Source organism: Streptomyces sp. NPDC111520 (genome assembly GCF_055635295.1).
In genome coordinates this window covers 1-57,492 of sequence record NZ_JBVKBW010000006.1, presented here as the reverse complement: position 1 = coordinate 57,492, position 57,492 = coordinate 1, and the positions used below count along the sequence as shown (strand labels likewise).

Annotated in this window: 48 protein-coding genes (1 of these 48 only partly in view); 33 read left to right on the top strand and 15 right to left on the bottom strand. The window is 72.7% G+C overall.

The annotated features are described in order from the left end of the window. A protein-coding gene (locus ACZ7MY_RS15230) for a proline--tRNA ligase (RefSeq protein WP_499602098.1) crosses the window boundary here: on the top strand, positions 1–814 show its 3' portion. Its footprint begins 875 nt before the window's first position; the window shows 814 of its 1,689 coding nt (coding positions 876–1,689); its start codon lies beyond the left edge, outside the window; its stop codon occupies positions 812–814. 342 nt (positions 815–1,156) lie between these two features. Here ACZ7MY_RS15230 and ACZ7MY_RS15225 read toward each other — a convergent pair whose 3' ends face one another. From ACZ7MY_RS15225 to ACZ7MY_RS15215, 3 genes are read right to left on the bottom strand one after another with little or no spacing between them, the layout of a single operon-like run. Continuing rightward, positions 1,157–2,092 (bottom strand): aminoglycoside phosphotransferase family protein, encoded by a 936-nt coding sequence (locus ACZ7MY_RS15225; protein WP_499602096.1) that lies wholly within the window; start codon positions 2,090–2,092, stop codon positions 1,157–1,159. Between the two features lie 23 nt (positions 2,093–2,115). Then, entirely contained in the window at positions 2,116–2,562 is a 447-nt protein-coding gene (locus ACZ7MY_RS15220) for a ferritin-like domain-containing protein (RefSeq protein WP_499602095.1), read from the bottom strand. An 8-nt stretch (positions 2,563–2,570) separates the two neighbouring features. Then, positions 2,571–3,128 (bottom strand): hypothetical protein, encoded by a 558-nt coding sequence (locus tag ACZ7MY_RS15215; RefSeq protein ID WP_499602732.1) that lies wholly within the window; start codon positions 3,126–3,128, stop codon positions 2,571–2,573. A 151-nt stretch (positions 3,129–3,279) separates the two neighbouring features. Here ACZ7MY_RS15215 and rimP point away from each other — a divergent pair, with 151 nt between their 5' ends. The 9 genes from rimP to ACZ7MY_RS15170 all read left to right on the top strand — a co-directional run bounded on the left by rimP (position 3,280) and on the right by ACZ7MY_RS15170 (position 16,341). After that, complete coding sequence (gene rimP / locus ACZ7MY_RS15210; protein WP_499602093.1) at positions 3,280–3,804, top strand: ribosome maturation factor RimP; 525 nt, start codon at positions 3,280–3,282, stop codon at positions 3,802–3,804. A 2-nt stretch (positions 3,805–3,806) separates the two neighbouring features. Beyond that, on the top strand, positions 3,807–4,793 hold the full coding sequence (gene nusA, locus ACZ7MY_RS15205; RefSeq protein WP_499602092.1) for a transcription termination factor NusA: 987 nt from the start codon (positions 3,807–3,809) through the stop codon (positions 4,791–4,793). 78 nt (positions 4,794–4,871) lie between these two features. Next, entirely contained in the window at positions 4,872–5,153 is a 282-nt protein-coding gene (locus ACZ7MY_RS15200; protein ID WP_499602090.1) for a YlxR family protein, read from the top strand. A gap of 154 nt (positions 5,154–5,307) precedes the next feature. Further along, positions 5,308–8,421: a translation initiation factor IF-2 gene (gene infB / locus ACZ7MY_RS15195; protein WP_499602089.1), complete on the top strand. Its 3,114-nt coding sequence runs from the start codon at positions 5,308–5,310 to the stop codon at positions 8,419–8,421. A gap of 144 nt (positions 8,422–8,565) precedes the next feature. Next, entirely contained in the window at positions 8,566–8,859 is a 294-nt protein-coding gene (locus ACZ7MY_RS15190; protein WP_431965611.1) for a DUF503 domain-containing protein, read from the top strand. A gap of 42 nt (positions 8,860–8,901) precedes the next feature. Continuing rightward, positions 8,902–9,441, top strand: coding sequence for a 30S ribosome-binding factor RbfA (gene rbfA / locus ACZ7MY_RS15185; RefSeq protein WP_499602087.1), 540 nt, complete (start codon positions 8,902–8,904; stop codon positions 9,439–9,441). Next, positions 9,438–10,319, top strand: coding sequence for a tRNA pseudouridine(55) synthase TruB (truB, locus tag ACZ7MY_RS15180; RefSeq protein WP_499602086.1), 882 nt, complete (start codon positions 9,438–9,440; stop codon positions 10,317–10,319). The genes rbfA and truB overlap by 4 nt, the downstream gene beginning before the upstream one ends. A gap of 1,291 nt (positions 10,320–11,610) precedes the next feature. Further along, complete coding sequence (locus ACZ7MY_RS15175; protein WP_499602084.1) at positions 11,611–15,231, top strand: serine protease; 3,621 nt, start codon at positions 11,611–11,613, stop codon at positions 15,229–15,231. Between the two features lie 153 nt (positions 15,232–15,384). Further along, on the top strand, positions 15,385–16,341 hold the full coding sequence (locus ACZ7MY_RS15170) for a bifunctional riboflavin kinase/FAD synthetase (protein WP_499602082.1): 957 nt from the start codon (positions 15,385–15,387) through the stop codon (positions 16,339–16,341). A 78-nt stretch (positions 16,342–16,419) separates the two neighbouring features. Here the strand turns inward: ACZ7MY_RS15170 and ACZ7MY_RS15165 are convergent, their stop codons facing one another. The 3 genes from ACZ7MY_RS15165 to eccE all read right to left on the bottom strand — a co-directional run bounded on the left by ACZ7MY_RS15165 (position 16,420) and on the right by eccE (position 21,574). After that, complete coding sequence (locus tag ACZ7MY_RS15165; RefSeq protein ID WP_499602081.1) at positions 16,420–19,071, bottom strand: SCO5717 family growth-regulating ATPase; 2,652 nt, start codon at positions 19,069–19,071, stop codon at positions 16,420–16,422. 320 nt (positions 19,072–19,391) lie between these two features. Next, a complete protein-coding gene (locus tag ACZ7MY_RS15160; RefSeq protein WP_499602080.1) occupies positions 19,392–20,237 on the bottom strand; it encodes a hypothetical protein in 846 nt (281 codons plus the stop codon). Further along, entirely contained in the window at positions 20,237–21,574 is a 1,338-nt protein-coding gene (gene eccE / locus ACZ7MY_RS15155) for a type VII secretion protein EccE (RefSeq protein ID WP_499602078.1), read from the bottom strand. The genes ACZ7MY_RS15160 and eccE overlap by 1 nt, the downstream gene beginning before the upstream one ends. 266 nt (positions 21,575–21,840) lie before the next feature. Between eccE and eccB the strand changes: the two genes are divergently transcribed. From eccB to ACZ7MY_RS15120, 7 genes are all read left to right on the top strand, one after another. After that, positions 21,841–23,373 carry a type VII secretion protein EccB gene (eccB, locus tag ACZ7MY_RS15150; RefSeq protein ID WP_499602076.1) on the top strand — a complete coding sequence of 511 codons (1,533 nt, stop codon included), beginning with the start codon at positions 21,841–21,843 and terminating at the stop codon, positions 23,371–23,373. 229 nt (positions 23,374–23,602) lie between these two features. Beyond that, positions 23,603–23,929 carry a WXG100 family type VII secretion target gene (locus ACZ7MY_RS15145; protein WP_499602075.1) on the top strand — a complete coding sequence of 109 codons (327 nt, stop codon included), beginning with the start codon at positions 23,603–23,605 and terminating at the stop codon, positions 23,927–23,929. Between the two features lie 74 nt (positions 23,930–24,003). Further along, positions 24,004–24,294, top strand: coding sequence for a WXG100 family type VII secretion target (locus ACZ7MY_RS15140; RefSeq protein WP_499602074.1), 291 nt, complete (start codon positions 24,004–24,006; stop codon positions 24,292–24,294). Between the two features lie 130 nt (positions 24,295–24,424). Further along, a complete protein-coding gene (gene mycP, locus ACZ7MY_RS15135; protein ID WP_499602072.1) occupies positions 24,425–25,696 on the top strand; it encodes a type VII secretion-associated serine protease mycosin in 1,272 nt (423 codons plus the stop codon). 22 nt (positions 25,697–25,718) lie between these two features. Then, positions 25,719–26,033: a hypothetical protein gene (locus tag ACZ7MY_RS15130; RefSeq protein ID WP_499602070.1), complete on the top strand. Its 315-nt coding sequence runs from the start codon at positions 25,719–25,721 to the stop codon at positions 26,031–26,033. A 52-nt stretch (positions 26,034–26,085) separates the two neighbouring features. Beyond that, positions 26,086–27,549, top strand: a complete 1,464-nt coding sequence (locus tag ACZ7MY_RS15125) for a hypothetical protein (RefSeq protein ID WP_499602068.1) — start codon at positions 26,086–26,088, stop codon at positions 27,547–27,549. 78 nt (positions 27,550–27,627) lie between these two features. Beyond that, positions 27,628–28,977: a S8 family serine peptidase gene (locus ACZ7MY_RS15120; RefSeq protein WP_499602066.1), complete on the top strand. Its 1,350-nt coding sequence runs from the start codon at positions 27,628–27,630 to the stop codon at positions 28,975–28,977. A gap of 99 nt (positions 28,978–29,076) precedes the next feature. Here the strand turns inward: ACZ7MY_RS15120 and ACZ7MY_RS15115 are convergent, their stop codons facing one another. From ACZ7MY_RS15115 to ACZ7MY_RS15105, 3 genes are all read right to left on the bottom strand, one after another. Continuing rightward, positions 29,077–30,138 (bottom strand): hypothetical protein, encoded by a 1,062-nt coding sequence (locus tag ACZ7MY_RS15115; RefSeq protein ID WP_499602064.1) that lies wholly within the window; start codon positions 30,136–30,138, stop codon positions 29,077–29,079. Between the two features lie 55 nt (positions 30,139–30,193). Further along, the gene (locus ACZ7MY_RS15110) at positions 30,194–32,434 is read right to left on the bottom strand and encodes a WXG100 family type VII secretion target (protein ID WP_499602062.1); all 2,241 of its coding nucleotides are present in this window, start codon (positions 32,432–32,434) and stop codon (positions 30,194–30,196) included. 118 nt (positions 32,435–32,552) lie between these two features. Next, positions 32,553–32,990, bottom strand: a complete 438-nt coding sequence (locus tag ACZ7MY_RS15105) for a hypothetical protein (protein ID WP_499602060.1) — start codon at positions 32,988–32,990, stop codon at positions 32,553–32,555. A gap of 277 nt (positions 32,991–33,267) precedes the next feature. On the opposite strand from ACZ7MY_RS15105, the gene ACZ7MY_RS15100 reads away from it, so the two are divergent. The 4 genes from ACZ7MY_RS15100 to ACZ7MY_RS15085 are packed head-to-tail and all read left to right on the top strand — an operon-like array spanning position 33,268 to position 36,138. Next, entirely contained in the window at positions 33,268–33,618 is a 351-nt protein-coding gene (locus ACZ7MY_RS15100) for a DUF6317 family protein (protein ID WP_499602058.1), read from the top strand. Beyond that, positions 33,615–34,901: a putative T7SS-secreted protein gene (locus ACZ7MY_RS15095; RefSeq protein WP_499602056.1), complete on the top strand. Its 1,287-nt coding sequence runs from the start codon at positions 33,615–33,617 to the stop codon at positions 34,899–34,901. Before ACZ7MY_RS15100 ends, ACZ7MY_RS15095 begins: the two co-directional genes overlap by 4 nt. 3 nt (positions 34,902–34,904) lie before the next feature. Further along, positions 34,905–35,621, top strand: coding sequence for a hypothetical protein (locus ACZ7MY_RS15090; protein ID WP_499602054.1), 717 nt, complete (start codon positions 34,905–34,907; stop codon positions 35,619–35,621). 4 nt (positions 35,622–35,625) lie between these two features. Further along, positions 35,626–36,138, top strand: coding sequence for a hypothetical protein (locus ACZ7MY_RS15085; protein ID WP_499602052.1), 513 nt, complete (start codon positions 35,626–35,628; stop codon positions 36,136–36,138). A gap of 469 nt (positions 36,139–36,607) precedes the next feature. Here the strand turns inward: ACZ7MY_RS15085 and ACZ7MY_RS15080 are convergent, their stop codons facing one another. Both ACZ7MY_RS15080 and ACZ7MY_RS15075 read right to left on the bottom strand, forming a co-directional pair. Continuing rightward, positions 36,608–37,303: an alpha/beta fold hydrolase gene (locus ACZ7MY_RS15080; protein ID WP_499602050.1), complete on the bottom strand. Its 696-nt coding sequence runs from the start codon at positions 37,301–37,303 to the stop codon at positions 36,608–36,610. A 17-nt stretch (positions 37,304–37,320) separates the two neighbouring features. After that, positions 37,321–37,725 (bottom strand): SRPBCC family protein, encoded by a 405-nt coding sequence (locus ACZ7MY_RS15075; RefSeq protein WP_499602048.1) that lies wholly within the window; start codon positions 37,723–37,725, stop codon positions 37,321–37,323. A gap of 135 nt (positions 37,726–37,860) precedes the next feature. Between ACZ7MY_RS15075 and ACZ7MY_RS15070 the strand changes: the two genes are divergently transcribed. Both ACZ7MY_RS15070 and ACZ7MY_RS15065 read left to right on the top strand, forming a co-directional pair. Beyond that, entirely contained in the window at positions 37,861–38,370 is a 510-nt protein-coding gene (locus ACZ7MY_RS15070) for a GNAT family N-acetyltransferase (RefSeq protein WP_499602046.1), read from the top strand. 124 nt (positions 38,371–38,494) lie between these two features. Next, on the top strand, positions 38,495–38,875 hold the full coding sequence (locus ACZ7MY_RS15065) for a VOC family protein (RefSeq protein WP_499602044.1): 381 nt from the start codon (positions 38,495–38,497) through the stop codon (positions 38,873–38,875). 42 nt (positions 38,876–38,917) lie between these two features. On the opposite strand, the gene ACZ7MY_RS15060 is transcribed toward ACZ7MY_RS15065, so the two are convergent. Next, entirely contained in the window at positions 38,918–39,427 is a 510-nt protein-coding gene (locus ACZ7MY_RS15060; RefSeq protein WP_499602043.1) for a cupin domain-containing protein, read from the bottom strand. A 161-nt stretch (positions 39,428–39,588) separates the two neighbouring features. On the opposite strand from ACZ7MY_RS15060, the gene ACZ7MY_RS15055 reads away from it, so the two are divergent. Further along, complete coding sequence (locus ACZ7MY_RS15055; protein ID WP_499602041.1) at positions 39,589–40,023, top strand: hypothetical protein; 435 nt, start codon at positions 39,589–39,591, stop codon at positions 40,021–40,023. An 81-nt stretch (positions 40,024–40,104) separates the two neighbouring features. Here the strand turns inward: ACZ7MY_RS15055 and eccCa are convergent, their stop codons facing one another. Beyond that, positions 40,105–44,055 (bottom strand): type VII secretion protein EccCa, encoded by a 3,951-nt coding sequence (gene eccCa, locus ACZ7MY_RS15050; protein WP_499602039.1) that lies wholly within the window; start codon positions 44,053–44,055, stop codon positions 40,105–40,107. A 296-nt stretch (positions 44,056–44,351) separates the two neighbouring features. On the opposite strand from eccCa, the gene eccD reads away from it, so the two are divergent. The 6 genes from eccD (at position 44,352) to ACZ7MY_RS15020 (ending at position 51,515) form a co-directional block, all read left to right on the top strand. Further along, positions 44,352–45,821 (top strand): type VII secretion integral membrane protein EccD, encoded by a 1,470-nt coding sequence (gene eccD / locus ACZ7MY_RS15045; protein WP_499602037.1) that lies wholly within the window; start codon positions 44,352–44,354, stop codon positions 45,819–45,821. 190 nt (positions 45,822–46,011) lie between these two features. Then, the gene (gene rpsO / locus ACZ7MY_RS15040; protein ID WP_499602035.1) at positions 46,012–46,299 is read left to right on the top strand and encodes a 30S ribosomal protein S15; all 288 of its coding nucleotides are present in this window, start codon (positions 46,012–46,014) and stop codon (positions 46,297–46,299) included. 292 nt (positions 46,300–46,591) lie between these two features. Next, positions 46,592–48,829, top strand: a complete 2,238-nt coding sequence (locus ACZ7MY_RS15035; RefSeq protein ID WP_499602034.1) for a polyribonucleotide nucleotidyltransferase — start codon at positions 46,592–46,594, stop codon at positions 48,827–48,829. Continuing rightward, on the top strand, positions 48,826–50,202 hold the full coding sequence (locus ACZ7MY_RS15030) for a M16 family metallopeptidase (protein WP_499602032.1): 1,377 nt from the start codon (positions 48,826–48,828) through the stop codon (positions 50,200–50,202). The genes ACZ7MY_RS15035 and ACZ7MY_RS15030 overlap by 4 nt, the downstream gene beginning before the upstream one ends. A 49-nt stretch (positions 50,203–50,251) precedes the next feature. After that, complete coding sequence (gene dapB, locus ACZ7MY_RS15025) at positions 50,252–51,004, top strand: 4-hydroxy-tetrahydrodipicolinate reductase (RefSeq protein ID WP_499602031.1); 753 nt, start codon at positions 50,252–50,254, stop codon at positions 51,002–51,004. Between the two features lie 58 nt (positions 51,005–51,062). Next, positions 51,063–51,515 (top strand): hypothetical protein, encoded by a 453-nt coding sequence (locus ACZ7MY_RS15020; RefSeq protein ID WP_499602029.1) that lies wholly within the window; start codon positions 51,063–51,065, stop codon positions 51,513–51,515. Positions 51,516–51,531: 16 nt separating this feature from the next. Here ACZ7MY_RS15020 and argB read toward each other — a convergent pair whose 3' ends face one another. Then, positions 51,532–52,410 carry an acetylglutamate kinase gene (gene argB / locus ACZ7MY_RS15015; protein ID WP_499602028.1) on the bottom strand — a complete coding sequence of 293 codons (879 nt, stop codon included), beginning with the start codon at positions 52,408–52,410 and terminating at the stop codon, positions 51,532–51,534. 289 nt (positions 52,411–52,699) lie between these two features. Further along, entirely contained in the window at positions 52,700–53,248 is a 549-nt protein-coding gene (locus tag ACZ7MY_RS15010; RefSeq protein ID WP_499602026.1) for an SCO5741 family PH domain-containing membrane protein, read from the bottom strand. Positions 53,249–53,414: 166 nt separating this feature from the next. Between ACZ7MY_RS15010 and thyX the strand changes: the two genes are divergently transcribed. The 3 genes from thyX (at position 53,415) to ACZ7MY_RS14995 (ending at position 57,030) form a co-directional block, all read left to right on the top strand. Continuing rightward, positions 53,415–54,152: an FAD-dependent thymidylate synthase gene (gene thyX / locus ACZ7MY_RS15005; protein WP_499602024.1), complete on the top strand. Its 738-nt coding sequence runs from the start codon at positions 53,415–53,417 to the stop codon at positions 54,150–54,152. A gap of 168 nt (positions 54,153–54,320) precedes the next feature. Further along, entirely contained in the window at positions 54,321–55,220 is a 900-nt protein-coding gene (gene dapA / locus ACZ7MY_RS15000) for a 4-hydroxy-tetrahydrodipicolinate synthase (RefSeq protein ID WP_499602023.1), read from the top strand. 124 nt (positions 55,221–55,344) lie between these two features. Further along, positions 55,345–57,030, top strand: a complete 1,686-nt coding sequence (locus tag ACZ7MY_RS14995; protein ID WP_499602021.1) for a ribonuclease J — start codon at positions 55,345–55,347, stop codon at positions 57,028–57,030. Positions 57,031–57,492 lie beyond the last annotated feature (462 nt).

The window sequence follows — 57,492 nt, the reverse complement described above, 5'->3', positions numbered from 1 at the left end:
CGTCGGCGTCCCCGGCGACCGCGAGGTCGACCTCGGCAAGCTCGCGGAGCACCTCGCCCCCGCCGAGGTCGAACTCGTCACCGCCGAGGACTTCACCGGCCGCCCCGACCTCGTCCGCGGCTACGTCGGCCCGCAGGGCCTCACCGGCGTCCGCTACCTCGCCGACCCGCGCGTCGCGCCGGGCACGGCCTGGGTCACCGGCGCCAACAAGCCCGACACGCACGCCCGCAACGTCGTCTGCGGCCGCGACTTCGAGGTCGACGAGTACCTCGACGTCGTCACCGTCGAGCCCGGCGACCCCTGCCCGCGCTGCGGCGCCGGCCTCAAGCTGGACCGGGCCATCGAGATCGGCCACATCTTCCAGCTGGGCCGCAAGTACGCCGACGCCTTCGGGCTCGACGTCCTCGGCCAGAACGGCAAGCCCGTCCGGGTCACCATGGGCTCGTACGGCATCGGCGTCTCCCGCGCCGTCGCCGCGCTCGCCGAGCAGACCGCCGACGGGCAGGGCCTGTGCTGGCCGCGCGAGGTCGCCCCGGCGGACGTCCACGTCGTGGCGGCGGGCAAGGCACTGCAGACGGAGCTGGCCCTGGAGGTCGCGGAGAAGCTGCACGCCGCCGGGGTCCGGGTCATCGTCGACGACCGCGCGGGCGTCTCCCCGGGCGTCAAGTTCACGGACGCGGAACTGCTCGGGGTGCCCACGATTCTGGTGGTGGGGCGGGGGGCCGCGGACGGGGTCGTCGAGGTGAAGGACCGGCGGTCCGGGGAGCGGGAGGAGTTGTCCGTGGGGGATGCGGTGGCGCGCCTTTCCGCGTAGCGGGTGCGGGTGGGTGTGGTTGCGGCCGGTTGTTGTGTGCGGGTCCGTTGCGCCTGCGGTCGGCTGCGCCGGGCTGCCCGGGGGGTGTGTGCGGGTCCGTTGCGCCTGCGGCGGGCGTCCGCCCACCCTCCCGCCCTCCCCCAGCCTTCGGCCGGGGGGACCCCCATCCGGCGCGGTCGGTGCGGGTCTCGCACGTTGTTGTGGGGTCGGGGCCGCGCCGGCGCGGCCCCGACCCCACAACGAGGTCCGAGACCCGCACCAATTGCGCTGGGCAATCGGGCGGGAGGGTGGGGGAGAAACCCAACCCCAGCCACGTAAGACCCGAACGCGGGGACCCGGGGTCTACAGCCAGGCCGCGAACTCCAGCAAGAGCTCGCCGGCCTGACGGTCCCCCATGGAGAACTCCCACACCCCTGCCTCGACCGCGCGGAACAGTGCCCACCCGCGGACGCGGTCCCGGTCGGCGTCGAGGGAGTCGGAGAGCTTGGCGACCCTGCGGCGGGCCGCGGACTGCGAGCCCGGCGTGGCGACCAGCGTCTCGAGGCGGTCGCGGACGAGCCACGCCAGGTCGTACGCGGGCTCGCCCGCCAGCGGCCTGGGGTCGACGGCCAGCCACGGCACGCGGTCCGCGGCGAGCACGTTCCCGTGGTGGTAGTCGCCGTGCAGCAGCACCGCCTCGCCCGGGGCGTCCGCGCACAACTCGTCGCGGACCGCGAGTGCCTCGTCGACCAGGGGCCGGGCCTCGTCCGGCACGTACGGCTGTTCGCGCCGTTCCCGCAGCAGTGCCGCCAGGCGCGCCGTGTGCTCGGCGACGGGCACGAACGGGTGGCCCTCACCCGGGGGGACCCAGAGCCGCTGCAGGGTGGCGCACGCCTCGAGCATCGCCTTCTGCTCGGGCAGCGAGCGCAGCGACACGTCGTTGTGCAGGCGCTCCAGCAGGAGCGCCCCCGCGTCGGGGTCGGCCCGCAGCAGGCGGACCGCGCCGCGGCCGTCCCAGCGGGCGAGCGCGGCGTGTTCGTGCCGGGTCTCGTCCGTGACGAGGCCGACCTTGAGGGTCGCGGGGGTGTCGTCGGCCTGCTGTACGAGGACGGCCATGCTGGTCCGGCCGCCGGGGGAGAGGACGCGCTCGGGCCGCAGTTCCCAGCGCGCGAGGAGGTCCGCGACGCGCTCGGGGAGGCCGGCGAGCCAGGCGCGGCCCGCCTCGCCCTCCCGGGCGCTGACCGTGCGGACCAGCCGCTCGGGCGGTTCCAGGTGCTGGGGCTGAGGTGCCGAGGCCATGCGTGGGTACGTCCCTCCTGGTGCTAAACCTTCTCCGCGGCCGTCCGCTCGCGTTCGGCCAGCCCCGGGAAGGCTACGCTCCCCCCGCGCCAGCGCACGGCGCGGACCGCCGCCTCGCGCAGCGCGTCGGCCGCCCCGCGGCGCAGATCGGCGGCGGCGGCGCGCACGAGGTCCGCGTAGACCCCGGCGACCCGGTCCTCCAGTTCCGCGGCGAGACGCACGGCCGCCGCGCGGTCCGGCACGTCGAACGGGAGGGCGTACGCGGGCTCGGCGGCGACGGGTTCGCCGCCGAGGTCGCCGACGGTGCGGCGCAGCGCGTCGCGGCGGGCGCGGTGCGCGTCGTACGACTGCTGGGACTGCCGGGCGAGTTCCTCGCCGACGCGGGCGCCGACGATGCCGTAGCCGTACACCGCGGCGTGCTCGGCGGAGAGTGCGGCCTGGACGGCCTTGAGCAGCGCTTGCTGTGCCATGGGTCGGGTCAGTGCTCCTTGAGCAGCAGGACGTGCCCGGCGCCGCAGGCGGCCACCGAGGCGAGCAGGCGGGCGAGTTCGGCCGGCGCGTCCAGGAGTGCGGCGGTCCGGGCGTCGGCGAGCGTGCGCTCGGCCGCCGCCAGCGCGGACAGCGCGTCCCCGGCCCGCGCGGGGACGGACGGGGAGGCCGAAGGCGACGGCGACGCGGATGGCGAGGGCGCCGCGGATCCCGAGGGCGACGGCGAAGCGGAACGCACGGACGGGCCGAACGCCTCGGCGTGGCGCGCCACTTCGGCCCGCAGCGGCTGCAGCCGCTTCGCCAGGTCCGGGTGCGCCGTGATGGTGGCGTCGTAGCGCGCGAGCAGTGCCGCGCTGTCCCGGGCGGCCCGCCGGCGCAGCGTCACGCTCGCGTCGGCGGACGGCGAGCCCTTCGCGGAGGTCCCCTCGGGCCGTGTCCCGTCGGAGCATCCGCCGAGCAATCCTGCCGCGGCCGGCAGGACGAGGGCGGCGCGGACCGCGCGCCGGCGGGGAATGTTGCTGAGCGGCACAGTGCCCCTTCCCGTGATCACCTCACGTGAGGGTACCCGCGCGGCGGCCGACGGCCGTGACGGCGCCCTCCGCGGCGCCGAATCGTCGTTCCGGGACCTGAACCGATAGGCTTTGGCCCGACACACGACCTTCCATCACAACAGCACACGCGGCCGAGGAGTCACCCGGATGAGCACCACCCAGAGCGAGAGGCTGCGCGCGCTGCTCGAGCCGCTCGTCGTGAAGACGGGGCTCGAACTGGAAGAGGTCAAGGTGACCGCGGCCGGCAACCGTCGGCAGCTCCAGGTGATCGTGGACTCCGACGAGGGTGCCCCGCTGGACACGATCGCCGAGCTGAGCCGGGAGATCTCGCAGGTACTCGACGACGCCGACGCCATGGGCGGGGCGGCGTACCTGCTGGAGGTCTCCTCGCCGGGCCTGGACCGTCCGCTCACCGAACCGCGCCACTTCCGGCGCAACGAGGGCCGGCTGGTCAAGCTGACGACGGCCGGCGGCGAGCAGTTGGTCGCGCGGATCCTCGCGGTCGACGAGGAAGGGCTCGACCTGGAGGTCCCGGGTGTCAAGGGACGCAAGCCCAAGCCCGCCCGTGTCGCCTTCGGTGAGATCGCCAAGGCGCGGGTGGAGATCGAATTCAGTCGCAAGGACCCGGCCGGTGCCGATACTGACGGCGACGAGAGCACTGAGGAGGCGTAGCCGTGGACATCGACATGAGTGCCCTGCGGGGTCTGGTCCGGGAGAAGGAGATCTCCTTCGACCTGCTGGTCGAGGCGATCGAGTCGGCGCTCCTCATCGCGTACCACCGCGAGCCGGGCAGCCGCCGCAACGCGCGCGTCCAGCTCGACCGCACCAACGGGCACGTCACGGTGTGGGCCAAGGAGGACCCGTCGGAGACCCCCGAGGGCGCCGAGCCCCAGGAGTTCGACGACACGCCCAGCGGTTTCGGGCGGATCGCCGCGACCACGGCCAAGCAGGTCATCCTGCAGCGGCTGCGGGACGCGGAGGAGGAGATCACCTTCGGCGAGTACGCCGGACGTGAGGGCGACATCGTCACCGGTGTCGTCCAGCAGGGCAAGGACCCCAAGAACGTCCTGGTCGACATCGGCAAGCTCGAGGCGATCCTGCCCGTGCAGGAGCAGGTGCCCGGCGAGGACTACAAGCACGGCACCCGGCTGCGCTCGTACGTCGTCCGGGTGGCCAAGGGCGTGCGCGGTCCGTCCGTGACGCTCTCGCGGACCCACCCCAACCTGGTGAAGAAGCTCTTCGCGCTGGAGGTCCCGGAGATCGCCGACGGTTCCGTCGAGATCTCCGCGATCGCCCGCGAGGCCGGCCACCGCACGAAGATCGCGGTCCGCTCCGGACGCTCCGGGCTGAACGCCAAGGGCGCCTGCATCGGCCCCATGGGCGCCCGGGTGCGCGCGGTGATGGCCGAGCTGAACGGCGAGAAGATCGACATCGTCGACTGGTCGGACGACCCGGCGGAGATGGTCGCCAACGCCCTGTCACCCGCTCGGGTGAGCAAGGTGGAGATCGTCGACATGGGCGCCCGCTCCGCGCGGGTGACCGTGCCGGACTACCAGTTGTCGCTGGCGATCGGCAAGGAAGGGCAGAACGCACGCCTTGCCGCACGGCTCACGGGCTGGCGGATCGACATCCGGCCGGACACCGAGCAGGCCGAGCAGTAGCACCCGCGGGTGACGGAAGAACAACCGTGCGTCGAATAACCCGGAGGGGTGAGGTCGGCGCGGGGAGGTAGACTAAGGATGTCTGGCCGGACGCATGGCCCAGCACGCCCGGAGCGCACGTGCATCGGGTGCAGGGAGCGGGCGGTCAAGCATGATCTGCTGCGTGTGGCGGTGGTCGGGGAGTCCTGTGTTCCCGATCTTCGCGGTACGCTGCCCGGTCGGGGTGCCTATGTGCACCCCGACACCGTCTGTCTCGACCTGGCGGTCCGCCGCCGGGCGTTCCCGCGGGCCTTCCGGGCCCGGGGAGCGCTGGACACCGCGGACCTCCGCGGGTACGTCGAGCAGGCACACCGTGAGTAGGCAGGAAGACCGCTCGGGCGACCGTGCGGTCAGTACCCCGCGAGTTGGAAGTAGGTCGAGATTGCGATGAGCACTCGATGAGCACGCGATGAGTACGCCCATGAAGTAGCGACGGTCCGGCGGACGACCACCCCGGACCTCATGAAGGAGCGAAGTGGCTAAGGTCCGGGTATACGAACTCGCCAAGGAGTTCGGAGTTGAGAGCAAGGTCGTCATGGCCAAGCTCCAAGAACTTGGCGAATTCGTCCGTTCGGCGTCCTCGACGATCGAGGCGCCGGTTGTTCGCAAGCTGACTGACGCACTGCAGGGCCCCGGCGGCGGTTCCGCCTCCAAGCCCTCAGGTGCCAAGCCCGCGGCGCCGCGCAAGGCCGCGCCCGCAAAGCCGGCCACCCCCACTCCGGGTGCGCCGGCCCGTCCCGCTGCCCCGACCCCGAAGCCGGCCGCGGGACCTGCCCCCACCACCCCCAAGCCCGCGGGTGGCGCCGCGCCGGCCCCGGGCCCGCGCCCGACCCCCGGCCCCAAGCCGGCCCCGGCCAAGCCCGCCCCGGTCACCCCGGTGCCGCAGGCGGAGTTCTCCGCCCCGCCGGCCCCGGCCCCGGAGCGTCCCGCCGCCCAGGAGCGTCCGGCCCAGGCCGAGCGCCCCTCCGGCGGTCGTCCCGGTGGCCCCGGCCCGCGTCCCGGCGCCCGTCCCTCCGGTCCCGGTCAGCGTGACGGCGGCCGTGGCCAGGGCGGCCCCGGTGCCCCGCGTCCCGGCGGCCAGGCCGCGCGTCCGGGCGCCCCGCGTCCGGCCGGTCCCCGTCCGGGCAACAACCCCTTCACCTCCGGCTCCACCGGCATGCCGCGCCCGCAGGCGCCGCGTCCCGGCGGCGGCCACGGTGGTGCCCCCGGCCAGTCCGGCCCGCGCCCCGGTGGCGCCCCGGGTGCCGCCGGTCCCCGTCCGGGTGGCGCTCCGCGTCCCGGTGGCGGTGCCGCCTCCGGCGGTCCGCGTCCGACCCCGGGCGGCATGCCCCGTCCGCAGGGCGGCGGTCCCCGTCCGAACCCCGGCATGATGCCGCAGCGTCCCGCTGCCGGCGGTGCCCCGGGTCGTCCGGGCGGTCCCGGTCGTCCCGGCGGCGGCCCCGGCGCGCGTCCCGGCGGCGGTGCCGGTCGTCCCGGCGGCGGCGGCTTCGCCGGTCGTCCCGGTGGCGGTGGCGGCGGCGGTCGTCCCGGTGGCGGCGGCGGCTTCGGCGGTCCGCGTCCGGGCGGTGCCCCCGGCGGTGGCGGTGGCGGCGGCTTCGCCGGCCGTCCCGGCGGCGGCGGCTTCGGCGGTCGTCCCGGTGGCCCGGGTGGCCGCGGTGGCACGCAGGGCGCCTTCGGCCGTGGCCCCGGTGGCCGTCCGGCCCGTGGGCGCAAGTCGAAGCGGGCGAAGCGCCAGGAGTACGAGGCCATGCAGGCCCCGTCCGTGGGCGGCGTGCTGCTGCCCCGCGGCAACGGCGACACCGTGCGCCTCTCCCGTGGTGCCTCGCTGACCGACTTCGCCGAGAAGATCGGCGCCAACCCGGCGTCGCTCGTCCAGGTGATGCTGAACCTCGGCGAGATGGTCACCGCGACCCAGTCCGTCTCCGACGACACGCTGCAGCTGCTCGCCGACGAGATGAACTACACCCTCCAGATCGTCAGCCCGGAGGAGGAGGACCGCGAGCTCCTCGAGTCCTTCGACATCGAGTTCGGCGAGGACGAGGGCGGCGAGGAAGCGCTCGTCGCGCGTCCGCCGGTCGTGACCGTCATGGGTCACGTCGACCACGGCAAGACCCGCCTCCTCGACGCGATCCGCAAGACCAACGTGGTCGCGGGCGAGGCCGGCGGCATCACCCAGCACATCGGTGCGTACCAGGTGGCCACCGAGGTCAACGGCGAGCACCGGGCGATCACCTTCATCGACACCCCCGGTCACGAGGCGTTCACCGCCATGCGTGCCCGCGGTGCCAAGTCCACCGACATCGCGATCCTCGTGGTGGCGGCGAACGACGGCGTCATGCCCCAGACGATCGAGGCGCTGAACCACGCCAAGGCGGCCGACGTGCCGATCGTGGTCGCGGTCAACAAGATCGACGTCGAGGGCGCCGACCCGACGAAGGTGCGCGGTCAGCTCACCGAGTTCGGCCTGGTGGCCGAGGAGTACGGCGGCGAGACGATGTTCGTCGACATCTCCGCCAAGCAGGGCCTGAACATCGACAGCCTCCTGGAGGCCGTGGTCCTGACCGCGGACGCCGCGCTCGACCTGCGCGCCAACCCGGAGCAGGACGCCCAGGGCATCGCGATCGAGGCCCACCTCGACCGCGGCCGCGGCGCCGTGGCGACCGTCCTGGTCCAGCGCGGCACCCTGCGGGTCGGCGACACCATGGTGGTCGGCGACGCGTACGGCCGTGTCCGCGCCATGCTCGACGACACCGGCAACACCGTCGACGAGGCGGGCCCCTCGACCCCGGTCCTGGTGCTCGGTCTGACGAACGTGCCGGGTGCCGGCGACAACTTCCTGGTGGTCGACGAGGACCGTACGGCCCGTCAGATCGCCGAGAAGCGTGCCGCCCGCGAGCGCAACGCGGCCTTCGCCAAGTCCCGCCGCCGGGTCAGCCTGGAGGACCTGGACAAGGTGCTCAAGGCCGGCGAGGTCCAGCAGCTCAACCTCATCATCAAGGGCGACGCGTCCGGTTCGGTCGAGGCCCTGGAGTCCTCGCTGCTCCAGCTCGACGTCGGCGAGGACGTGGACCTGCGCATCCTCCACCGGGGTGTCGGTGCGGTCACCGAGACCGACGTCACCCTGGCGGCGGGCTCCGACGCGATCATCATCGGCTTCAACGTGCGGGCCGAGGGCCGCGCCACGTCGCTGGCCGAGCGTGAGGGCGTCGACGTCCGCTACTACTCGGTGATCTACCAGGTCATCGACGAGATCGAGGCGGCGCTCAAGGGCATGCTCAAGCCCGAGTACGAGGAGGTGGAGCTCGGCACCGCCGAGATCCGCGAGGTCTTCCGCTCCTCCAAGCTCGGCAACATCGCCGGTGTGCTCATCCGCTCCGGCGAGGTCCGACGCAACGCCAAGGCGCGTCTGCTGCGTGACGGCAAGGTCGTCGCCGAGAACCTCACCATCGAGGGTCTGCGGCGCTTCAAGGACGACGTCACCGAGATTCGTGAAGGTTTCGAGGGTGGTATCAACCTCGGCAACTACAACGACATCAAGATCGACGACGTCGTCGCGACCTACGAGCTGCGCGAGAAGCCTCGCGTCTGATCGAGGTACACATGACCGGGGCCGGTTGGCGGAGGGTAAATTCCGTCGATCGGCCCCGGCCGTTGCCTTTACTGTGGTGATTGCTGTTCACGGTGTTCGCACCGTTCACTACGAGGCCCCACAGGTCGGCTTGACCTGATGCCCATGTATGTAGGGACGCTGTCCTTCGACCTGCTTCTCGGCGACGTCCGCTCGCTGAAGGAGAAGCGGTCCGTCATCCGGCCCATCGTGGCCGAGCTCCACCGCAAGTTCGCGGTGAGCGTCGCCGAGGTCGACCACCACGACCTCTACCGCAGGGCCGAGATCGGCGTGGCGGTCGTGTCCGGGGACCTCGGGCACATCAAGGACGTCCTCGGACGCTGCGAGCGCTGGATGGCCTCGCGCCCCGAGGTGGACCTGCTGTCGGCGCGGCAGCAGGTGCACGGGGACGACGACTGACACTCACGTACCGAAGCGTGAAGAGAAGAGAGAAGAGCACGCATGACCGACACCGCGCGGGCGCGCAAGCTGGCGGACCGCATCCGGGTCGTGGTCGCGGAGACGCTCCAGAGGCGGATCAAGGACCCGCGGCTGGGCTACGTGACGATCACGGACACCCGGGTCACCGGTGACCTCCGGGAGGCGACCGTCTTCTACACGGTCTTCGGTGACGACGAGGAGCGGGCCGCCTCGGCGGCGGCTCTGGAGAGTGCCAAGGGCGTCCTCCGCTCGGAGGTCGGACGGCAGACCGGCGTGCGTTTCACGCCCACCCTGACGTTCGTCGCCGACGCGGTCCCGGAGAACGCGCGCACGATCGAGGACCTGCTCGCCAAGGCACGGCTGGCCGACGAGGAGGTCCGTAAGACCGCCACGGACGCCACGTACGCCGGTGAGGCCGATCCCTACCGGAAGCCGGGGGAGGACGAGGACGACGGCGAGGACGAGGGCGAGGGCGAGTACGCCGGCGAGGGCGAGGGTGGCGCGGGTGGGTCCGAGGGCGGGTCCGCAGGCGGGTCCGCGACGGAGGACGGCGCACGATGAAGGACGGGCTTGTCATCGTCGACAAGCCGGGCGGGATGACCTCGCACGACGTCGTGTCCCGGCTGCGCAGGCTGGCCGGGACACGGCGCGTGGGGCACGCCGGCACGCTCGACCCCATGGCCACCGGCGTCCTCGTCATCGGCGTCGAGAAGGCCACCCGGCTGCTCGGGCACCTCGCGCTCACCCGCAAGGAGTACGAGGCGACCATCCGGCTCGGCCGGAGCACGGTCACGGACGACGCGGAGGGCGAGGTCACGGCCTCGGTCCCCGCGGACGGGGTCACCCGTGAGGCCATCGACGCGGGCATCGTGCCGCTGACCGGGGACATCATGCAGGTGCCCTCCAAGGTGAGTGCGATCAAGGTCGACGGCGTCCGGTCCTACGCCCGTGTGCGCGGCGGCGAGGACTTCGAGCTGGCGGCGCGGCCGGTGACGGTGTCGGCGTTCGTGGTGCGGGACGTCCGGCACGTCCCGCTGGAGGGCGGAGCCGTGGTCGACGTCGACGTCACGGTCGAGTGCTCCTCCGGCACGTACATCCGGGCCCTCGCCCGGGACCTGGGCGCCGCGCTCGGCGTCGGCGGCCACCTCACCGCGCTGCGGCGCACCCGTGTCGGGCCCTACGGGGCCGACCTCGCCCGCACGCTGGAGCAGCTCACGGAGGCGTTCGCGGTGCTGCCCATCGGGGAGGCCGCGGCGGCGGCGTTCCCCCGGTGGGACGTGGACGACCGGCAGGCGCGGTTGCTCGGGAACGGGGTGCGGCTGGAGGCGCCGCCGTCCCTGGGGGCGGTGCCGACGGCGGTGTTCGGGCCGGAGGGGGAGTTTTTGGCGCTGGTGGAGGCGCGGGAGGGGCAGGCTCGGATCCTGGCCAACCTGCGCTGACGCTGCGCTTCCGGACCGGGTTGGTGGTTGTGTGCCCGGTGGGTTGTTGTGTGCGGCGCCGCTGTGGTTGTTGTTGGGGTTTCTCCCCCGCCCTCCCTCCCCCAGCCTTCGGCCGGGGGGACCCCCATCCGGCGCGATTGGTGCGGGTCTCGCACGTTGTGTTGGGGTCGGCGCCGCGCCGGCGCACTCCCCCAGCCTTCGGCCGGGGGGACCCCCAGAACGCTCGCGGTTTACGTCCACATCGTCGGGCGCCGCACTTGACCGCTCGCCTCCCCCAGCCTTCGGCCAGGGGGAGCACCCCGACACACCCCCTCCGGCCGGTTTGGGCGCACGACGGCCGGTGGGGGGTGTGGAGGTAGCCCGGGGTTGCCCCGGACCGCCCTCTGACCCCACGGCCCCACGGTGCAAGCCCGCATCATTCGGCACCGCGTATGGCGCTCGTCTTCCTCAGTCTTCGGCCAGGGGGAGCACCCCGCCACACCCCCTCCCGTCGTATGGGCGTACAACGGCCGGTGGGGGGGTCAGATAGGCGTGCGGGGGTACCCGGAACCGTTCTCTGCCCCCTGCGGCCCCGTGGTTCCAGCCCGCATCGTTCGGCACCGGGTCCGCCGTTCGTTTCCCCCGGCCTTCGGCCAGGGGAGCACCCCGCCACGCCCCCTCCCTGTTGTGCGGGCGCAGGGTGTCCCGTTGGGGGTGTGTCGGACAGGTGCCGTGCCCCCGGACTGCCTTCTGACCTCCCACCGGCCGTTGGCCGCGACGGATACGGAGGGGGTGGGGGAGGTGGGGGCACCCCCGGCCGAAGGCTGGGGGAGGGTGGGCGTTCTGGACGCTGACGTGTATGTGATGTGCGGCAGCGACGGCACCGACGAGTGCTCCCCGCCATGCACATGAATATGCGGTACAGAATGCCCACCCCGGAGGCCCCGCGCCCGGCCCACCCATGCACAGGGCGCAGGCCCGCACCAACCGTGCCGGATGGGGGTCCCCCCGGCCGAAGGCTGGGGGAGGGAGGGAGGGTGGGAGACAGCCCGCCGCAGGCGCAACGGACCCGCACACAACAACCGGGCCGCAAGCGCGTGAGCGTGGGCGCGGGCCCTCCCCCCTGGCGGCCCGCGCCGCACGATCCCCCCTCCCCCCGTCCCTATCCACCCCGCAAGATCGATTCACTCCAACGGGCAGGCGCTCGGAGTGAAGAGAGGGAGCGCTCGGGGGCGCTTTCGACATGGGATCTGTTCTGTCGATCAACGGACGTCTACGGTCGAAACGGGCACTGTGGCGGGGAGGTGCGCAGATGGCGGTGCTGCCCGCCGATGTCGACAGGGCGCTGGTGCGCGTTCGTGACCTGGCCGGACGGCCGCGAGGGACGGGGTTCCTCGTCGAGGCGCGGGACGGCCGCGGGATGCTCGTGACGAGCCACGAGGCCGTGGACGGCCTCGTCCGGCTCGTGCTGCACGCGCACGGGGAACAGACGACCCTCGTCGAGGTGCACGCGATCACGCCGTTGCCGGAGCTGGGGCTCGCGCTCGTGGCGACGGAGGGGCTGGACGTGCCGCCGCTGCCCGTGGCGGGGTTCGCGGGGCCCGGGCGGGCCGTGCGGTTGCGCGGCGCGGGCTGGGTGGAGGCCACGATCGCGGGGACGGCTCCGGTGACGTACACCGCGACGGACCGCTTCCATCTGCTCGACGCGGCGTACGAGTTGGCCGGCGCGCGCGGGGACGACGAGCCGCTGCGCGCGGTCGCCTCCGGGGAGCCGGTGATCGACGCCGAGACCGGGGCGGTGCACGGCGTCCTCGTGACGGCGATGCACGCGGGGCGGCGCGCGGGCGGATTCGCGGTGCCGTTGCGCGCCCCCGCCGAGGGCGGGGTGCTCGGGGAGGCGCTGGCGCGCAACGCGGCGACCGTGCCCGCGTACGGGCCGCATCTGAACATCGCCGGGGCGCTGCAGCTGACCGCGACCTCGGTAGGTTCCGCGGCCCGGCCGCGGGCCTGGCGGGAGGCCGTCGTACGGCCGGACACGGAGGCGGAGCTGGCCCGGTTCACGGGGGAGGGGTGCGCCCCGGTGCTGGGGCTGGTCGGCGCCCCCGGGAGCGGGCGTACGACCGAGCTGGAGGTGCTCGCCGCGCGGCGTGCCGCCGGTCCGGACCCGGCGCCCACGGTGTGGCTGCGCGGGGCCGAACTGCGGGCGGGGGACGCCGGGTTGCGGGAGGCAGTGGCGCGCGCGCTGGCCGCCGCGGGGCGCATCGTGCACGCCGGGACGGCGCCGGAGCACGCGCCGGCCGACGCGTCCCCCGATGCGGTCGCCCGCCTGGCGCGCACCGTGGGGCGGCCGTTGCTCGTCGTGCTGGACGCCCCCGAGGAGATGCCGCCGGTGCTCGCCCACGCGCTGCCCGAGTGGGCGGCTGAGACGGCGAGCTGGCTGCGGTCGGCGGGTGCCCGGCTGATCGTGGCCTGCCGCCCCGAGTACTGGGAACAGGCCGGGGCGCTCTTCCCGCCCGGCGTACTCCATGACGCCGGAACCCCGCCAGGCGCCCGCGCACTGCCCGCGTGCCTGCGCCTGGGCGCGCTGCCGGAGGAGCCGGCGCGGCTCGTCCGCGAGCGCCACGGACTGCCCGCCGGCGCCCTCGCCGAGCAGGACGCGGCGCATCCGCTGGCGCTGCGGCTGCTGTCGGAGGTACGGGCCGCCGGCGGCGGCCTCATGGGACGGCCGGGCCGGACGGAGGTGTTCTCGGCCCATCTGGACCTGCTGTGCCTGCGGATCGCGGACCGCATCGCGGCCGCCACGCCCCCCGCGCGGGCCCCGGAGGTGCGGCGGCTGGCCGCCCGTGTCGCCGGGCAGGCGCACGAGGTGGCCCGGCGCTGTCTGGGCCCCGGGCAGGGCGAACTGGACCGCGCCTCCTTCGAGGAGCTGTTCCCGTGGCGCTCCGGGTGGGCCGCGGCGGTGCTCACGGAGGGGCTCGTCGTACCGGCCGGCGCGGGGTACCGCTTCGCGCACGAGGAGTTCGGCGACTGGCTGCAGGGCTGTCAACTCGACCTGGACGAGGCGCTGTACGCCCTCGTGCACCGCTGGTCGGCCGGCGACCGGGACGGCAGCGCCGAGGCCCCCGTGCGCCTGCCCGCCCGGGCCGCCGCGCAGCCGCGGCACAGCGCGGTGCCACCGGTCCCGCCCGCTCCGTCGCTGGCCCCGCCCTCCGTGCCGCGCTGCCTGCCCGTGCCCCGGCACCGCATCGGACCCGTCGTGCAGGCGCTGCTGCTGACCGCGCGCCGCTCAGGGCCGGAGACCCTCGCCCGCAGGCTGCGGCAACTCGTCCTCGTGCTCGACCGTGACGCCGCCGTGCCCGCGGCCCACGGCGCCGCGGGCGTCCTGCCGCGCGGCCACGGCGGGCGGTCGGCGGTCCGGCGCGCGGACGCGGTGTGGTGGGCGGCGCATCTGCTGGGGGAGACCCTGCTCGCGGTGCCCGACGCCACACCGTACCGGGAGGTGCTGCGGCTGCTGGCGGAACGCGTCACCGCCCGCTCCATCGAGGCCGGTGGCTTCCACGAGGGCGCGGGGCTGGGGGAGTTCGGCCCGTGGTTCTGGCGGCGGCTGCGGCTTCCCCCGGAGGAGCGTCTGGCCCTGCTGCGGCTGCTGCTGCCTGCCGACGGGCCGCCGCGCGCCGCGGACGGCACACGCGAGCGGTTCCTGACGGCGGCCGGCGAGGTGCTGACCGGTGCGCCGCGACCGTCGCTGCCCGCCCTGTGCGACTGGTTCACCGACGAACGGCTGCTGCAGTCCGCGCCCTCCGGCCCCCGGCCGACGGTCGCCACCGCGGCGCAGGCCCTGCTCCACACCCACCGGCGGCAGGCGGTGGACGACCTCACCGAGGCCCTGGCCGCCACGGACCACGCGCGTTCCCGGGAGCTGCTGGCGGCCCTCGCCGAGGACGAGCCGTCCGCCGTGTGCCGCGCCGTCGACCGCTGGGCGCACGACGACCGGCCCGAGCGCCACACCGACGCCGCCACCTACGGCCTGCTGGCCGCCCCGCACGCCGCACTCGCCGCCGACCGCGAGCTGCTGCGCTACGCGGCCCTGGCGATCCTGGCCAGACCCGCCGACCGCGCCCTGTACGGTGCCGCGCTGGGCCTCCTCGTGCGGGACCCGGCGACCCGCTCCCTCCACCTGGCCGCCGCCCTGGACGGATTCGCCGCCGGCGATCCCCTGCTGCCGGCCGCGGCGCTCGCCGCTGCCCTGCCCACCCATCCCGAGCAGGTGCTCGCCGCCTTCCACCGCCGGCTGCGCGAACCCGGTCCCGGCGCCGCCGAGGTGCTGCGCGAGCTGGCCGAGGTCTCCACCCCGGCGCTGGCGCGGCGGGCCGCCGCCCTGGTGTGGGACCACCTCGCCCACCGCCCCGAGGACGCGCCGTACGCGGCGGCCTACCTCGACCGCCGGCTGGAGCACGGCCCGGCCGCCCGCGCCGTGCTCCTGCCGCTCGTCACCGGCCTGCTGCGGGAGCACCCGCCGCAGGTGCGCAGGGTGCTGGCGCCCGTGCTGGCCGCGCCGGGCGGCCAGGTCTCCCGTCCGCTGCGCCGGGAGCTGCTGGACGTCCTGCTGGAGCAGGAGCGCGACCCCGCGGTGCTGGACGCCCTGCTCACCGCGGCCGCCGACGGGTGCGCCCGGCGGCCGGCCCCGGTGACCCGCGACCTGGTGCACCGGGTCGGCCTCCTGCTCTGCCGTACGCCCGAGGGCGCGGCCCTCTTCGACCGGCGGCTGGTGCAGCTGGTCAGCGGGTCCCCCGGGTTCGGCCGGCAGGTGCGCGGATGGCTGGCCGCCGACGGGCCCGACGGCGCGGGCACCGGGGCATGGGACGCGGTCATCGGCCCCAGCGCCCGGCGCATGTGCGACCAGCTCGCGCCCGCGCGGGCGGTGGGCCTGTGACGGGCTCCCGGGCCGGGCGGTCGGGCGGGGGACGACCCGCGCCGGATCCGGAACGGCCCCGTCACCGGGGGTGCCGCGCCGGTGGGGGGCCCGGCATGGCAGGCTTGGACCTGCACATCGGAGAACCATCGGCGGTCGAGGAGAGCGGTCACTGTGCAGCGCTGGCGAGGCCTGGAGGACGTCCCCGAGGACTGGGGACGCAGCGTCGTCACCATCGGCTCGTACGACGGTGTGCACCGCGGCCACCAGCTGATCATCGGCCGGGCCGTCGAGCGCGCCCGCGAGCTGGGCGTCGCCTCCGTCGTCGTCACCTTCGACCCGCACCCCAGCGAGGTCGTCCGCCCGGGCAGCCACCCGCCGCTGCTGGCGGCCCACCACCGCCGCGCCGAGCTGATGGCGGAGCTGGGTGTGGACGCCCTGCTGATCCTGCCGTTCACCACCGAGTTCTCGCAGCTCTCTCCGGGCGACTTCATCCGCACCGTGCTGGTCGACGCGCTCCACGCCCGGGCCGTCGTCGAGGGCCCGAACTTCCGATTCGGGCACAAGGCGGCCGGTGACGTGGAGTTCCTCTCCGCGATGGGGCTGAAGTACGACTACGAGGTGGACGTCGTCGACCTCTACCTGACGGGCGAGGCGGGCGGCGGCCAGCCGTTCTCCTCCACCATGACCCGCCGCCTGGTCGCCGAGGGCGACGTGGCGGGCGCCCGCGAGATCCTCGGCCGGCCGCACCGCGTCGAGGGCGTGGTCGTCCGCGGCGCCCAGCGCGGCCGCGACCTCGGCTACCCGACGGCGAACGTCGAGACGCTGCCGCACACCGCGATCCCCGCCGACGGGGTCTACGCCGGCTGGCTGCACGTGGCGGGCGAGGCCATGCCCGCCGCGATCTCCGTCGGCACCAACCCCACCTTCGACGGCACCGCCCGCACCGTCGAGGCCTACGCCATCGACCGCGTCGGCCTGGACCTGTACGGGCTACACGTCGCCGTCGACTTCCTCGCCTACCTGCGGGGCATGGAGAAGTTCGACACGATCGACGCGCTCCTGGAGCGGATGGCCGACGACGTCAAGCGCGCCCGGGAGCTGGTCGACGCCTACGGCGCCACCGACTGAGTCCGCGGCCGGAGCGCCGCCGACCAGCCGGACGGAAAGGGCCCGTCCCGCCACGATGGCGGGACGGGCCCTTTTCCGTCACTGCTGCTGGGTCCAGCCCGGCGGGACCTGCCCCGGAGCCGGGGGCTGCTGTCCGGGCTGCGCCTCCTGGCCGGGCTGCGCCTCCTGCGGCGGGGGCGGCTGCTGCGTCCAGCCCTGGGGCATGCCGCCTTGGCCGGGCGGTGGCGGGGGCGGCGGCGCCGGCTGCCCGTACGGCGGCTGCTGCGGGTAGCCGTACCCCTGTTGCGGGGGCATCGGCTGCTGCGGCGGGTACGGCTGCTGTCCCTGCTGGGGCGGGTAGCCGCCCTGCTGCTGCGGCATCGGCTGCTGGGGCGGGTAGACGCCCTGAGCCTGCTGCGCGCGGACGAAGTCCTCGGCGACCAGCGACGCCAGGTGGAAGTACGCCTCCCTGGTCTTCGGCCGCATCATGTCGAGGTCGACCTCGGCGCCCGCGGCGAGGTGCTCGTCGAAGGGCACCACGACGACGCCGCGGCAGCGGGTCTCGAAGTGCGCGACGATGTCGTCCACCTTGATCATCTTGCCGGTCTCGCGCACCCCCGAGATCACGGTGAGGCTGCGCTGCACGAGGTCGGCGTAGCCGTGCGCGGCGAGCCAGTCCAGGGTCGTGCTGGCACTGCTGGCACCGTCGACCGACGGGGTGGAGATGATGATCAGCTGGTCGGCCAAGTCGAGCACGCCGCGCATGGCGCTGTAGAGCAGGCCGGTGCCGGAGTCGGTCAGGATGATCGGGTACTGCTGGCCGAGCAGGGCCACCGCGCGGCGGTAGTCCTCGTCGTTGAAGGTGGTGGAGACGGCCGGGTCCACGTCGTTGGCGATGATCTCCAGACCGGAGGGCGCCTGCGAGGTGAAGCGCCGGATGTCCATGTAGCTGTTGAGCTGCGGCAGCGCCTGGACCAGGTCGCGGATCGTCGCCCCGGTCTCCCGGCGCACCCGGCGGCCGAGGGTGCCGGCGTCCGGGTTGGCGTCGATGGCGAGGATCTTGTCCTGGCGCTCGGACGCGAGCGTGGAACCCAGCGCGGTGGTGGTCGTCGTCTTGCCGACGCCGCCCTTGAGGCTGATCACCGCGATCCGGTAGCAGGACAGCACCGGGGTGCGGATCAGGTCCAGCTTGCGCTGGCGCTCCTGCTCCTCCTTCTTGGCGCCGATCTTGAAGCGCGAGGGCTGGTTGTTGTTCTTGCGCGCCTTCGGCTGCTGCCGCAGCAGCCGGTCCGAGGACAGCTCCACGGCCGCGTTGTAGCCGAGCGGCGCGCCGTGCATCACGCGCTGCTGCTGCTCCTGGCCGGGACCGGGGCCGCCCCAGCCGGCCGCCGTGCGCGGGTCCACGGGCGGGGTGGGCTGCGGTTGCGGTTGCTGCTGCTGCGGCGGGGCCGGGGGCTGCGGGTGGGGCTGGGAGTGCGGCTGCGGTTGTGGCTGCGGTTGCGGCTGTACGGGCGGCTGGGGCTGGGCGTACGGGCCGGGCACCTGCTGCGGATAGCCGTAACCGTGCGGCGGCGGAGGGGGGTTGGCGCCGTCGGCGTACGGCGGCATCGGCTGCTGCCCCTGCTGCGGGAGCGGGCCCGGAGCGGGCGCGGGAGCCGGCGGCTGCTGCGGGCCGGGCTGCCCGTACGGCGGCACGGGCGGCTGCGGCTGGGGCGGGACCGGCTGCTGCTGCGGGCCCGGCCCCTGCTGCGGGTAGCCGTACCCCTGCTGCGCGTACGGCGGTTGTGGCTGCGGCTGCGGAGGCTGCTGCGCGTTGGGGTCGCCCCACGGGGCGCCCTGGTTCGGCTGCGGGTAGCCGTAGCCGTGCGGCGGCGGGACCGGCTGGGGGTAGCCGTAGCCGTACGGTGGCTGCGGCGCGGGCACGTTGGGGTCGCCCCAGGGCGCGCCCTGGTGGGGCGGCTGCGGGTAGCCGTACCCCTGCTGCGGCGCCTCCTGCGGGGCGGCCGGCTGGTACTCCGGGGGCAGCGGCGGCACCTGGGACTGCGGCGCCGGGGCGGGCGGCGCGGTGACGGGCGGCTGGGCCTGCGCCTGCTGCTCGGGGGCGGCCGGGGCCTGTGCCTCGGGCGTCTCAGCCGGTTGGGGCGCCGGTTCCGGCTCCGCGGGTGCGGGCGTCGCCTCGGCGGCGACGGGTGCGGGTTCCTGTGCGGGACGCGGTTCGGCCGGCTGCGGTTCCTCGGGCCGGGCGGGCCCGGGGTCGGCGAAGACCGCCGCCGCCGCGGCCTCACGGGCTGCGTCGGGGACCACGGGCGCGGGCTGCGGTTGCGCGGGCGCCGGAGTGGGCGGCTCCTCCTCCGCGGCCGGGGCCACCGCGGGGGCGGGCGCGGCCGGTTGCTCGGGCTGCGGTTGCTGCGGCTGCTGCGACGGGGGCTGCTGCTGCGGTGCCGCCGCCTCGGGGGCGGCCGCCGTCGTGGGCGCCACCGGCCCGCCGACCGGCGGACCCACGGGCGGCCCGAGCGGCGGGTTCACCGGAGCGGCGACCGGCGGCCCGACGGGCGGCGGCGGGCTGACCGCGGGGCCCGGACCCGGACCGGGGGCGGGCGCCGGCGGCGTGGCGGGACCTCCGCCGGCCTGCTGCGTGTACCAGGACGGCGGCGCGTAGTCGATCTGGAACTCGCCCGTGAGGTCCGCGTCGGACTGATCCCCGTCCGGGACGGCCCCGCCCGTGCGGATGTCGTCCTGATCGCTGCTCACTGTGCCTCCTGGTCAACTGATGTACGCGTCCCACCCGTCGGAGCGGACGCGTTTCCCCCGTCTCGGAGTTCCCGCGGCGCAGCCGCCACGGCTCACCGGAAGAGCCTAATCACCCGGCCCGCGGGTAGGGCAAGCGCCGCGGGCGTCACGGCGGGCACGCCGGCGTGATGCCCTGTTTGCCCCGCACGGGGGCCGCACCGCCGACGAGTTGACGCGACCGCTGCGGATCCCGGGACCCCTGTGCCCCATGCCCCGTGCCGCGGCCCGGAAACCGCCGCGGCACCAGAGCGGCCGGAACACCCCTGAGGGGGCCGCGCGGATCAGTCCACGCGCCGGGCCGGGCCGAGGAGGCCGGACTCCGCGTCGGTGGGCTGCGTCATCACGAACTGCCGGTGCTTGCGCGTGCACCACATGGTCACGTTGTCGCCGAGCGTCGGCAGCGCCGTCACGTCGGCCTCCGACAGACCCATGACCCGGCCGATGACCTCGGCCTCCTGCGGCGAGACCCGCTGCAGCCCCACCACGTCGGCGCCGGCGAGCAACCGCGGCGCCGTGGGCCCGAGGTACGGCAGCAGGGTCATGACCGACTGCCAGGACTGCGCCGCCACCCGGCTGCGCGGCGGACGGGCGCCGCAGTCCCGGACGATGACGACGGGGCTGTGCACCGACGGGCCCTGCGGGGCGATCCGCCCCACCTCGTGCACGGTCACGCACTGCTGGCCGCCGCCGGCCGCCTGCGCCATCGGCGCCCACGACTGGGGGCGGGCGGTCTCCACCGCCACCCGCGCACCGGTCGCGGCGGCGCGCAGCGACAGCACCTGCGCCAGCCACATGCTGCCGACCAGCACCACGTCGAGGCGGGCGGGGCGGCTCAGCGCCAGCACGGCGGGCTGGTTGGACGCGTCGATCCCGATGACGACACCGTCGTCACCGATCGGCAGGGACAGTCCGGCGAGCTGAGCGGGCGCCAGGGTGTGCCGGTCGCGGCGCGGCCCGAGCAGTCCGAACGCGGCGCGCAGCGTGCGCCGTCCGGCGCCGGCGAGGGAGGAGCCGCGCGGGTCGGAGCCCTGCGGCAGGTGGGAGGGGCGCGGTTCGGTGCCGCCGGGGAAGCCGGAGCCGGCACCCGGGCGCCGGCCGTCGAAGGCGGGAACGGTCGGAGCCGGCATCAGCGGGTACCTCCCAGGGGCAGCGTGGCAAGGATGCCGGGCACCTGCTCGCGGTCCAGCCGCAGCAGGCCCAGCCGGGACGCGGTCGCACGGTGCTCCAACTGGCGCCTGGCCTCGACCAGTTCGTTCTCACTGCGGCCGGTCAGCCGCACGTACCCCGACAGCAGCGCCGAACGGCTGCCTCCCGGCGCGAGGACCAGCGAGAAAGTGCTGGCCAGCGCGGGCGAGGAGGTCAGCAGGCCGACGAGGTCGGGCAGCGCGGTGGCGCCGGAGCCCAGGTGCGGCCAGCGGCTGACCCAGTACGTGGTGTGCCAGCGGTCGTCGCAGCGCCACGCCCGTGCGCTCTCCGAGGTGCGGCGCGCCTGGCGGCTGCCGTCGAGGGCGGCGCCGCCGGTGGTGGCGAGCGGGTTCACGCAACTCGACGTCGCCACGGCGGCGATGATCTCGGGCTCGGTCAGCACCTTGGCCTCGAGCCCGGTGCCCACCAGCCGGCTCACCAGGTGGTCGGCGGCCCGCAGCAGGGCGCGCCGCGCGCCGGCCATGCCGCCGCCGCGTGCCTGCACCGCCTCCGGGCACAGTTCGGGGTCGAGCTTGATCGCGATCCAGGTCAGGCGCAGCCCCGGCGTCCGGCTCTGTGCCTGGAGCGGCGCGTAGGAGCGCGCGGCCACCGCCTGCGGGGGCAGGTGCGGGGCGGGGGCGGGCTGGGTGTGCTGGACGACCTGTACCGACGCGAGCCGGATGTCGTCCACCGTCAGCAGGTCGTTCAGCAGGTCCAGGGGGAGCGAGCGGACGCCGCGGGCCGGGCGCAGCGGCTCGTCGACCGCCTGCACCTGGACGACGGCCGTCAGGAAGGTGCCGTCGCCGACCATGCCGATCTCGCGCTGCTCGCGCTCGTCGGTGTAGCCGTAGGTGCGCAGCGCCGGGTCGCACTCCACGACCGGCACGAAGCCGGGGTCGGTGCCCTGCGGGACGGCGACGGCGTTGCGCCGCTGACGGACCTTCAGCGCGCGTCCGGTGGCCATCCACTCCGGCATCGGGCGGCCGCGCCGCCGCAGCAGCCCGAACAGTACGAGCGGCACGGCCACGGCCGCGGCCACCACGGGCCCCGCCACCTTGTGGATCAGCCAGCCGCCCAGCAGCAGTGCGAGCGCCAGCTCGATCAGCACGAGCTGCTGCACCCGCACGGGGCCTATGCTCCCGGGTCTGCGGGTCATCGCCGGCGCCGCGGCCCCGGTCCGCGCCGCGGGGGCGCCGCCGCGGCCGTCCCCGGGTGGTCCTGCGTGCTGTTGCGATGGCTCGTCGCCCGGACTGCGCCGGGACCTGGTCGCCGTGGTCATCCCCCGTACAACCCTTCTGCTTCTGCCGGTACCTGTGCCGCGTGGGCGGCGTCCCGCGCCGTCCAGCGCTCGCTCGCGTCCGCTCGCCGGCCGGCGCGGGACGCTCCGGGTGCCGCTGGCGGGCCGATCGCGCCACCCCGTACCGTACGGTGCGATCGTCACACGGCATAGTAGGGGTCCCCCTCGCCACAGCCGTCACCACAGCGGGCCGACGTGACCGGGGAACGCCACAACAAAGCAGCGACATACGGGGAGTTGACGCAGCAATGGCGACACGTAGGGATGAGCTGAACGCCTACTCGTTCGCGCGCAGGCGCACGGTGGCCGCGTTCCTCCAGCCCTCCCCGCACGGTTCGGAGGAGGCCGCGCCCCGTCCGCTGAAGACCGTCGCCCCGAGCCTCGTGGTGGGCCTGCTGGTCGTCGTCGGCTTCGGATTCTGGGGCATATTGAAGCCCGCCGCCCCCAAGGGGTGGGACACGCCCGCCCAGAAGGTCATCGTCGGCGACGCGTCCACCACCCGTTACGTCGTGCTGAAGACCAACGGGGAGCCTCAGTTGCACCCCGTGCTCAACCTCGCCTCCGCCCGGCTCCTGCTCGACCCGGAGAAGTTCGAGGTCCTCAAGGTCAAGGAGTCGGTGCTCGACAACAGCGGGATGACGCTGGGCACCACCATCGGCATCCCCTATGCCCCGGACCGGCTGCCCAGCCAGGACGACGCGGGCAGGACCAAGACGTGGGCGCTGTGCGAGACCCCGGGCGGCGGCACGGACCGCTCCGCGCAGCGGGCGGTGCTCGTCATCAACCAGCAGAAGCCCAAGGAGGCGGCCCTCGTCGGGGGCGGCAACCGGCTCCGTGACGACGAGGCCATGTACATCGAGGTGCCCGGTGGCGCGCAGTACCTGGTGACGGACCGGGGCTTCACCTACCTGCTCGGCGGTCCCGACTGGAAGCAGCACCCGGAACTGGTCAACACCCTGCGCCAGGTCATCTTCGGCGCGTCCGCCCAGCCGCAGAAGGTCGACTCCGACTTCCTGTCGACCCTCAACAACGTGCCGGGCGCGGCCATCTCCTTCCCGCCGGTCGACGGGATGGGCGAGCCGTCCACCGCCCCGGGGCTGAGCCCCGAGCACGCCAAGGTCGGCCTGGTGCTGAGGGCCAACGACGACCAGTACGTGGTGCAGCGGGACCGGGTCGTGCGCGTCACCGACTTCATGGCGAAGCTGCTGCTGAACAGCACCCAGGCGAGGTCGCTCTACACCGGGTCGCCGGAAGCGGTCTCCGTCAACGTGGGCGAGGTGACCTCGGCCCGGGCGAGCGAGACGTTCATGGACGGGCTGGGCTGGCCGGAGAAGTCGGTCACGCAGGCCAACACCCAGGACGAGAAGGACGGCCGCAGGGTCGCCTGCAGCGTGTACGGCGGCGTCGACGACAAGTTGACCAAGAAGCCGGCGATGACCATGTGGGCCGGGAAGAAGTTCCCCCGGGACGTGGCGCAGAGCGGTACGAACACCTACGTCTCGCCGGGTAGCGGACTCTTCTACAAGGCGTACGACGGCACCGACAAGCGCATCGGGTCCATCTTCCTGGTCACCGACACGGGCCTGCGCTACTCGGTGCCGACGACCGGCGACAGCGACAGCGGCGGCGCGGCGAAGCAGGACGACGAGGTCGGCGTCGTGCAGACCAAACTCGGTTACGCGAAGAACTCCCCGGTGCCGGTGCCGCGGATCTGGTCGGATCTCCTCGCGAGCGGGCCGACGCTCGACGTTGACGCGGCAAAGCAGGCACAGGGCTCCTGAACTGGCATTTCCGCCGGGTTCCACGGGAATTGATTGAGTATTTGACAAACCATTGGCCAAACCATCAACTCCCGTGGGACGGTGAGGGTTTGGTGATGAAGGTCAGGATCCCGATACGGAACCGGGTACCTGTTCGCCTTGTCGCTGCTATTGGCTAGAGTTGAAGACCGGCGACATCTTCCGATGTTCGTCGAATCCGATCTTCTACGTCTCATGGGGGACGCGACACATGGCTGGACAGCAGTTCACCATGACCGAGGAGGAGATGGTTGCTTTCAGCAACCGCATCTCCACGGTCAACTCCTCGATCCAGGGCGAGATCCGCCGCCTCCAGACCGTGATCGACACGATCACCTCCGGGTGGAAGGGCTCCGCCGCCACGGCGTACAACAACCTGCAGTCGCAGGTGAACGAGGACGCCAACAAGATCAACCAGATCCTGGGCGACATCAAGGAAGCCGTGGACGCGAGCACCAAGAACTACTCCGCCTCCGAGGAGGAGCAGCGCGCGTCCATCCAGAGCATCTCGGCGCAGGGCGGCAACCCGTTCGGATGACCGTCCCCGCACGGTGACCTGACGCCGTGCCGGCCGGATCACGGTTCCGAATCCAACATCTGAGGAGACATCACATGTCCGGGCAGATCCTGGTCAACTTCCAGACCATCTCCCAGGCCGCGACCGACGTGCGTACGACGGCCAACAACATCAAGCGCCAGCTGGACGACCTCGAGTCCGGCGTGAAGAAGATCGCGACCACGTGGGAGGGCTCCGCGCAGGAGGCCTACCGCGCCAAGCAGACCGAGTGGGACCAGCGTGCCGCGTCCATGCACCAGACGCTGGAGGCCATCGCCCGTGCCCTCGACACGGCCGCGCAGAACTACCAGGACACCGAGAACAAGAACCGGCAGATCTGGGGCTGACTGCGCGCCTGGCCGCGTAGTTCGTGATGAGGGCGGGCGTGTACGGACGACGTACGTGCTCGCCCTCGTCGGCGGTTTGACCACGAACCGCACACAACGGGAGGACGGAACACCAGTGGGATCGCACGCCGTGAGGCGCACCGCCGCCACCGCCGCAGCAGCGGCGTTCGCCGCCTTCGGCCTGCCGGCCTCCGGCGTCGCACCGGTGCCGGCCGTCGGTGACGTCCGCACGGTCCTCGCCGACGACGTCGACAACGAGCGCTTCCAGATCGACGACACCCAGTGCTCGTTCCCCTCCGACGTGATCGAGGGCACGCCCTGGTCGCTGCAGCGCATCGTCCTGGACCAGCTGTGGAAGGACACCCAGGGCCTCGGGGTGAACGTCGCCGTGATCGACACCGGCGTCGACAAGAACAACCGGCAGCTCGCCCCCGCGATCAAGTTCGGCGGCGGGGAGGACCTGATCGAGCCGGGCAAGAAGAAGGACGGCACCAGGAACGACGGCACCAAGGACCCGGTCGGCCACGGCACCAAGGTCGCCGGCATCATCGCCGCCCGGCCCTTCAAGGACACCGGCTTCGTCGGCATCGCCCCGCGGGCGTCGATCCTCGCGATCCGCCAGAACGACAACCAGGGCGGCGGCACGGTCCGGACCATGGTCGACGCGATCCGGCACGCCGTGGACAAGGGCGCCCAGGTCATCAACATCTCGCAGGACACCGCCACGGCGATGCCGCCCGACTCCGCGCTGGAGCAGGCCGTCAGGTACGCCCAGCGCCACGACGTGCTGATCGTCGCCTCGGCCGGGAACGACGGCGCGAGCGGCCAGGTCAAGCTGACCTACCCCGCCTCCTACGACGGCGTCCTCGCGGTGGGCGCCTCCGACCGAGACAACGCCCGCGCCAACTTCTCGCAGCCCGGCCCCTTCGTCGGCGTCGCCGCTCCCGGGGTCGACATGGTCTCCACCGTCCCCGCCGGCGGCCACTGCGTCGACCAGGGCACCAGCTTCTCCGCGCCGTACGTCTCCGGTGTGGCCGCCCTGATCCGGGCCAAGCACCCCGACTGGACGTACCGTCAGGTCATCACCCAGATCGAGCAGACCGCGGACCGCGGCAAGCCGGGCCGCGACGACTTCGTCGGCTGGGGCGTCATCGACCCGGTGGCCGCCGTCAACGACGACGCCACCACCCCGGAGGACGCCCCGAGGCCGGACCCCGTCGTCGACGCCGGAGCCCACGAGAAGATCGAGGCGGCCACCGTCATCCTCGGTGAGAGCCCCCAGGAACGCACCGAGCGCTACGCCGTGTACACGGTCGGCGGCGCCGTCGGCGGTGTCGCACTGCTGGTCGGTGGCGGCGTGGTGCTGGGCGACTGGCGTCGCAAGCGAGGGATCAACACATGAGTAGGAACGGGGAAGCGACACGATGAGTGACCAGTACAAGGTCGATCTGAGTGAGCTCGAGGACACGATCACCAAGCTCAACGGCGTGCTCAGCAGCATGGGCAGCGCGAAGTCGACCGCCGTGAACCAGACATTTCTGCCGCCGGGTGCACTGGGGATCGACTTCGTCGAGGCCAAGGAGCTCACCGAGGCCCACGACGGCATGAAGCTCTACCTCGAGGACATCATCAAAGCCGTGCACGAGGTCATGGACCAGTTCGGGAAGAACACGAAGAAGGCGCACGGCCATTACTCGAACGCGGAGTACGACACCCAGACCGGCATGTCCGGCGGCTGAGCGGTGCGGGTCCCGATGAACGAATTGCTGATCCATGAGGGGGTTGTGAAGCATGGGTGACGGACTGTCCTACGAGTACCGCGAAGCGGAGAAGATGTGCTTCGCCGGCGAGGTGAAGACGCCCTTCGCCACAGGCAAGAACATGGACGAGATGAAGGCCATGCTCGCCAACGCCAACCCGGACACGGTGGAGGGCGTGGCCCAGGCCTGGGGACGCGTCCACGACATGCTCGTGAAGGGCGACGGCAGCGTCAAGGCGGTCTTCGACAAGGCCGTCGACCACATCCTCCAGCACTGGGAGGGGTCCGCCGCGGAGGGCTTCGCGGCGAAGGCGAAGAAGATCAGCACGCAGATCGACAACACGGCGACCTACGCCCACTACACCTCCACCGCCATGCAGAGCGCCGCGAACGTGCTGCGGCCCGTCAAGGCGGATGTCGACAGTATGGAGAAGCCGAGCAGGCTGTCGAGCATGGGTGACGCGCTCACCGACGGGTTCGACCGCAGCGAGGACTGGCAGAAGGACATCCGGGAGAACCGGGGTGCTCAGAACGCCTTGGACAACAACGAGGGCAGTCTCTCGGCGGGCAAGGAAGCCCAGCTGCAGATGGCGGCCAGGATGGAGACCCTGGCCCTCACGTATTCGGCGCAGTCCAAGAGCATGGGCGAATGGCGTGGGCGGATCGACGATCCGGAGGATTACCCCCCGGCGCCCATCGGTCAGCCCCCGGTCCCCGTCGTCGTTCCCACCACGCCGTCCCGCACGGTCGACCGCCCGAAGACGACCACGTCCCGGACCAGCGTGACGGGGAACACCGGAGGGACGGTCAAGCCCTCCTCGAACGTGAAGTCCCCGCGTGACACGGGCATCACCGGCGGCGTCCCCAAGCCGGCCACCAGCACGAAGCCTCAGGTCGGTACGGCGATCGACGGGATAGCCACTCCTCCCGGCACGTCGACGGGCATCGGCGGAGGCACGGCCGGAGCCGGTGGTGGCGTGGGAGCCGGAGGCGCGGTCGGTGGCGGCGCCGGCGGTGCGGGCGGTTTGGCCGGCGGCCTCCCCGGCGGCGTGGCCGGTGCCGGGCTCGGCGCACGTGGTGGCGCCGGTGCCCGCGGTGGGTCCGCCGGAACCGGTGGGCGCGCCGGAGCTGCGGGTCGCGGCGGCATGCCGGGCGCCGGTGGCGCCGGTGCGGGTGCCGGCGGCAGGGGTGGCGCGGCCGCCGGCCGCGGCGGCAGCCTCGCCCGTCGTGGCGGTGGTGTCGTCGGTGCCGCGAAGGGCACCGGTTCGGGCACCCGCGGCACGCCGGGCGGTTCGGGTCTGCACAAGAGCCGCGGCGCGGCGGGCGCCGGCGGCGGCAGCGGCACGGGCAGGGGCGCGAACCGCATGATGGGCCGCGGCCAGACCGACCGTGGGGAAGAGGAAGAGCGGCGCGAGGGCGAGCGTCCCGACTACCTGGTCGAGGACGAGGAGACCTGGACGCCCGAGCAGAACAACGCTCCGCGGGTCATCGAATAACCGTTCGTCCAGTAGCTGGATGTAGAAAGTGGGGGGCGTGGCCATGCCGCGGCCCCCACTGCCCGAGGAAGGACACCGATGAGCTTCACACGAACGCTGCGCGTGGTCAGCGGAGCCGTACTCGCCGGCGCCCTGGTTCTGACCGCCGCGCCCGTGGCCGCCGCGGATCAGGTGAGAGACGACCAGTGGCCGCTCAAGGCGTTCGATGCCGAAGCCATCTGGAAGATCTCCACCGGCAAGGGCGTCACCGTCGCCGTCATCGACGAGGGTGTCGACTCCGAGCACGTGGACCTCAAGGGCAACGTGGTGCAGGGCAAGGACTTCATCGACGGTGACGCGTCGTCGCTGCCGGAGGGCGAAGACGCGCACGGCACCGCGATGGCATCCATCATCGCCGGTCACGGACACGGTCCCGGGAATGGCAGCGGGGTGATGGGTCTGGCCCCCGACGCCCGCATCCTTTCGATCCGCGACACCGGCGACGCCGAGGAGGGTTTCGGGCCGTCCATCCGCTACGCCGTCGACCACGGGGCCTCCGTCATCAACATCTCCCAGCAGATCTCCACGCAGTCGACCGCGGAAGAGGAGGCGGTCGCCTACGCGCTGCAGAAGGACGTCCTGGTCGTGGTGGGTACCGGGAACGACGGCGGCGGGCGGGAGGCATGGAAGTATCCCGCGAGAGATCCCGGTGTGCTGACGGTCGGCGCGGTGCAGAACTCCGGGGAGGTCTGGGAAGACTCCAACCACGGTGAGGGACTCCTGCTGACCGCACCGGGGACGCACATCGTGTCCGCCGGCGGCGGGGACGAGTCCTTCCCGTATCGATCCGCCAACGGCACCTCGGACGCCACCGCCTTCACCTCGGCCGCCGCCGCGCTCCTGCGGGCCAAGTTCCCCGACCTGACCGTCGGGCAGCTCGTCAACCGCCTGACGAAGACGGCGGGGCTCCCCGCGTCAGCGAAGGGCACCGCGCTTCCCGACGACCACTACGGCTACGGCTTCATCCAGCCGCTCGCCGCACTCCAGCGGGACGTCCCCGCGGGCGCGAAGTACGGCCCGCTCGCCGTTCCCGAGTCGCTCAAGGAAGGCGCCCCGGGGGCGACGGATTCCAAGGGGAACCCCACCGCGAGCGATGACGCGGCGTCCTCGTCCTCATCGTCCTCCGGCAACGGACCGGTCCTCGCGGTCGTGGGACTCGTCGCGCTCGTCGTCCTCGCCCTCCTCGTCCTGCTGATCGTCAGGATCGCGCGCCGGGGCAAGCGCAACGGCGGGGGACCGGGCGGGCCGGGTGCGCCCGGCGGGCCTGCCGGGTGGGGTGGCGGCGGGCAGCCGCAGTACGGGCAGCCGCCGCACCAGCCGCAGTACCAGCAGGGCGGCGGCCCGTACCAGCAGCAGGCGCAGGCGCCGGGGCGGTGGCCGAACCAGTAGCCGGGGCCCGAGCGGGGGCGGACCTCAGGCCGGCCGTCGTCAGGGCCGTGCGGCCCGGACGGCGGCCCCGCACCTGGTCCCGGCCGCCGTCGAGAAGCCTCAGGAAGGCTTCGCCGGGCTGCCGCACCCGTGGCGGGCGGCCGACTGCTCGGCGAAGTGCCGCAGATCGGCCTGCTCCGGCCCGGTGAGCGGGTGCGCCCCGAAGTCCCGGCTGCTCCCGTCGACCGCGTACGCCGCGAAGTAGCCGATGCCCAGCGCCCCGGGGCAGGTGGCCGAGGTCCACACCGAGGTGCGGTCGGCGCCCGCGGGCTTGTCGTGCCCGCCGTAGGGGCCGTTCGCGACGGCGCGGGAGTTGTCGTTGAAGGGGCCGTACGCGGCTGACAGTTGCAGACGCCCGCCGAGCACGCACTCCTCCACCGGCGCGGCCGCGGCGGGTGTCTCGCGTACCTCCGTCGCGGAGGTCAGCCCCTCGCAGGTGCCCTTGGCCCCGGCGGCCGGCACGGTCGTGGCGGCGGCCTGCGGGGCCGTCAGCGCGTCCGTGCTCCCCGGCCGCGTCGCGCACCCGGTGTTCTCCGCGGCGCGCTGCGCGGTCGCGGTCACGGTACGGGCGAGGGCCAGGCGCACGTCCTCGGTGACCTCGGTGCCGGTGGGGGACGTGGCCGCCACGAGGATCCCGCCGCCCTCGTCGGGCGCCCAGTTCTTGCAGCTGAGCACCACGGAGGCGGTGGCATCGTCGTCCTCGGTGACCATGAAGCCCTGCCAGCCCCCGCCGAGGGGGACGGGCAGGGTCCGCTCCTCGCTCTGGAAGGTGTAGGCGCCGTACGCGTTGAGGGCGCCCGCCGTCGTCTCCACGGACACCTTGACCCTGCCGACCTCGCAGCGCACGGCGAGCCCGTCGGGTTCCTTCACGTCGTCGGAGACGTCGAACCGCCGGCTGTCGGCGTCGAAGCCCGAGCCGAGCAGGCTCAGCCGTGATTTCCCTGCGAGGTCCAGCACCGGGTCGACCGGCAGCATCCCGCCGCACGCCCGGGCCGCCTTCGCCGCCGGGTACTGCAGTTGGAACCCGTAGTACCCCGCGCCGAGCGCGGCGAGCACCACTGCCGAGACGACCAGCCGTCGCCCGCCGTTCTTCCGGAGCCACGTCCGGTTGTCCCACTTCATGAGCCGCATTCCCTGTGTCGCGTGTCCGAGGCCGGTCCCGTGCTTGCGCCCGGGGTCAGCCCTGCCCGGTTCCCCTCGTGTCCTGGCCGTAGCCGTCCAGGTTGCTGTCTGCGGAGTGGAATCCCACCTCGACCTCGTTGGCGAGGATGTTCTGGTAGTCGGCGACGTGACCCTGTCCCTGGGCCTCCGCCGAGTTCCGGTAGGCGTCCTGGAGCACGGCGCTGGTGGAGTACTTCGCGTCCTCCCAGTCGCCGCCGCTGGAGTACACCGCGTTGCCCATGGTGTCGCGCTCGGCACCGCTGACGATCCGGTTGATCAGGTCCCCGGTGACGGTGGTCGCGACGCCGCCGACACCCGCGCCGACGGCCGGAGTGGCGATGAAGGACGTGCCGACACCGATGCCGGTGCCCACGATCCCCGACGCGTAGCCGCCCGCGCGTCCCATGGCGTCGTTGTAGGCCTTGTCGGCCTCCGCGGCGTCGCCGATGTCGGACTCGCGCCTGCCGATCGCGATGCTGCCCTGGACCTCGCCCGACGACCTGGCGATCTCCCGCAGCGCGGTGTCCGTGGACCCCTCGAAGGCGTCGGGGTGTTGCAGGTGGTGGTCGATGAGGTTCGAGGTGTACGCGCTCTCGGCGAGGTTGACCGCGGCGTAGCCGTCCGGGTCCTTGCCGACGGTCATCAGGAAGCGGGAGGTGTCCTGTTCGCTGAGGTTCGCCGCGGCGCCCTCGATCGGATAGAACTGGTCCCTGTTCCCCGAACGGTCGTTCGTCAGGGACTGGTGGATGTCCGGCATGTACTCCCCGGCCATCCGTCCGAGGCTGTCCTGCATCCCGTCGTGCGCGAGCTCCGAGTCCTGGGACACGGAGTGGACCACCTCGTGCATCAGGCGGGCCTGCTTCTCGTTGTGCGCCGGGGTGTCCGCCGAGGGGCCGGTGTCGTACGCGTGCCCGGTGGTCGCGGACTCCAGCGCGTGTCCGAGGTTGTTGTAGCCGCTGCGGTTCTGGGGGTCCCCGGTGAAGGCCGCGCCGTCGGGCCAGTGGCGGTCCTTCATCAGGTAGTCGAGGTGGTCGACCTTCTCGCCGTTGACCTCCGACTCGGAGGAGAGGAACGCGGTGGAGGCAGCCGGGTTGTGGCCCAGGGCTTCCATGAAGCCGGTCATGGGGTCCAGTGCGCCGATGTTGGCGGGCCCCAGGGAGCGGGTCATGTTGCCGGTCCAGTAGGCATCCGGGTTCTGGCCGCCGTTCGTGCCGTTCTTCTCGGCGGTGAGGAGGTCGTTCCCGTAGGCCTGGAGGAAGTCCGTGTCCCACGTACCGTGGCTCATCAGACTGCTGGTGAGCTGGTACCCGCTGAGGCCGTAGGGGGTCTCGGTGGGGTTGGCGTCGAACTCGCGGTGACCGGCTTCGAGCAGGTCGTCCTGGAACTTCGTGACGGCGGGGTCGCGGTGGCCGGCGCGGTCGTCGGACGTGGTGGCGGTACCGATGGTGGTGCCCAGGTTCTGCTGGATGTCCTTGAGCCGGGCCAGTTCGCTCTTGGACAAGTGCGTCCCCGCGGGCGGGGTGACGATCTCGTTGTACTTGTCCAGCATGTTCTCGGCGCCGGTCTTCACCGCGAACTGCCGTGCGAACTCCGGGTCGTTCCTGTTCGCCGCGAGGAGCCGGTCGAGCTTGGTGAGCTCGGCGTCGGTCAACCGCCCCTTCTTCGTCATCAGCGCGGACGCCTGGTCGGCCTCCACCGCGTCGAGGCTGGTGTAGACGCTGGTGTTGAACGACCGGCTGTCTGCGTTGGCGTCCCGTCCGAGGGCGGCGCTCGCGGCCTCGTCGGCGGCGGTGGCCTGTTCGAGGACCTGCCTCAGGCGGGAGGAGAGCGAGTCCAGCTTGTCCTTGCGCTCGGTCGCGAAGCCAGGGGACGCGGAGGCGGTCGGACTGTCCCAGCGGGAGTCGACGTCCTTGATCGCGCCGTCATCGGAGACGCGGAAGCTGTCGCGGCGGGCCTCGTCGAGCAGGGTGTGCAGCTGCTTCTGGTACCTGGCGAACTCGGTGTGGGCGTCCTGGAGCAGCTTGGCGACGCGGCCGGCCTCGGTGGCGGCGTTCTCGTACTCCGTGCGGGCCCTGTCCATGGTGGCGAAGGCCGCGGTCGCGGCGTCGCCCTCCCAATGGCCCTTGAGGTGGTTGATCACGCGCTGCTCGAACTCGCGCTGCAACGCCTCGTACTTGGCGGGAAGCGCGCCCCACGAGGCGGCGGCGTCGGCCAGCGGGCCGAGGTCGGCCTTGTCGAGGTAGGGGATGGACACCATGTCTGCGTCAGCTCCTGTCCGTCCCTGTGGACGGGTGTGGGTTTTCGCCCCGGACGTACGACGTCCGCCGTGCGCCGTCCCGGGCGACCCGGGTCCGGTGCGGGATCCGGCGCCGGGCTCAGCCGAAGGGGGTGCGGATGGAGGCCTGGCGGGCCTGTTCCTCCTGCTCGGCGCGGGTGTAGTGTCCGGTGCTGGCGTGGAGCCTGTCGCTGATGTCCTGGAGCATGAGCTTGAGGTTGACGACCTGGTCGCCCCAGCGGACGTCCAGGCCGACCAGGGAGCCCGCGGTGGTCCAGGAGCCGGCCTCGGGCGGGCCGGGGGCGGTGTGCCTGTTGAGGCCCGTGACGGCGCCGAGGGTGTCCTCGTCGGCCGTGTTGTCGACGTTCTCGGTGTCACCGCGCAGTTCGACCAGGGCGTTGGCCGCCCCGTCCAGCCGCTGTGTGTCGACCTTCGTCGTTCCGGCGGACGTCCCACCGCCGCCTGGGTCCGCGGGCACGGAGTTCAGCCGCGTCCGCGCGGCCGCGCCGCCCTGTGAACCTTCGAAGGGAGTGCTCATCCCCGTTGTCCCATCCCCGTTGACTGCGATTCCGGCACGTCCGCGGTGCGTACGGCCCCCGGCTCCGGTACCGCCGATCGCCTAAGCGAGGACATGCCAACAGCATCCGAACCTACCGGATCACGCAAGGGGCGGGCCCGTCACGCACGTAGAGATCCTGGGCGGAGCCCCCGGCGGGGGTGAAGCGGCACGTGGGGAGCGGTAGCCTCGGTGGGTCGGCTGAAACCACCGCCCCTGGCGCTGAGGCACGGCGGGCGGTCCACGCGGGGGACACACATTGGGTGACCACTTCAAGGTCGAGGTCCAGGACCTCGACCGGCTGCTGAAGCAGTTGCACGACAGCCAGGACGACATGCGCAAGGCGCTGAACGCGCTGAAGGACGTGGGTCCGAAGAGCACCGGCAGCGAGGCGCTGGACAACGCCTGCGACGAGTTCCACGACAGCTGGGACAACGCGATCGGGAAGATCGCCGACGGCACCGCGCAGATCGAGGAGAAGCTCAAGGCCACCAAGGACAACTACGAGGCCACGGAGCAGGCGATCCGCGACGCCATGACGCAGGGCGCCGCGCCGAAGCCCACCCCGTCCCCGACCCCCGAGGCACGGCCCACGGCGGGTGCGCGATGACGGCGACGGACTACCCCTCCATAGGCTTCGACCCCGCGCCGGGGAAGGTGGAGAGCGTCGAGGACCTCAACTCCAAGCTGTCGCGGGCCGCGACGGGCCTGGACAACGCCTACACCACGCTCACCGGGATCACCAAGGGCGGCAAGACCTGGGAGGGCGAGGCGGCGAGCGCCTTCGCCGAGAAGGTCGGCGACCTGCCGCGCTACGTCGGCGACAGCCGGGACGCCCTGCGCGAGGCCTCGCTCCAGCTGTCCTCGTGGCGGACGAAACTGGCGGAGTACCAGCAGAAGGCCCGCGACTACGAGGCCCAGGCCAAGGCCGCCAAGGAGCGCGAGAAGTCCGGGCAGGGCGCCTACGACCGTGCGACCTCCTCCTACAACCAGGCGGCGGCCGACCCGGCGCTGCGCCTGGCCGGCCAGTACTACGCCACACCGGGCGAACTCGCCGACGCCCAGGCGAGGATCGACGCGGCCTCGAACCGGCTGAACCAGGCGGGCAAGGACCTCGACCTCGCGGGGAAGCAGCTGGAGAAGGCGCAGCAGGAGCTCGAGGACATCATCAAGCGGGCCGAGGAACTGCTGGAGCACCACCAGTCCGACGCCCGGGGCGTCGCGGACCGCTTGCGCAAGGCCAACGACAAGGCGCCGGACGCCGGTTTCTTCGAGGGGCTGGCGGATTTCTTCACCAAGATCGGCCACGACATCCAGAACTGGTGCGTGAAGCACGCCGATCTGCTGAAGAAGGTCGGGGACATCCTCAGCGCCGTCTCCGGCGCGCTGGCCGTCGCCTCACTGCTGACGATGTGGTGCCCGCCGCTGTCCGGCGCGCTCGCCCTGGCCGGCGGCGTCACGGCGCTCGGCGCGCTGGGCGCGCACGGCGCCGCCAAGCTCGGCGGCGCGGACGTGAGCTGGACGAGCCTGGGCATGGACGCGCTCGCGGCGGTTCCGGGCGGCAAGTTCCTCGCCATCGGGGCGACCGGGAAGATCGGCAAGGCCTTCAACGCGGTGAAGGCGGACGCCGCCATCACCGGCGGCCTGAAGTTCACCCTCACCGGCAAGCTGCCCGTCCAGGGCGCGGCGAAGCTGGCGAACATCATGAAGGAGAGCAGCGCGCTCTCCTTCGCCAGGACGCCGCTGAGCAAGGTCGCGAGCACCCTCGACAACCTGCCCATGCGCCCGCAGGAGTGGTGGTACCGGGGTTCGTGGACGGGCATCACCGGCAGTGGTACCGGCCTGAAGATCCCGGGCCTGTTCAGTGACGAACCCCCCGCGGCAGGAGCCTGATCGATGACGGAGACGACGACGGACACCGGCGCGGAGGAGAGCGCACCGGCGTTCGTGCAGTGGCGGATCCCGCAGGAGTTCCGCTCCCTCGGGCTGGAGTTGGAGCCCGCGGAACGCGATCGGTACCTCGACGCGATGGCCGCCGACATCTGGGCCGCGGGGACCGGCTACCAGCGCGAGACCGTGGCGTACTGGTACAAGCGGATCGCTGAGGCGGCGGCCGAGGACGGCACGCTCGAAGCGGCCTTCTGCATGCTGCGCACGGCGGACGACCGGGTGACGACGGCGACGCTGTCGGTCATCGCGGAGCCGATCGAGCGCACCCCGGACGTCCGGACGGTGGTGGCCGGCCTCGTGGAGGCCCTGTCCGACGACCCGGTCAACGAGGTCCTGGAGGTCAACACCTCGGGCGGACCCGGGGTACTCGTCCTGTCCGGGCTGCAGATGACCGCGCGGGGCGGGGAGGACGGCACGGGTGGTTCCGTCACCCTCGACCTCGCCCAGGCGAGTGCCTACCTTCCGTGCCTCCCGGTCTCCCAGCTGGTCGTATTGACGCTCACCACACCGATGGTCCAGGACTTCCCCGACTACGTCGGCGTCCTGGCCGCCGTGGCGGACAGCGTCGAGGTGAGCATGGGAACCCGCCCGCCGGCCGTGTCCGGGCAGGAGTCCGCCGGCGGCCATCCGAGCACGCTCAGCGTGCGCGACGTGTTTGGGTGATGCCATGTCGACACCTCTTCTGCCACACGACCGTCCCACCGTCCGGCGCAGGAGCAGGACGGGACTGCTGCTGCAGTTCGTCCTGCAGTGGTTCTGGCTTCCGGTCTGGGCCGCCCTCGCGGCGGCACTCGGGGTGCTGGCGGCCCTGGCGTCGGCCGGGCTCAACCCTCCCCTGAAGTGGCTCAACCCCTGGCTCGGCGTGCTCACCTGGCCGCGCCTGCGGATCGAGTGGGCCTGGGACGCCGCCGCCTGGGAGGCCTACGCCACCGAGAAGATCCACGGCCGTATCGACCGGGCCGAAGGGCACCCGGCGGCGTACAAGTCCGGGACCGCGGCGGACGGCGGCCACGAGCTCGCCGTCACCGTCCCCGCCCGGCTGTTCCGCGGGGTCGGCCAGGAGCGCGCCAAGGCGATCGCCGAAGCGCGCGGTTGGTCGGCCGAGGCGAGGAGTACCGGGCGGGAACAGTGGAGCCCCGGTGCCCTTCGGCTGACCAGGACCGTCGGCCCCGCCTCGTGAGCGTGCTCGCCGCGTGCCCACCGGGGCCGGCGGTGATGCGCGGGCGCGGTTCACCCTCTACCGCGACCTCGCCGGGCGGGAGCCGTCGGGTCCTGTCGTACGCCCGCCGGCCGGGCAGCCGATGGGCGGGCGGTCGACCGTGCTCGGCCCCGACGGCGGGGAACCGGGCGAACCGCGCACGCCGCTGAAGCGGGCACGGTGGTGGCCGCGCCAGGAGATCAGGCCGGCCGGTGGGGCGACGCCGGCCGGCCGCGGCGGGGCGGTGACCTCCTGGGTGGTGTTCGTGCTGCGGTCGCCCCTCTGGCTCGTGCTCAACCCGTTCCGGGCCGTCGGCGGCAGCGGTGACTCCGCCTGGCCCCTGCCCGTCCGTACGGCTCGCCTGCGCCCAGGCGGTCGTCCACCAGGCGCACGGGTCGTCGTGAGGGGTGGCCGGGGACGCGCCGCGTCCCCGGCCACCCCTCACGCGGGTTCACCCCGGCAGGTAGCCCACCAGCAGGTCCGCCAGCCCGCCCGGGTCGGCGAGCGCCACCAGGTGCCCGCCCGGAACCACGTCGGCCTCGACGCCGAGCCGTTCCCGGGCCACGCGCCGCTGGAAGGCCGCGGGGAACAGCCGGTCGTCGCGGCCCACGACGACGCGGGTCGGAACGTCCGGCCAGGCGGACAGCGGGAAGGGCACGCCGAACGGGGTGTCCGACTGCGGGGTGCCCTGGGCGAGGCCCTCCTCCGCCAACGGCCCCGGCAGGTCGTGGAAGAAGGTCACCAGGGGGTCGAACTCCCCGTCCACCGGACGCCCCTCGGCGAGGTCCAGGGCGCGCCGGGCCTCCGGCTGGCCCGTGGCGGCCCACCACTCCCCGGCGGTCTCGCCGGGAGCCGGGACCATCGCGTTGACCAGGACGAGCAGCACCAGCCGGTCGCCGAGCCGTTCGCAGGCGAGGGGCGCGCTGAAGCCCGCCATCGACTGCGCGACGAGCACCAGCGGCGCCCGGTCGCCCGCGGCGGCGACCACCGCGTCCGCGTACTCCCGCAGCCCCGCGCCGTCGTCCCCCGTCGGGAGGTCCACCGCGACCGCGGCGTGGCCGCGGCGGCGCAGTTCGGGCACGAGCAGGTGCCAGTACCAGGTGCCGCCGCCCGCGCCGGGGACGAGGACGAAGGTCGTCGCCGTCACGTCCGCGGTCCCTGCCGTCAGGACTTCGCCAGGACGGAGGTGAAGCTGTCCAGGATGTGGTTGGCGCCGGCCTCGGCCGTGGCGCAGTACTCCTCGGGGACGCCGGGCTGGCGGTAGACGACCTCGGTCCGCTCACCGCGGTCGGTGAAGGTCGCGTCCATGACGACCTCGGGCTCTCCGGGGACCTCCATCGTCCACACCAGCCGCTTGTGGAGTTCCACCTCGCGGTACACCCCGCTCAGCGGCATCTCGCCCTGCGGCGTGGTGACGGTGGCGCGCCAGGCGCCGCCGGGACGGACGTCGCTGGCGACGGTGGGCAGCGGGGCCCCGAACCACTGGGCGAAGTACTCCGGCTCGGTCCACACCTTCCACACCTTGGCGAGCGGGGCGTCGAATACCCGGGTAATGGTGATGTCGTCCATGGTGCTGCCTCTCTGGTCGGGCCGGGCCACGGCGGAACGGCTCCGGTGATAGGACCGGGCGGGCCGGCGGAACTCATCGGTGGCGGTGTCGGACCCGGGTGGTGTGATGGTCAGGAGCGACGAGGGGAGCGGTGGATGGACACGCAGGTACGGATCGAGCCGTGGTCGGAGGGCGACCTCGAACTGCTCCGCCGGGCGAACGCGCCCGCGATGATGCGCCACCTCGGCGGCCCCGAGACCGAGGAGCAGCTGCTCGTCCGGCACGAGCGGTACCTGGCGAGCGGGGGCGAGGCAGGCGGCGGGATGTTCAGCATCGTCCTGCTGCCCGAGGAGGTACCGGCCGGGAGCATCGGCTACTGGGAGAAGTCCTGGCGGGGCGGGACGGTGTACGAGACGGGCTGGGGCGTCCTGCCCGAGTTCCAGGGGCGCGGTGTCGCCGCGGCCGCCGGGGCGGCCGTCGTCGCGCGGGCGGCCGCGGAGAAGGGCCCGCGCTTCCTGCACGCCTTCCCCAAGGTCGACAATGACGCCTCGAACGCGATCTGCCGCAAGCTCGGCTTCACGCTGGTGGAGGAGTGCGACTTCGAGTACCCGCCGGGGAACCCCATCCGCTGCAACGACTGGCGCCTGGAGCTGTACGCCCCCTGACGCCGTGCGGCGGACGGCGCCGGACGAGTCCGCCCTCGAAGACGGCGTCCGGGGCGGCGGTCCGGGTGACCGTCACGCGGTGGCAGGCCCGTCCGCGCCCTCCCGCGGCTGGCACACTCGACGCATGCTGACCCTCGGGACGATCGTGCTCGGAGTGACGGACGTGCGGCGCGCGGCGGCCTTCTGGGGCGCCGCCCTCGACTACGTGCCCCGCGACGGCCAGGTGCGGGCGGAGGACGACTGGGCGGTGCTGGTGCCCGCGGCGGGTGCGTCCGGACCGGGCATCGCGCTCGGCGCCAGTGCCACCCCGGTGCAGGAGCACCCCCGGGTCCACCTCGACCTGTACGCGGACGACGCCGCCGAACAGGCGGCCGAGGTGGAACGCCTGGTCGCCCTGGGCGCCGTGCGGGTCGACTGGGACCGCTACCCGCCGGACCCGGACTTCGTCGTCCTCGCCGACACCGAGGGCAACCGCTTCTGCGTCATCGACACGAGCCACGGCTGACGGCCGGCCCGGGTTCCCCGGCGCGGCCCCGGCCCGGTTCCGTCACAGCGGCTCCGGCCCCACCTGCGGCGGCTCCACGAAGAAGCTGTCGTGGCGGAGCAGGAACTCCCGGAACGCCGTACCCCCGCGCCGCGCCATCTCGCCGGCCCTCTCGACGTACTCCTCCCGGGGCGCTCCGGGGGCGAAGAGCAGCAGCATCGAGGCCGGTTCGTCGGAGTCGTTCTGGAAGGCGTGCAGCCCCCCGGCCGGCACGTGGAGGAAGTCCCCGGGGCGGGCGGTGATCCAGCGCTCCCCGTCGAAGAGCTGCACGGCCCCGGAGAGGACGAAGAAGGACTCCGAGATCGACCGGTGGAAGTGCGTGCTGGGACCGGGGGAGCCGGGGCCCATGTCGATCCGGTACAGGCCGAAGGCGCCCTCCGTCGACGCGTGCGTGGCGAGGTAGTGGGTGCGGGTCCCCGAGGGCGCGACCACGTCCGCGGCGGTTCCGGCGGCACGGAAGAGCGCGCTGACCTCGCCCTGTTCTCCGAGGTAGCGGGGCTCGGGGTAGGACATGGGCGCTCGTCGCCTCCTTCGGCATCGGTCAGACAGACCGTGCCACACCGGATCGGGCGACCCCGGCCAGCGCGCCCGGGACCGTGGTCGTGGCGTCCCCCTGATGGCACGATGGCATGGACACACGCGTCACGACACTCTCGACCGGGGGAACGGAGCCGATGAGCAAGGAGATCAGCGACGCGGACCTGATGGACGTCGCCGACGATCCCGCACAGGCCCGCCGACTGCACAAGGCGCTCAGGACACTCGCCGACAACCCCGACGTCGACGCCACCCTCAAGGAGACGGCGCGCCAGGTGCTCTCCGGCCGTGTCGGCGGGCGCGAGGCGCTGCTGTCCGGCGCCTACCTCGGCGCGATCGGCGACCGCATGGCCGAGCTGAAGCGCGCCGACGAGCGGATGACGCCCGAGGAGCGCGCGGCGCAGGAGGAGCGCGCCCGGCGCTGGTTCGAGCAGCGGGCCGGCGAGGAGGCGGCGGAGGCGGCGGACGAAACCCGCGAGGACGAGGCGGCCCGCGGCGACCGCCCGGCCGCCGTGCGGCGCGATCCCCGGGACGTACCACCCGCCTACCGGCCGCCGTCCCCGCGGGACTGAACGCCGGCACACGGGCGGGGGCGGGCCCTCCGGCCCGCCCCCGCCCGCCTGCGTCTCCCGGCGCCGCGCGCCGGACCGGTGTCAGCTCTCCGGCAGGAAGCCGGTCTGGATGAGCTGGTTGCCGCGGCGCCGCGTGATGAACTGCGCGCGGCCCGGGGGCAGCCTGGTCGCCTTGACGTTGCCGAAGACCGGGCCCTCGCCGGGGTCGCCGGACAGCAGCACACCGGTCGCGCCGAGCTCCTTGGTCCGGGTGAGGAACGGCTCGAAGGAGGACCGCGACGCCCCCGAGGTGCTGCGCGACAGGACGATGCGCAGGCCCAGGTCGCGGGCGAACGGCAGGTACTCCATCAGCACCTGCATCGGGTTGCCCATCGAGGTCGCGACCAGGTCGTAGTCGTCGACAAAGACCCACGCGTCGGGCTCGGTGTACCAGCTGCGGTTGCGCAGCTGCTCGGGCGTCACGTCCTGGCCGGGCATCCGCCGGCCCATCGAGCCGGCCAGCGACTCCATGACCTCCTGCAACTGCGGTCCGGAGGCGCAGTACTTGTACATGTGGCTCTCCGGCACCTGACCGAGCAGCGCCCGGCGGAAGTCGGAGACCACGAACAGCGCCTTGCCGGGCTCGTAGCGCTCGCTGACCTGCTTGGCGATCAGCCGCAGCAGTGAGGACTTGCCGGACTCGCTCTCGCCGTAGATCACCATCAGCGGGTCGGTCTCGAAGTCCACGAACACCGGGGAGAGGGTGAGCTCGTCGACGCCGATCGCGATGCCGCGGTCGGAGAAGTCGCCGCCGTCGGGCAGCTCGGTCGCCGGGAGCATCGTCGGCAGCATCCGCACCTTCGGCGCGACCGGGCCCGGCCAGCCCGCGTTGACCTGGGCGACGAACTGCGCCATGCCCTCGGAGAGGTCCTCCACCCCCGAGGAGGCGTCGATGCGCGGCAGCGCCGCCAGGTAGTCCAGCTTCTCCGGGGACAGGCCGCGGCCGGGCTTGCCGACCGGCACGTTCTCGGCGCGCCTGCGGTCGAACTCGGACTCCATCGGGTCGCCGAGCCGCAGTTCCAGCCGGCTGAGGATCTGGTCGCGCAGCGCGGGCCGGATCTCGGTGTAGCGGGTGGCGGTGATGACCAGGTGGATGCCGAAGCCGAGGCCGCGGGCGGCGATGTCGTTGATGACCGGGTCGAGCATCTCGTAGTCGGTCTTGAACGTGCCCCAGCCGTCGATGACCAGGAACACGTCGCCCCACGGCTGGTCCGGGAAGTGCCCCGCCGCCCGCCGGGAGCGGAAGGTGTTCATGGAGTCGATGACGTTGCTGCGGAAGAACTCCTCGCGGGCGTTCAGAATGCCGTGCACCTCGGCGACCGTGCGGCGGACCTTCTCCGCGTCCAGCCGGGAGGCGACCCCGCCGACGTGCGCCAGCCCGTCCAGCGCCAGCATGCCGCCGCCGCCGAAGTCCAGCGCGTAGAACTGGACCTCCTTCGGGGTGTGGGTGAGCGCGAAGGACGCGATGAGCGAGCGCACCAGCGTCGACTTGCCGGACTGCGGGCCGCCGACGACCAGGGCGTGACCCCCGGAGCTCGACAGGTCCGCGTACATGACGTCGCGGCGCTGCTCGAAGGGCTTGTCGACCAGACCGACCGGCACCTGCAGCTTGCCGGTGGCGGTGTAGCCGTCCGCGTGCAGACCCCGTTCGGCGCTGACCGTCAGCGGCGGCAGCACCTGGTCGACGCTGAACGGCTCGTCCAGCGGCGGCAGCCACACCTGGTGGGCGGGCGGCCCCTGGCCCTCCAGCCGGCCGACGATGACGTCGAGCACGGTGTCGGCCAGCGCGTCGTCGACCTGCCCGCCGCGCTGCTGCGGCTCCGGCTCGGTGACGATGCGCACGGGCACCGGAGAGGCAGTGAACAGCACGGGGGAGCGGTCGACGCGCGCCCCGCCGGCCGTGCGGGTGCCCGGCGTCCGGTAGGTGCCCGACACGTACGCCGCCTTGAACTGCACCATGGTGTCGGTGCCGTACTTCAGGATGCCCGCGCCCGGGACGTTGGGCAGGTGGTAGGCGTCGGGCACGCCGATCGCGGTCCGCGACTCGGCGGCCGAGAACGTCCGCAGACCGATCCGGTACGACAGGAAGGTGTCCAGGCCGCGCAGCTTGCCCTCCTCCAGGCGCTGCGAGGCCAGCAGCATGTGCACGCCCAGCGAGCGGCCGATGCGGCCGATCTGGATGAACATCTCGATGAAGTCTGGCTTGGCGGCGAGCAGTTCGGAGAACTCGTCGATGATCAGGACCAGCGAGGGCAGTGGGTCGAGCGCCGCGCCCGCCGCACGGGCCTTCTCGTAGTCGGTGATGTTGGCGTAGTTGCCGGCCTGCCGCAGCAGCTCCTGGCGGCGGGTCAGCTCACCGGTGATGGAGTCGCGCATGCGGTCCACCAGGGTCAGCTCGTCGGCCAGGTTGGTGATGACCGCCGACACGTGCGGCATCGTGCCCATGCCGGTGAAGGTCGCGCCGCCCTTGAAGTCGGCGAGCACGAAGTTGAGGGTCTCCGAGGAGTGCGTGACGGCCAGGCCCAGCACCAGCGTGCGCAGCAGCTCGGACTTGCCGGAACCGGTGGCGCCGACGCACAGGCCGTGCGGGCCCATGCCCTCCTGCGAGGCCTCCTTGACGTCCAGCATGACCGGCTCGCCGGTCTCGCCCAGGCCGATCGGCACCCGCAGCCGCTCGTGCAGGGTCCGCGGGCGCCAGGTGCGCGCGACGTCCACCGACGCCGCGTCGCCGATCCCCATCAGGTCGGTGAAGTCCAGGTTGGCCAGCAGCGGTTCGTCGGCGTCCGCGGCGCCCAGCCGCAGCGGCGCGAGCTGCCGGGCCAGCGACTCCGCCTGCACCGGGGACAGCACGTCCGGGACGCCGGTGAAGGTGCCGGACCCGGCCTCCAGGTACAGCTGGTCGCGCCACACCTGGACGGACAGCGAGCCGCGCGCCTCGTCCAGCTCGCCGGGCACGACCTCGAGGATCGTGACGCCCTGCAGTCCCTCGGCGGAGGCGATCACCGAGTCCGCCGGCACGCCGCCACCGTCCAGGACGATCACCACGTGCGGCTGGTCCAGCACCGGCTGGCCCTCGCGGTTGAAGCGCGGCCGCCCGTCCAGCTCGTCCGACAGCAGCTCCTCGACCTCACCGAGGTCGCCGCATATCAGACGGCGCGAGCCGGCGCCGTCCTGCTCCGTGTGCTGCGCGTGCGGCAGCCACTTGACCCACTCCCACTCCGGCTGGGCGCCCGGCGCCGCCACGACGGCGACCACCAGGTCCTCCGGCGAGTGCAGGGAGCACAGCTGGCCCACGACGGAACGGGTCTGCCCGTAGACGGTGTCCGGGTCCCCGGAGATCGTCACGTGGTAGAAGGAGCGCAGCCCCACCGCCAGCGGCAGGTTGTCCAGCGAGCCGTGCGCCGCGATGAACTGCTGCATCGAGTGCGCGGTCAGCGGCTCCAGTTCGTCCACCGGCGCGGTCTCCGGCGCCACCAGCGGCGTCGACAGCTGCTGCGGGCCGAGTCCCACCCGCACCTGCGCGAAGTCCGGGTCGGAGGACCGGCGTTCCCACACCCGTGAGCCCTCGGCGACCAGCGCCCACAGCTGTTCGGGAGCCGGATGCAGGAAATACTGTGCGTCGCGCTGCTTGCGGGCGGTCTTGCGCACCCCGCGGCGCACCTGCGCCAGGTACTTCAGGTAGTCCCGGCGGGCCTCCGCCATCTGCCCGGACGGCCCCTTGCGGGCCCGCACGATCTGGGCGACGACCATCGCCACGGTGGAGCCCATCATGAGCACGCCCATGACCTTCATGAACCCGCCGGAGGTCCCCGACCCGGTGGGCAGGAAGAAGAACGCCGCCGACGAACCCATGCCGAGCATCGGCAGCAGGTTCATCAGCAGGCCCTGGTCCTCGCCGCGCGGCAGTTCGGGCGGGGCTTCGAGCCGTACCTCCTCACTCGGCACCTCCGGCGGGTAAACCCGCGGCGGGCGCTTGATGACGACCACGCTCACCGATGCACCAGTCCTTCACGCGAATCGCAGTTTCGGGCCGCCCCCGTGGCGACGGTCCCCCGTATGACACGTCCCGGTCGCGCTCCGCCCTTTCGCGGGGCGGGCGTTGGACCACAGGCAGGTGGCGATCCTACTGGGCATGACAGTTCCAGGGCACTGGGACGGGTGGGGGACAAGGGACTCGGGGTACCCGGTAGGGTGACGGATCGCGAAGCGCGGAACGGGGGTTCCGGCCCTGGACGGCCGCGCGGACCCGACCCCAACCCACCCATCACCGGACGAGGGGGACACTCCAGGTGAGCACGGTCTCAGCGACGGGATTCTGCAGAGTCACGGTGGCGGCGCCGAACAGCCGGATCGATGTGGCACTCCCGGAGGACGTGCCGCTCTCCGACATCCATCCCGAGATACTGCGCCTGTCGGGCCAGACGCCCGACGAAGCCGCCCCCACCGGCTACAACTTGGTCCGTCGCGACGGGCGGGTCCTCGACAGCACCCTGTCCCTGGCCGAACAGCGCGTGCAAGACGGCGAGTTGCTCCTGCTGCGGCCGTTCGCGGACTCGCTGCCCCCCGCCGTGTTCGACGACGTCGTGGACGCCGTCGCCGCCGCGGTCGAGACCGACCGCCGCAGCTGGAACGACGGCCTCATGCGCGTGGTGGGCCTGACCGCGGGCGTCGTCCTGCTCGCCCTCATGGCCTTCGTGCTCTGGTTCTCCGAGCCGGTCAAGCACGACATGCACGGCCTGCCCGGCATCCTCGCCGGCGCCGCGGGCCTGGTGCTGGTGGCGCTCGCCTCGGTGCGCGCCCGCGTGTACGACGACCGCCACTCCGCCGTCGCCCTCGGCCTCTCCTCGCTGCCGCTGCTGCTGGTCGCCGGCTCCGGGATCATGGGCGTGGGCAAGGACGAGGGGCCCGGCCGGCTGCACTTCCTCATCGGCTGCGTGGTCGTGCTGATCGCCGCGGTCCTGCTCGTGCTGATGCTGCCGCAGGGGGACGCGCCGTTCGTCGCGGCCTCCTTCACCGCGGGCGTCGGCACCGTGGCCACCTTCGTTGCGATCCTCACCGACGCCGCGCCGCGCGAGGCCGCCGCCGTCACCGCCGTCGTCATGATCGCCGTCATCGGCTTCCTGCCCGGCTGGTCCGCCCGCTTCGCCCGGCTGCCCATCGGCTTCCGCTCGCCCGACCAGGTCCAGGCCCGGCACCGCGGCGACGGCGACCGGCAGGGCGAGGAGGAGCCGGTCGACTTCGAGCGGATCACCAACCAGGCCCGCCGCGGCCACGAGCTGCTGCTCGGCCTGGTCGGCGGCTGCGCCGCCGCGGTCGTCGGCTCCGCGGGCGTCGTACTCGGCTTCTCCGACAGCACCTGGGCGCAACTGCTCGCCCTCGCCACGGGCCTGGCGACCCTGATGCGCGCCCGGCTGTTCCGTTACACCTCTCAGGTCGTGACGCTCATGGTCGCCGGCGTGATCACCGTCGGCCTGCTGATCATCGGCCTCTCCCTCAACCTGCCGACCGACGTCCTCACCGATCTGCTGCGCGGCAACCACTCCTCGCTCGACATCCGCACCGTGTGGCTGTCCGCCGCGGTCGCCCTGGGCGCCGCCCTCCTGGTCGCGGTCGCCCTCGTCGTCCCGAGCAAGGGCGTCACCCCCTTCTGGGGCCGGATGCTCGACCTCGCCGAGGCGACCGTGCTGCTCTCCCTCATCCCGCTCGCCCTCGCGGTCCTCGACCTCTACGCCGAGGCCCGCGGCATGACCAGCGGCTGAGCCCCGCGGCCCGCGGCCGCCCCCTGCCGCCCGCCACCCCGGCCCCGGACATCGCACCGGGCCCGGGGTGGTACTCTGTGTAACCGATGCGTCCGCCCATGCGCGGCGCGTCATGCCTTCAGGGTCGTCGAAGCTTCTCCTGTGACACAGACCAGGAGCGCCCGGAGGCACCGACACACAAGGAGACCGTATGTCGCTCGACGTCGAGACGAAGAAGCAGATCATCGCCGAGTTCGGCACCAAGGAGGGCGACACCGGCTCCCCCGAGGTCCAGGTCGCGCTGCTCTCGCGCCGCATCTCGGACCTGACCGAGCACCTCAAGACCCACAAGCACGACCACCACTCCCGTCGTGGTCTGCTGATCCTGGTCGGCCAGCGTCGCCGCCTGCTGCAGTACCTGGCCAAGAAGGACATCCAGCGCTTCCGTGCGCTCGTCGACCGCCTCGGCATCCGCCGCGGTGCCGCCGGCGCCCGCTGAGACAGCCGTGGAGGGAGCGGTTCCCAGCCGGGGGCCGCTCCCTTTGCGTACGTACGGGGCCGCGCTGGGCGCGAGACCGGGGCCGAGACTTTGTAGTCTGGTCCCATACACAACGCCATAGAGCATGCGGAGGGAGCGTCCTCCTAGCGCCACCAGAGCCGGTCCTCGGTAGTGGCCCCCGGGCAGCACGTACGTCCCGGTGGCTTCGATCGAAGACCGGCCCGGCGGGACGCCCCTCCACCGACGGTCCCCGGGAAGACGCCCGGGGGCACGAAAGAGGAGAATTCCCATAGTGGAGAACGAGACCCACTACGCCGAGGCCGTGATCGACAACGGCAGCTTCGGCACCCGCACGATCCGCTTCGAGACGGGCCGCCTGGCCCGTCAGGCCGCCGGCTCCGCCGTGGCCTACCTGGACGACGACACCATGGTGCTGTCGGCCACCACCGCCTCGAAGCACCCGAAGGACCAGCTCGACTTCTTCCCGCTGACGGTGGACGTCGAGGAGCGCATGTACGCGGCCGGGCGGATCCCCGGTTCCTTCTTCCGCCGCGAGGGCCGCCCCTCCGAGGACGCGATCCTCACCTGCCGCCTGATCGACCGCCCGCTGCGCCCGTCCTTCAAGAAGGGCCTGCGCAACGAGATCCAGGTCGTGGCGACGGTCATGGCGCTCAACCCCGACCACCTGTACGACGTGGTCGCCATCAACGCCGCCTCCTGCTCCACGCAGCTGGCGGGCCTGCCCTTCTCCGGCCCGGTCGGCGGCGTGCGCGTCGCGCTGATCCGCGGCCAGTGGGTCGCCTTCCCGACCCACAGCGAGCTGGAGGAGGCCGTCTTCGACATGGTCGTGGCCGGCCGCACCCTCGAGGACGGCGACGTCGCGATCATGATGGTCGAGGCCGAGGCCACCGACAAGACGATCAAGCTCGTCGAGGGCGGCGCCGAGGCGCCGACCGAGGAGGTCGTCGCGGCGGGCCTGGAAGCCTCCAAGCCCTTCATCAAGGTGCTGTGCAAGGCGCAGGCCGACCTCGCCGCGAAGGCCGCCAAGGAGACCGCCGAGTTCCCGATCTTCCTGGACTACCAGGACGACGTGTTCGAGGCGCTGGAGTCCTCGGTCGCCGACGAGCTGAAGCAGGCGCTGACCATCGCCGGCAAGCAGGCCCGCGAGGCCGAGCTGGACCGGGTGAAGGCGCTCGCCGCCGAGAAGCTGCTGCCGCAGTTCGAGGGCCGCGAGAAGGAGATCTCCGCCGCCTACCGCTCGCTGACCAAGAAGCTGGTCCGTGAGCGCGTCATCAAGGACAAGGTCCGCATCGACGGCCGCGGCGTCACCGACATCCGCACCCTGGCCGCCGAGGTCGAGGCGATCCCGCGGGTGCACGGCTCGGCGCTGTTCGAGCGCGGCGAGACCCAGATCCTGGGTGTCACCACGCTGAACATGCTGCGCATGGAGCAGCAGCTGGACACGCTGGCGCCCGAGACGCGCAAGCGCTACATGCACAACTACAACTTCCCGCCGTACTCCGTCGGCGAGACCGGCCGCGTGGGCTCCCCCAAGCGCCGTGAGATCGGCCACGGCGCGCTGGCCGAGCGGGCGATCCTCCCGGTCCTGCCGGCCCGCGAGGACTTCCCGTACGCCATCCGCCAGGTCTCCGAGGCGCTGGGCTCCAACGGCTCCACCTCCATGGGCTCGGTCTGCGCCTCCACCATGTCGCTGCTGAACGCCGGTGTGCCGCTGAAGGCCCCCGTCGCCGGCATCGCCATGGGCCTGATCTCCCAGGAGATCGACGGCGAGACCCACTACGTCACCCTCACCGACATCCTCGGTGCGGAGGACGCCTTCGGCGACATGGACTTCAAGGTCGCCGGCACCAAGCAGTTCGTCACCGCGCTGCAGCTGGACACCAAGCTCGACGGCATCCCGGCGTCGGTCCTGGCCGCGGCCCTCAAGCAGGCCCGCGACGCCCGACTGCACATCCTCGACGTGATGATGGAGGCGATCGACACTCCGGACGAGATGTCGCCGAACGCCCCGCGCATCATCACCGTCAAGATCCCGGTGGACAAGATCGGTGAGGTCATCGGCCCCAAGGGCAAGATGATCAACCAGATCCAGGAGGACACCGGCGCCGAGATCACGATCGAGGACGACGGCACCATCTACATCGGTGCCGCCGACGGCCCGTCCGCCGAGGCCGCCCGCGCCACCATCAACGGCATCGCCAACCCGACGATGCCCGAGGTCGGCGAGCGCTACCTGGGCACGGTCGTGAAGACCACCACCTTCGGTGCCTTCGTCTCCCTGCTCCCGGGCAAGGACGGCCTGCTGCACATCTCGCAGATCCGGAAGCTGGCCGGCGGCAAGCGCGTCGAGAACGTCGAGGACGTCCTCGCCGTGGGCTCCAAGGTCCAGGTCGAGATCGCCGAGATCGACCAGCGCGGCAAGCTCTCGCTGATCCCGGTCATCGAGGGCGAGGACGCCGCGGCCGACGACAAGGCCGACGACAAGGCCGAGGACGCGTCCGAGAAGTGACCACCCGTTCCACACGCGTGACGGCCCGCCCCTCCACCAAGGGGCGGGCCGTCCGCACGCAGACCCTCCTGCCCGGCACCGACGGCATCGGCACGGTCCGGCGCAGCGTCCTCCCCGGTGGACTGCGCGTCGTCACCGAGACCCTGCCCACCGTGCGCTCCGCGACCTTCGGCATCTGGGTCGGCGTCGGCTCACGCGACGAGACCCCCGCGCTCAACGGCGCCACGCACTACCTGGAGCACCTGCTCTTCAAGGGCACCGCGCGGCGCAGCGCCCTGGAGATCTCCGCGGCGGTCGACGCCGTCGGCGGCGAGATGAACGCCTTCACGGCCAAGGAGTACACGTGCTACTACGCGCGTGTCCTCGACACCGACCTGCCGCTCGCCATCGACGTCGTCTGCGACATGCTGACCGGCTCCCTCATCCGCCAGGAGGACATCGACGCCGAGCGCGGCGTCGTCCTGGAGGAGATCGCGATGACCGAGGACGACCCCGGTGACCAGGTCCACGACCTGTTCGCCACCGCCATGCTGGGCGACTCCCCGCTGGGCCGCCCCGTCCTCGGCACCGTCGACACCATCAACGCCCTCACCCGCGACCAGGTCGCCCGCTTCTACCGCAAGCACTACGACCCGACACGGCTGGTCGTCGCCGCGGCCGGCAACGTCGACCACGCGACCGTCGTCCGCCAGGTCCGCAAGGCCTTCGAGGACGCGGGCGCCCTCCGCGACGCCGACGCCGTGCCCCGCCCGCCGCGCGGCGGCGCCCGCACGATACGCGGCCAGGGCCGGGTGGAGCTGCTCGAACGCCGCACCGAGCAGGCCCACGTCGTGCTCGGCATGCCCGGGCTGTCCCGGCACGACGACCGGCGCTGGGCGCTCGGGGTGCTCAACACCGCCCTGGGCGGCGGCATGAGCTCCCGGCTGTTCCAGGAGGTCCGCGAGAAGCGCGGCCTCGCCTACAGCGTCTACTCGTACACCTCCTCCTTCGCGGACTGCGGCCTGTTCGGGGTGTACGCCGGCTGCCAGCCGCGCCGGGTCCACGAGGTCCTCAAGATCTGCCGCGAGGAACTGGACCAGGTCGCCGAGCACGGGCTGAGCGACGAGGAACTGCACCGCGCCATCGGCCAGTTCTCCGGCTCGACCGTGCTCAGCCTGGAGGACACCGGCGCGCTCATGAACCGGATCGGCAAGAGCGAGCTCTGCTGGGGCGAGCAGATGTCGGTGGACGCCACACTGGAGAGGATCGCCGCGGTCACGCCCGACGAGGTGCGCGCGGTCGCCCGCGACGTCCTGGGACAACGTCCCTCGCTGGCCGTCATAGGCCCGCTGAAGGACCGGCAGGCCGCCCGCCTGCACGAGTCCGTCGTCTGACCTGAGCCGTACCGACCGTCTCGAACGTCTGGACCGGAGGACTGGAACGATGAGCAAGATCCGCGTGGGTGTGATCGGGGCCCGCGGCCGCATGGGCGCCGAGGCGGTCAAGGCCGTCGAGGCCGCGGACGACCTCGAACTGGTGGCGGCCATCGGCCGCGAGGACAAGCTGGAGGCCCTCGCCGAGAACGAGGCCCAGGTCGCCGTCGAACTGACCACCCCGGGCTCGGTCATGGGCAACCTCGACTTCTGCCTGCGGCACGGCATCCACGCCGTCGTCGGCACCACCGGCTGGACCGACGAGCGCCTGGACACCCTGCGCGGCTGGCTCGGCGCGGCGCCGGGCACCGGCGTGCTCATCGCACCGAACTTCGGCATCGGGGCGGTCCTGGCCATGCGCTTCGCCCGGCAGGCGGCCCGCTTCTTCGAGTCCGCCGAGATCGTCGAACTCCACCACCCGGACAAGGTCGACGCCCCCAGCGGCACCGCCGTCCGCACCGCCCAGCTCATCGCCGACGCCCGCCGCGAGGCCGGGCTCGGCGAGCAGCCGGACGCCACCGCCACCGCCCTGGACGGGGCACGCGGCGCCGACGTCGAGGGCGTGCCCGTGCACGCGGTGCGGCTGCGCGGACTCGTCGCCCACCAGGAGGTCCTCTTCGGCGACGCCGGAGAGGTCCTCACCATCCGTCACGACTCCATGAACCGCGGCTCCTTCATGCCGGGCGTGCTGCTCGGCGTGCGCAGGGTCGTCTCCACGCCGGGGCTCACCTTCGGCCTGGAGCACTTCATGGACCTCGACTGACCGACCCAGAGACCACGACACAGACACAGCCAGAGACCGGAAGCCGGGTCCGCCCACCATGCGCGCAAAGATCACCTACTTCGTCCTCGCGGCCGTCCTGGTCGTCTACTTCGTGCTGGCCGGCGCCCGCGGCGTCTGGCTGATCCAGGACGGCCGCCCGGTCACGGTGGTCCTCGGCGTGGCCGTGCTCGTACTGCCACTGGTCGGCGTCTGGTTCCTGGTCCGTACGACGCAGTTCGCGCACCACGCGGACCGGCTGGCCCGCGAACTGGAGGCCGAGGGCGGACTCCCGGAGGACGAGCTGGTGCGCACCCCGAGCGGGCGTGTCGACCGCGCCTCCGCCGACGCGGTCTTCGCCCGGCGCAAGGCCGAGACGGAGGCCGCGCCGGAGGACTGGCGGACCTGGTTCCGGCTCGCCGTCGCCTACCACGACGCCCGTGACACCCCGCGGGCCCGCAAGGCCATGCAGCGCGCGATCGCCCTGCGGGGGAAGGCGCCCCAGACCCCCTGAGCGGGTCCGCCCGCCCTCAGCCCGGCAGGACGGTCGTCCCGGTCTCCCCGGGTCCGCCGCTCAGCGCCCGCACCAGGGCGTGCGCGACGCGGCCGTCGAGGACCCGCGCGCTGCGGACCCCGGCCCGCACCGCGCGCAGGCAGCTCTCCATCTTGGGCACCATGCCGCCCCCGAGGGAGGGCAGCACCAGCTCCAGCTCGCTCGCCGTGAGCCGGTCCAGCACCCGCTCCCGGCGCGGCCAGTCCGCGTACAGCCCGGGCACGTCGGTGAGCACCACCAGGGCCTCCGCGCCCAGCGCCGCGGCGAGCGCGCCCGCGGCCGCGTCCGCGTTGACGTTGTAGACCTCGCCGTCCGTGCCGCGGCCGAGCGGTGAGACCACCGGGACGTGGCCGTGGTCCAGCAGCACGTCCAGGGCCGCGGTGTTGACCTCCGTCACGTCCCCGACCAGGCCGATGTCCATCAGCTCCCCGCCGACCTCGGCGTAGCGGCGCACCGCGGTGAGGGTGTGCGCGTCCTCGCCGGTGAGCCCGACGGCGTACGGGCCGTGCTCGTTGACCAGCCGTACCAGCTCCCGCTGCACCTTGCCGGCGAGCACCATCCGCACCACGTCCAGCGTCTCCGGCGTGGTCACGCGCTGCCCGCCCAGGAACTGCGCGGGCACGCCCAGCCGGTCGAGCTGCGCGCTGATCTGCGGACCGCCCCCGTGCACCACCACGGTCCGCACCCCGGCCCGCCGCAGCCGGACCACGTCATCGGCGAAGGAACGCAGCAGCGGCCCGTCGGTCATGGCGTGCCCGCCGAACTTCACGACGACGGATCGGCCCCGCAGGCGTTCCAGTGCGGGCAACGGCCCGGGACGGCTGAGGAGCGGGTTCGGGTGCGGCGGTGCGAACAACAGTCGCTCCAGGTCCTCGACGGGCCAAGTCGGCCGGACGCTAACAGCCGCAGGCGAACGTCCGATGACGACCGTCTGTCGGCCACCCGGCGGCCACGACGCGGCGCCGTTCCGGCCCCAGGACGGGGCCGTGCCGCCGGTGCCAGGCAGGACCGGGCCTGGGTGCTCCCGGCTCCGGACGACGGCCTGTCGCGCGCCCAGGAGGGCGCGCGACACCGCGCGGGGCCGTCAGCCGCAGCCGTCAGGCGCTGCGGACGCCGGGGAGCGCCCCGGCGCCGCCCCGGGGGACCTACCGGCCCAGCTCCGCGGCCCAGCCCTCTATGGCGTCGGCGGCCTGGTCGAAGGCCTCGGTGCGGCCCAGGAAGTCCGCGTTGTGGTCGGTGAGCAGCGGTCGCATGCGCTCGCCGTCGGCCCGCGCGACGACCAGGGACTGGCCCTGCACGGTCCGGGGCAGCCCCAGCCACTTCACCGGCTGCTGGGCCGTACGGACGGACGCGACCCGGTTCCACGGCAGCGTCGTGGTGTACAGGAAGCCCACCTGCCGCAGCCCGCGCGCGCTCACCCAGATCCCCACGCGCAGCAGACGCAGCGCGCAACCGATGGCCAGCACCGCCGCGACGAGCGTGGCGATCACCCCGGACCCGTTGCCCGCGAGCCCCATGATCACCGCGGCGAAGAGCAGGTACGAGGCGAGCATCAGCAGCATCGCCGCCGCGGCGACCCGCCAGGGTCCCGGCCGGTAGGGACGGATCCACCCGTCCTGGACCCGGTGCGGAAGGGCGGCGTCCGCGGCGTACTCGTCGTGGCCGCTGTCGGCGGCGAGGAAGGGCAGAGACACATCGGTGAGGCTAGCGGGCCCCGCCGGGACCGGCCAGCAGTGGTCCGCCGGTCGTCTGCCTTGCTCCGCTTTGCGGGGGTGGGCCCGGTGTCGACGGGTGTCGGGGGATGTCGGAGCGGGCGCATAGGCTGGGCGCCGCCCCAAGCTCCGTGAGGAAGGACGCCCGGTGACCGAAACCTCCGCCGACGATTCCGTGCAGTTCCGCGACGACGTGACCGTCCAGCTCGTCAAGCACAGCGCGGCCGACTCCGACGTGCTCTGGGCCGCCCGGGTCTCCACGGCCGGCGAGCAGTCCCTGGCCGAGCTGACCAAGGACCCGGAGCGCTCCAAGGGCTTGATCAACTTCCTCATGCGGGACCGCCACGGCAGCCCCTTCGAGCACAACTCGATGACCTTCTTCGTCAGCGCCCCGATCTTCGTCTTCCGCGAGTTCATGCGCCACCGCGTCGGATGGTCCTACAACGAGGAGTCCGGCAGGTACCGCGAGCTGGAGCCGGTCTTCTACGTGCCGTCCACCGACCGCAAGCTCGTGCAGCAGGGCCGCCCCGGGAAGTACGAGTTCGTGCACGGGTCCCCGGAGCAGCACCAGTCCGTCGTGGACGCCATGGAGGCCTCCTACCGGCAGTCCTACGACGCGTACCAGAAGATGCTGGCGGCCGGCGTCGCCCGCGAGGTCGCCCGGGCCACGCTGCCCGTGGGCCTGTTCTCGTCGATGTACGCCACCTGCAACGCGCGCTCGCTGATGCACTTCCTCGGCCTGCGCACCCAGCACGAGCTGGCCAAGGTCCCGTCCTTCCCGCAGCGCGAGATCGAGATGGTCGGGGAGCGCATGGAAGCCGAATGGGCGAAGCTCATGCCGCTCACCCACGCCGCCTTCAACGCCAACGGCCGGACCGCTCCGTAGCAGGTCACCACTCATCCGGAATCTTCCGATTGCCGGGTTTCATGCAATTCGTCTAGTCTTCAGAAACGGATTCCGGTGCTGCTTGAACCCCCGAGCAGGCAGCGCCGGAGTCCTCATCGCAGGTCCCGAGGGGGTGCCCCGGTAGCGGCACCGAGTAGCGTTGGACCCATGGCTCCGACCTCCACCCCGCAGACCCCCTTCGGGCGGGTCCTGACCGCAATGGTCACGCCGTTCACCGCGGACGGCGCCCTCGACCTCGACGGCGCGCAGCGGCTCGCCGCCCACCTCGTCGAGGCAGGCAACGACGGCCTGGTCGTCAACGGCACCACCGGTGAGTCGCCGACCACCAGCGACGTGGAGAAAGAGCAGCTCGTCCGGGCCGTACTGGAGGCGGTCGGCGACCGCGCCTTCGTCGTCGCCGGCGTCGGCACCAACGACACCCACCACAGCGTCGAGCTGGCCCGCCAGGCGGAGCGCGCCGGCGCCCACGGCCTGCTCACGGTGACGCCGTACTACAACAAGCCCCCGCAGGAGGGCCTGTACCGGCACTTCACCGCCGTCGCGGACGCCACCGGCCTGCCGGTCATGCTCTACGACATCCCCGGCCGCAGCGGCGTCCCCATCGAGACCGAGACCCTCGTCCGGCTCGCCGAGCACCCCCGGATCGTGGCCAACAAGGACGCCAAGGGCGACCTCGGCGCCGCGAGCTGGGCCATCAGCCGCAGCGGCCTCGCCTGGTACTCGGGCGACGACATGCTCAACCTGCCGCTGCTCTCGGTCGGCGCCGCCGGCTTCGTCTCCGTCGTGGGACATCTGGTCAGCCCTGAGCTACGGGCCCTCCTCGAGGCGTATCTCTCCGGTGACGTCCACAAGGCGACCGAGATCCACCAGAAGCTGCTCCCGGTCTTCACCGGCGTCTTCCGCACCCAGGGCGTCATCACCACCAAGGCCGCCCTGGCCCTGCAGGGGCTGCCCGCCGGTCCGCTCCGGCTCCCGCTCGTGGAGCTCGACGAGGCCGCGACGGCACAGCTGAAGCAGGATCTCGCCGCCGGCGGGGTACAGCTGTAACCAAAGACTTGAGAACTGAATACCGCTCCATGAGGACAAACGCAGAAGCAAGCACGCTGTCACGCGCGCACGGTCTCCCCGGGCCTCGGCCCGGGGCCTGTGGCGTGCGTGGTGAGGAGAGACTTTGAGCCATCCGCACCCTGAGCTCGGCCCGCCCCCCGCGCTGCCCGAAGGGGGTTTGCGCATCACCCCGCTCGGCGGTCTCGGTGAGATCGGCCGCAACATGACGGTATTCGAGTACGGCGGCCGGCTGCTGATCGTCGACTGCGGGGTGCTCTTCCCGGAGGAGGAGCAGCCCGGAGTCGACCTGATCCTGCCGGACTTCACGTCGATCCGTGACCGCCTGGACGACGTCGTCGGCATCGTCCTCACCCACGGCCACGAGGACCACATCGGCGCCGTCCCCTACCTCCTGCGGGAGAAGGACGACATCCCGCTGATCGGTTCCAAGCTGACCCTGGCCCTCATCGAGGCCAAGCTCGCCGAGCACCGCATCCGCCCCTACACCCTCGAGGTCGCGGAGGGGCAGCGCGAGCGCATCGGGCCCTTCGACTGCGAGTTCGTCGCGGTCAACCACTCCATCCCGGACGCCCTCGCGGTCGCCATCCGCACCCCGGCCGGCACGGTCGTGCACACCGGCGACTTCAAGATGGACCAGCTGCCGCTCGACGGCCGGCTCACCGACCTGCACGCCTTCGCGCGGCTGGCGGAGGAGGGCATCGACCTGCTGCTCTCGGACTCCACCAACGCGGAGGTCCCCGGATTCATCCCGCACGAGCGGGACATCCTGCCGGTGCTCCGCAACGTCTTCGCCAACGCCGACAAGCGGATCATCGTGGCCAGCTTCGCCAGCCACGTGCACCGCATCCAGCAGGTGCTCGACGCCGCCCACGAACGCGGCCGCAAGGTCGCCTTCATCGGCCGCTCCATGGTCCGCAACATGGGCATCGCCCGCGACCTCGGCTACCTCCGGGTCCCCCCGGGTCTGATCGTCGAGGTCAAGACGCTCGACGACCTGCCGGACGAGAAGGTCGTCCTGGTCTGCACCGGCTCCCAGGGCGAGCCCATGGCGGCCCTGTCCCGGATGGCCAACCGCGACCACCAGATCCGCATCGTCGAGGGCGACACCGTCGTGCTCGCCTCGTCGCTCATCCCGGGCAACGAGACCGCGGTGTACCGGGTGATCAACGGCCTCACCCGCTGGGGCGCCAAGGTCGTGCACAAGGGCAACGCCAAGGTGCACGTCTCCGGCCACGCCTCCGCCGGCGAGCTGCTGTACTTCTACAACATCTGCAGGCCCCGCAACCTCATGCCCGTGCACGGAGAGTGGCGGCACCTGCGGGCCAACGCCGAACTCGGGCAGGCCACCGGCATCCCGAAGGAGCGCTGCGTCCTCGCCGAGGACGGCCTGGTCGTCGACCTCGTCGACGGCGTCGCCAAGGTCACCGGCAAGGTGCAGGCCGGGTACGTCTACGTCGACGGCCTCTCGGTCGGCGACGTCACGGAGAGTTCCCTCAAGGACCGCCGCATCCTCGGCGAGGAGGGCATCGTCTCGGTGTTCGTCGTCGTCGACAGCACCACCGGCAAGGTCGTCGGCGGCCCGTTCGTCCAGGCCCGCGGCTCCGGCATCGAAGACGAGGCCTTCAACGCGGTGCTCCCCAAGATCGAGGAGTCCCTCGCCCGTGCCGCCTCCGACGGGGTCGCCGAGGTCAGGCAGTTGCAGCAGCTCATCCGCCGCGCGATCGGCAAGTGGGTCTCCGACAACTACCGTCGCCGCCCGATGATCCTCCCCGTGGTCGTGGAGGTCTGACGCACCACCAGGAGCGGGGCACCTCCGATTTGCATCGGGGTGCCCCGCTCCAGTACGTTGGCACAACCCCCGCGACGAGAACGCCACGGAGACGTGCGTCCTCTCAGCGGCCGGTAAATCCGACGGAAAGCATCTGCTAAAGTCGGGGAGCGCGAAAGCCGAAAGGCCGGAACGCAAAAGCAGGAAAAGCAGGAGATCCCCGCCGGCGGGAATCGGGCCCGAAAGAGTCTGATAAGCTGGTGACAACGAAGGGAAAGCCCGGAGGGGCCGGTGAGACGGTCTCGAAGGAAGCTTCCGTTCCTTGAGAACTCAACAGCGTGCCAAAAGTCAACGCCAGATATGTTGATACCCCGTCTCCGGACCGCATGGTCTGGGGCGAGGTTCCTTTGAAGAAAAACACAGCGAGGACGCTGGGCACGTCGGGATTATTCCTCCCGATGGTGCCGCTCTCGTGAAGACATT

Excerpts from the sequence above, each read along its gene's own strand:
- ACZ7MY_RS15225 (WP_499602096.1), bottom strand. The coding sequence starts at position 2,092 with ATGGCCTCGGCACCTCAGCCCCAGCACCTGGAACCGCCCGAGCGGCTG.
- ACZ7MY_RS15220 (WP_499602095.1), bottom strand. The coding sequence starts at position 2,562 with ATGGCACAGCAAGCGCTGCTCAAGGCCGTCCAGGCCGCACTCTCCGCC.
- rimP (WP_499602093.1), top strand. The coding sequence starts at position 3,280 with ATGAGCACCACCCAGAGCGAGAGGCTGCGCGCGCTGCTCGAGCCGCTC.
- ACZ7MY_RS15200 (WP_499602090.1), top strand. The coding sequence starts at position 4,872 with ATGTCTGGCCGGACGCATGGCCCAGCACGCCCGGAGCGCACGTGCATC.
- ACZ7MY_RS15190 (WP_431965611.1), top strand. The coding sequence starts at position 8,566 with ATGTATGTAGGGACGCTGTCCTTCGACCTGCTTCTCGGCGACGTCCGC.
- rbfA (WP_499602087.1), top strand. The coding sequence starts at position 8,902 with ATGACCGACACCGCGCGGGCGCGCAAGCTGGCGGACCGCATCCGGGTC.
- truB (WP_499602086.1), top strand. The coding sequence starts at position 9,438 with ATGAAGGACGGGCTTGTCATCGTCGACAAGCCGGGCGGGATGACCTCG.
- ACZ7MY_RS15175 (WP_499602084.1), top strand. The coding sequence starts at position 11,611 with ATGGCGGTGCTGCCCGCCGATGTCGACAGGGCGCTGGTGCGCGTTCGT.
- ACZ7MY_RS15160 (WP_499602080.1), bottom strand. The coding sequence starts at position 20,237 with ATGCCGGCTCCGACCGTTCCCGCCTTCGACGGCCGGCGCCCGGGTGCC.
- eccE (WP_499602078.1), bottom strand. The coding sequence starts at position 21,574 with ATGACCACGGCGACCAGGTCCCGGCGCAGTCCGGGCGACGAGCCATCG.
- eccB (WP_499602076.1), top strand. The coding sequence starts at position 21,841 with ATGGCGACACGTAGGGATGAGCTGAACGCCTACTCGTTCGCGCGCAGG.
- ACZ7MY_RS15145 (WP_499602075.1), top strand. The coding sequence starts at position 23,603 with ATGGCTGGACAGCAGTTCACCATGACCGAGGAGGAGATGGTTGCTTTC.
- ACZ7MY_RS15140 (WP_499602074.1), top strand. The coding sequence starts at position 24,004 with ATGTCCGGGCAGATCCTGGTCAACTTCCAGACCATCTCCCAGGCCGCG.
- ACZ7MY_RS15130 (WP_499602070.1), top strand. The coding sequence starts at position 25,719 with ATGAGTGACCAGTACAAGGTCGATCTGAGTGAGCTCGAGGACACGATC.
- ACZ7MY_RS15125 (WP_499602068.1), top strand. The coding sequence starts at position 26,086 with ATGGGTGACGGACTGTCCTACGAGTACCGCGAAGCGGAGAAGATGTGC.
- ACZ7MY_RS15120 (WP_499602066.1), top strand. The coding sequence starts at position 27,628 with ATGAGCTTCACACGAACGCTGCGCGTGGTCAGCGGAGCCGTACTCGCC.
- ACZ7MY_RS15115 (WP_499602064.1), bottom strand. The coding sequence starts at position 30,138 with ATGAAGTGGGACAACCGGACGTGGCTCCGGAAGAACGGCGGGCGACGG.
- ACZ7MY_RS15110 (WP_499602062.1), bottom strand. The coding sequence starts at position 32,434 with ATGGTGTCCATCCCCTACCTCGACAAGGCCGACCTCGGCCCGCTGGCC.
- ACZ7MY_RS15105 (WP_499602060.1), bottom strand. The coding sequence starts at position 32,990 with ATGAGCACTCCCTTCGAAGGTTCACAGGGCGGCGCGGCCGCGCGGACG.
- ACZ7MY_RS15095 (WP_499602056.1), top strand. The coding sequence starts at position 33,615 with ATGACGGCGACGGACTACCCCTCCATAGGCTTCGACCCCGCGCCGGGG.
- ACZ7MY_RS15090 (WP_499602054.1), top strand. The coding sequence starts at position 34,905 with ATGACGGAGACGACGACGGACACCGGCGCGGAGGAGAGCGCACCGGCG.
- ACZ7MY_RS15085 (WP_499602052.1), top strand. The coding sequence starts at position 35,626 with ATGTCGACACCTCTTCTGCCACACGACCGTCCCACCGTCCGGCGCAGG.
- ACZ7MY_RS15075 (WP_499602048.1), bottom strand. The coding sequence starts at position 37,725 with ATGGACGACATCACCATTACCCGGGTATTCGACGCCCCGCTCGCCAAG.
- ACZ7MY_RS15070 (WP_499602046.1), top strand. The coding sequence starts at position 37,861 with ATGGACACGCAGGTACGGATCGAGCCGTGGTCGGAGGGCGACCTCGAA.
- ACZ7MY_RS15065 (WP_499602044.1), top strand. The coding sequence starts at position 38,495 with ATGCTGACCCTCGGGACGATCGTGCTCGGAGTGACGGACGTGCGGCGC.
- ACZ7MY_RS15060 (WP_499602043.1), bottom strand. The coding sequence starts at position 39,427 with ATGTCCTACCCCGAGCCCCGCTACCTCGGAGAACAGGGCGAGGTCAGC.
- ACZ7MY_RS15055 (WP_499602041.1), top strand. The coding sequence starts at position 39,589 with ATGAGCAAGGAGATCAGCGACGCGGACCTGATGGACGTCGCCGACGAT.
- rpsO (WP_499602035.1), top strand. The coding sequence starts at position 46,012 with ATGTCGCTCGACGTCGAGACGAAGAAGCAGATCATCGCCGAGTTCGGC.
- dapB (WP_499602031.1), top strand. The coding sequence starts at position 50,252 with ATGAGCAAGATCCGCGTGGGTGTGATCGGGGCCCGCGGCCGCATGGGC.
- ACZ7MY_RS15020 (WP_499602029.1), top strand. The coding sequence starts at position 51,063 with ATGCGCGCAAAGATCACCTACTTCGTCCTCGCGGCCGTCCTGGTCGTC.
- dapA (WP_499602023.1), top strand. The coding sequence starts at position 54,321 with ATGGCTCCGACCTCCACCCCGCAGACCCCCTTCGGGCGGGTCCTGACC.